Here is a 56651-nt window from a genome sequence, read left to right as displayed (position 1 = left end):
GTTCGGGAACGCGTGCTCGGCGGCCCGGTCCGGCCAGGCCCCCAACTCGCCCATCCCGAGCGGCAGCGCGGCCTCCGGCGCCCGCACCGGGCAGACCTCGCCGTCGCCGTGCAGCAGCAGGGGCGGCGGATGGCCCCGGTTGACGAGCCGGAGCGTGCCGTCGCCGTGCGGGAGTTCGGCGAGTACGGCGGTGGTGAAGCCCTCGTGGGCGTCGATGCCGCCGCGCCGGACGCCCTCGCGCGCCAGCGCCCGCTCCAGCCGCCCGGCCACCGCCTCCAGCGTGGCCTCCTGCTCGGCGGCCTCCCGGAACGCCCCGATGACCACGGCGACCGCGGCGACCGCGCCCATCCCCTTGCCGCGTACGTCGCCGACGACCAGCCGCACGCCGTACGGGGTGTCCTGGACGGCGTACAGGTCGCCGCCGATGAAGGTGCCTTCCTGCGCCGCCTCGTAGCGGGCGGCGATCTCGAAGCCGCCGATCCGCTCGGCGGGTTCGGGCAGGACGGCCCGCTGGGCGGCCTCGGCGACCTCGCGGGCGGAGGCGAGGCGCTGGTCGCCGATGCGGACGATCCGGTTGATGCCGGCGGCGAGGACGGCGACGGTGGCCACGGTGACGACCTCGGTGACGGCGTCGGCGTCCGGGAGAACGGCGAACCGCGCGTGCACGGCGTAGGTGGCGACGAGTGCGGCCAGGCCCGTGAGGAGGGTGGTGCGCAGGGAGGAGAGGGGTGCGGCGATCAGCGGGGCGGCCGTGAAGAAGGGCACCGCGGTGAAGGGGGCGGGGGTGAGGACGTCGTAGCAGACGCCGGTGCAGATCAGCAGCGCCGGCAGGAAGCGGGCGAGGGTGCGGGCGGATGCCTGGCCGTGCTGCGCCACCTCTCCACGGCCCACCACGCGACCCCCCTGACGTTCCCGATGCCCTACGTGTTCGACGTGTCCGGTGTGTTCGATGCCTGTCCGTCCAGGTTTGCGGCTGTGAGCGGGTGGGGCGAATGGTGTGGGCCGGGCGGATGAGTGCGGAAGTGTGTGATGAGGAACACGTGCCCGGATATGACTCAGGGCCGGAATCCTCGGATCTTGGATTCCGGCCCTGAGCTTCAGTAGCGGGGACAGGATTTGAACCTGCGACCTCTGGGTTATGAGCCCAGCGAGCTACCGAGCTGCTCCACCCCGCGTCGGTGACACCAGCATACGCCATCCGAAGGGGGTGAGTCACACGGGTTGAGACGCACGGGGTGGCGGAGGGCGGCGGAGGCCGCCGCGGGGGTCAGTGCACGCCGAAGCACCGGGCCTGGGCGACCGCCTCGCGGGGGCCGCCGTCGAACGGCCGGCCGTGCCCCGGCAGCAGGACCGTGTCCCCGTCCCGCCCCGGCGCTCCCGGCCGCGCGGCGAGCAGGTGCCGGCGGGCATCCGCATGCTCCTGGAGACGTGGTCCGCGCTGCCCGTGGTGGTGGCCGGGCGGCTCTGCGACGTACGCGCGGCGACCCCCCTGGCCGTCGCCCTCTCCCCCGCGCACCGGCCCGGGGCGAACCTGGCCCGGGAGGTGTTCCTGAACGACGCCGTGCGCACCCTGCACCGCGACTGGGACGTCACCACGGCGGGCCTCGCGTCGACGCTGCGGGTGGCGGCCGGGGAGGATCCGGGCGACCCGCGGCTGTCCGCCCTGGTCGGTGAACTGTCCGTGCACAGCGAGCGCTTCCGGTATCTGTGGGCGCGCCACGACGTCCGCCCGAAGCAGGGCGGACGGGCCCTGCTGCGGCACCCGCAGGTCGGTGAGCTGGACCTCCGGATCGAGAAGCTGGCGGTCCTGGGCACGAACAGCCTGACCATGATGTGTTTCCACGCCGAGCCCGGCAGCCCGTCCGCCGAGCGTCTGACGCTGCTCGCCAGCCTCACCGCGGCCGGGCCACCGGCGGGCACGGCTGCGCCCTCGGCCGCGGCAGAGGGCGCAGAGGAGCTGCGCCACCGGCTCGGGTGAGCCCACGCCCACGCCCACGCAAGCAGACGCCCCTGCGCCCCTCCGCCCGGCCCCTCCGCCCCTCCCCTCAGCCGAGGAGATGCCCGTTCGGCGCCTTCGCCAGGCCCTCGTACTCCCCCAGCACCAGTACCTCCACCCCCGCCTCCCGCAGCATCCCCGTCCCGTCGGCCGCCGCCACGAACGTGTCCGGCTCGCGCCACGCCGTCACCACCCGTCGTACCCCCGCCCGGAGGATCAGCTCGGCGCAGGGGTGCGGGCGGGAGGCGCGGTGGGTGCAGGGTTCGAGGCTGGTGTAGACGGTGGCCGTGGCCAGCCGGGGGTCGTCCGCGGGGATCTTGGCCAGGGCCGCCTCCTCCGCGTGGACCACGGGGTCGCCGGCCTCCCGGGAGTGGCCGCGGGCCAGTTCCGTGCCGTCGGCCGCCACGACCACCGCGCCCACGCTGAACGCGGTCCGGGAGGGCGGGCACTCGGCCGCCAGCTCGCAGGCGAGCCGCAGCCAGTGCCGGTCCGCGGCGGCCGCCGCCCCGCCCGCGCCGGGGGCCGTGGGCTCGTAGCGCATGAGGACGACGTCCTCGATCCGCCGGGTGTCCAGGAGCCGCAGCCGCCCGGCCTGGTACCCGCCGGGCCCGAACAGCCGCGGTGCCTTCGGGTCGCCGACGAAGAGGGGGGCGAGGACCAGCTGGAGCTCGTCGGCCAGGCCCTCCTGGAGGAGCTGGGTGTGGACGGTGCCGCCGCCCTCGACCATCAGCCGCCGTACGCCCCGTACGTCGTACAGGTGCTCCAGGAGCAGCCGCCAGTCGAGGTCGGCGCCGAGGGAGACGACGTCGGCGGCGATCCCGAGGGCACGGGCCCGCCGCTCGCCCTCGTCCGTCGTGTACACGGTCTTCGCGCCGCCGGTGTGCCAGAACTTCGCGTCCGGGTCGAGGTCGCCGGTCGCGGTGACCGTGACCTTGAGGGGGTACTCGGGCAGGCCGGCGGCGGTCCGGGCCGCGCGCCGCTCCGGGGAGTTGACCAGGAGCCGCGGGTTGTCCGCGCGGATGGTGCCGGCGCCGATCAGGATGGCGTCGACGGAGGCCCGTACCTCGTCGACGCGGTCGAAGTCGGCAGGGGAGGAGAGCAGCAGCCGGTCGGGGCCGGTGTCGTCGAGGAAGCCGTCGAGGGAGACGGCGGCGGACAGCAGGACGTAGGGGTACGGCATCGGACGCGCTCACTCTCGGCGGGCGGGCGGGCTGACCGGCCGACCGGCTGTATCACCGTACGGGCGTACGGCTGACGGGGTCGGCCCGACTGCTCTGACACGGACGCTTGGTTAAAGTTTGAAACAAACCTACACTGGTGCCATGACGACTCGCTGGCTCACTCCGAAGGAGCAGCGCGCCTGGCGCGCCTACATGGCGGCGACGCACCTCCTGGAGGACGCGATCGACCGGCAGCTCCAGCAGGACGCCGGCATGCCCCATCTGTACTACGGCATCCTCGCCAACCTCTCCGAGGCGCCGGACCGCAAGCTGCGCATGACCGATCTCGCCGAGAAGTCGAAGATCACCCGGAGCAGGCTGACGTACGCCGTGACCCGGCTGGAGAAGGACGGGCTGATCCGGCGCGAGGACTGCCAGTGGGACAAGCGGAGCAGCTTCGCGATCCTGACGGACGAGGGCATGGCGGTGCTGGAGCGCACGGCGCCGGGCCACGTGGAGACGGTGCGGGCGGCGGTCTTCGACCATCTCTCCGCCGAGCAGGTGGAGCAGCTGGAGGAGATCAGCTCGGTGATCGCGCGGGCGCTGGAGGGCGACGAGTCGGCCCCCCTCCCGGCGACGGACAAGCTGCCGTGGCGACGCCGGTCGTCGTCGCCCTGTTCCGGATCCTGAACCCGGCTCACACACCCGGCTCACGCCCCTCGGCTCGCACACGCGGCTCGCGCACCCGGATCGTGCGCTCGATTTCGCGAAACCGTACGGAAATCTGTTGCTTCAAATTTAAAGCATGGGGTAGGGTTCCAGCCGTGGATCTGCTTCAAATCTGAAGCAGGCACCCGCGACGCCCCACTGGAGACCCCGATGACCGACTTCCCCGCCGCCACCCAGCGCGCCCGTGTCCGGGTCCCGCTGCGCTTCAACGACGGTTACAGCGTCAACACCGAGCTCGTCACGTTCCATGGCCTGACCGACGGACAGGAGCACCTCGCCGTCGTCATCGGCGAGCCCGCCCCCGGTGCCCTCCCGCTGGTGCGCCTGCACTCCGAGTGCCTGACCGGCGACGTCTTCGGTTCGGCCCGCTGCGACTGCGGACCCCAGCTGCGCGAGGCCGTCGAGCGCATCGCCGAGCGCGGCGGTGTCCTGCTCTACCTGCGCCAGGAGGGCCGCGGCATCGGCCTCTACAACAAGCTCGACGCCTACGCCCTCCAGGACCAGGGCCTCGACACCTACGAGGCGAACGCCGCCCTCGGCCTCCCCGAGGACGCCCGCGACTACACCGCCGCCGCCCAGATGCTGGCCGCCCTCGGCGTCACCGACCTGGACCTGCTCTCCAACAACCCCGACAAGGCCGAGCAGTTGCGCGGCCTCGGCGTCACCGTCCGCGACCGCGTCCCGACCGGCGTCTTCAGCACCGCCCACAACGTCCGCTACCTGCGCGCGAAGGTCCTGCACACCCAGCACACGCTGCCGCTGGCCGAGCTGACGGAGCTCAACGCGGGCTGAGCCCCCGCCTTTTCCGATGTACGGCGCCCCGCCGGACGTGCTAGCAACAGCAGGCACACCGACGAGGGGAGCCTCCGTGGACGACCAGCTGGCGCGTGTTCTCGACGACCTCTACCAGGAGGGGCGGGCGCACGACGGCCCGCTGGCCGACCGGCTGCTGCGACTGCGCAACATGACCCCGGACGCGGCCCGGCTGATCTCGACGCTGATCCGGGCCCGGCGCGCCACGTCCGTCCTGGAGATCGGCACCTCCAACGGCTACTCGGCGATCTGGTTCGCCGACGCCCTCCGCGACACCGGCGGCCGCCTGACGACGGTGGACATCGACGCCGGCCGCGTCACCGCGGCGCTGGCCAACCTGGAGAAGGCGGGAGTCCGGGAGTACGCGGACGTCCGCCACGGCGACGGCGCCGAGACCCTGGCCGGCACCCCGGACGCATCCGTCGACCTGGTCGTGCTCGACGCCGAGCGGCCCGCGTACGTCGACTACTGGCCGCACCTGCGGCGCGTCCTGAAGCCGTACGGCATCCTGGCCGTCGACAACGCGGTGAGCCACCGGGACCAGGTGGCCGCGTTCCACGGACTGCTCGCCTCCCAGGGGGAGTTCGCCGTCGCCCTGCACGAGGTGGGCGACGGGGTGCTGACCGGGGTGCGGGTGCGCTGAGCACCGCGGTCAGCCGAAGTACCCCTCCAGGTCGGCCAGGACGTCCACCGAGCCGTACGCGTTGTGGAGGTGGATGGTGCCGTCGCTCGCGACCGGGATCACGGCCAGGACCGGACGGGTCTGGCCCGCGGTGAGGTTGTCGTCGGAGACGTTGGGCAGGCTGCCGTCGCCGTAGGCCGTCAGGTGGGTGGCGGCCGTCGGGCTGACGCCGGTGAGGTCGACCAGCACCGCGGAGGCTCCGGCCGGGACCCCGTGGACGCCCGCGACCTTGACGGTGAGGGTGCCGTTCGCGCCCAGTGCCCTGCGGGGCGCGCCCAGCCCGGCGCGGGTGTCGAGGAAACGGGCGGGCGTGGTCGCCACGTACGGCGCGCCGACGCGGGCGCCCGGGTCGGCGCCTGAGTTGGCGTAGTCGTCGGTGTACACGCCCTGGAGGTCGGCGATCAGCTGGACGTGCCCGGCGCTGTTGTAGATGTGGAACAGGCCGCCGTACGCGCAGGGCACGGCCAGGTTGGAGACGGTCTGCCCGGCCCGGTAGGCGAGGGTGGACGTGGTCGGCGGGGTGGGGCCGTCGCAGCCGACGGTGATGTAGCCGCTGCCGGTGGCCCCGGTCACCGTCACGTCGAGGACGGCGGCGACGGTCGCGCCGCCCCGGGTGTACTTCGGCAGGGTGACCGTCGTGGTGCTGCGGGGCCCGACCGCGCCCTTGCGCGCACCGGTGCCGGAGCGGGTGTCCAGCACCCGGGTCGGCGCCACCACGGCGAGGCCGGACATGTCCTGGGTCTCCTTGATGACCTTGGTGGTGTAGTAGCCCTCCAGGTCGGCGACGAGGTTCACCTTGCCGTGCGCGTTGTAGAGATCGACGTAGCCGTCGGTGCCCACCTTGACGGTGACCAGGTTCGGGTTGCTCTGTCCGGCCCGGAAGTCGAGGTTCGGGGTGGCCGGGCGGGTGGTGCCGTCCGGGTAGACCGTCACGTAGCCGGCGGCGGTGGCATCCGTGTCGGCCACGTTCAGCGTCACCGCGGTGACCCCGGACGCCGGGACGCCGCCCACGCCGAGGACCTTCAGCCGGACCACGCCGCCGGCGCCCACCGTCCGCTTGGGCGCGCCCGTCCCGTTCCGGGTGTCCAGCAGGCGCCTGGGGCCCGCGCCGACGAAGGCCGCGCCGACCGTCGTCCTGGCGGTCTTGGTGAGGGTCCGCCCACCGGCGTCGGTGATCGTCTGCGTGACGGTGTAGGTGCCGGGGGCCGGGAAGGTGTGCTTCAGCGTGCCGCTGGGGGCGGCGGCGGAGACGGCCTTCGAACCGTCGCCGAAGGTGATCCGGTCCCCCGTGATCGCGTACGGGTCGAAGTCGATGTCGTACTCGCAGCCGGCCGTGTCCGGCGCCGAGGGGGTGGTCCCGCAGCCGAGCATCGCGGCGAGGTCCGGTACCGGTGCGACCGTGTGCCAGACGTCGGCGCCGCCGATCCGGGTGCCGTCGGCCCTGTCCACCAGCACGACGACCTGGACGCCGCTGCCCGTGGTGGCCGCGGTGTAGGTGTGGGCGGCCGATCCGGTGGTGGAGGTGACGGTCGTACCGTCCCCGAAGTCGAAGGTGTACGTCAGCCCGTCCAGCGAGTCCGACCACGGGTTGCTGATCCGTGCGGCGGCGGTGTCCGGAATGCCGACGTACCCGGAGCCCATGACGACCCCGCTCACGGTGAGCGGGTCCTGGAACTCCACGGCTCCCCGGTCGACGTGGCCGGTGCCCGCGCCGGTGTCCGGGACCAGGGGGTCGTCGACCCGGGCGTGGCCGTTGATGTCCGTGGGCTGCTCGCCGGGCGCGTCGGAGTCGCCCGAGTCGACGAGCGGTGAGTGTTCGGCGGGCTGCCCGAGTACGGGGATCGTCAGGTCCGTCTGGTCCAGGTCGTGATCGCCCTGCCCGGTGCCCGCCCGGAACGCCTGCGCGGTGGCGTACGCGGTGCCGGCCCAGTCGTAGTCCGTGCCGGCCGGCAACGGGTTGACCGCGTTGTAGTCCGCGGTGACCTGCGGGGCCGACGTGGCGTCCACCGTGATCTCGGCCGGGGTACCGGTGCCGGAGCACGACGTCGTACCGCCGCTCTGGGCGACGACGTTCTCCACCGAGCCCGAAGTACCGTCGGTCAGGCTGATCGCGTCGCCGCAGATCGTGTTGAAGGTGTCGCCCGCGAGGTCGATGCCGGTGGTGCCCACGGCCGAGACACCCTGGTCGAAGAAGTCGTCGTCGGCGAGGGTGATGTTCCGTGCCCCGGCAGCACTGCTGAAGCCCCGCCCGGACGCCTGGGAGACGCGGACGCGGATGAGCGAGACGTCGGAGGAAGTCCCGTCGACCGCGACCACCGAGGTGGCGCCGGTGAGGGTGCTCTCCGCGTAGGTGTCGCGATAGGTGATGTGCTGCGAGCCGGTGACGGCCAGGGCGGTGGTCCTGGCCCCTGCGACCCGGACCGCGGCCATGTCGACGTACTGGGCACCGTCGAAGGTGACCGCCGCGACGCCCTTGCCCCCGACGTTGACGGGCGAGCCGTCCCCGGCCACGGCGAGGAACCTGATCGGCGCGTCCGCGGTGCCCCTGGACCGGATGGTCACCGGCGCGTACCTCGCCCCGTTTCCCGCGATCCGGACGGTGTCCCCGGGAGCCGCGGCGTCCGCGGCCGGCTGGATCTGGCAGAAGGGCTCCGCCGCCGAACCGGGACCGGTGTCGCTGCAGCCCGCGGCCGCGTCGTCGACGTACAGCGCCGGACCGGCGACGGGGTCCGCCTGGGCGGCGCCCGACCCGAGGCAGCCGACGAGCAGAACCGCGAGGCCCGCGGACGCCACCAGCGGATGTCTGCGTCCCATGAACGCGTGTTCTCCCCCCGGCCGCCGAAGGCACCGGCGTTCGGCGCGCGCGACCCGTGCAATCCAGTCATGTGTTCGCTGGAACTGAGGGGAGATTAGGCCACGTTGGCGACGACGGATGCCGGCGGGACGGCGCCGGTTCACCACCGCCTCGAAAGTTTGCACCGGCTTTGATCAATGCAGGGGCCACACGAACCGCCGCATCACCAGGCGTTGACCGTTCCGCACCGGGCGGCTCCGTACCCCCGTTCCGGTGAACCTCGCCGGGCGACGGCAACCGCACCCCCGCCCGTACAAGTCACACACTTCACATCCAGTGGCAAGACGCCCAGGGGGACCCATGAACGACCAGCAGCCCTACCCGCCCCGGCAGCCCGGCTGGGGCGGCCCTCAACAGCCCTACGGCGTCCCGCCGTTCCAGCCGCAGCCGCCGCGGAAGAAGCCCGGCGCGGGCAAGATCGTGGGCCTGGGCTGTCTCGGACTGATCGGCGTGTTCGTGGCGATCGTCGCGGTCGGCGCGGCGATCGGCGGCTCCGGCAGCAAGGACTCCAACGGCTCCGACGGCTCGAACCGCTCCGGCGGCATCAAGGCCGCCGCGGCGCCGACAGCCACGAAGGCAGCCTCCGGCGCGGACCGGACCGGCGCCGCGAAGACCGCCGTCTTCAAGGTCTGGGGCTCCGCCCCGGCCGGCGCCCTCGGCGGCCTCGACATCACCTACGGCTCCGACACCGACACCCGCAAGGGCACCTTCGAGAACGGCAGGTTCGAGGCGACGCTGCCGCTGAAGGGCGACGCGATGTACTTCCACGTGATGGCACAGCTGCAGGGATCCGGGGACATCAACTGCTCGGTCACCACCGACGGCAAGACGAAGAAGGCGCACGCCTCGGGCGGCTACAACATCTGCGACGCCCAGCTGAACAGCGACTTCACGGGCGGCTGGCGGTAGCGGTAGCGGTGACGGCAGGCCGGGAAAATACTCGGTCCCGGTCCCGGTCCCGATCCCGGTCTCGGCCTCGGTCTCGGTCTCGGTCTGGCCTGGCCTGGCCTCGCCGGTCAGGACGGCGGGCAGCGTCTGAGGGCGTACCCCCGACCACCACCGGTAGGCCGTGTGGGACTCGAACCCACAACCAATGGATCAAAAGTCCTGGCTGGATCTTGCCGGGTGGTTCCGGGCGCTGCTTCGGTTTCCGGATCCGCCTGGTCAGAACAGGTACCGCGTGACCTTCGGTCCGGTCCCTCACAGCCGGTGCCATCTCGTCCGCTCACGCATCGCTCACGCAAAAGGGTCGGCTGAACAGCACTTCCGGCGTCATCGGCGCCACCTGTTGAAGGCGGATGCGCTCTGCCGCACTCTCCGCGCCGCACACGGAACACCAATCGCGAAGGTCGTGCTCCGAGGGCGCACGGGCGCCGCTTTCGAAGCGCGAAGCCTTCGACTCGTGCCGGCCCAGGCTCTGGGCCAACGCTCGCTTGGTGAGTCCGGCCGCCTTGCGGATCTCGGCCGGACGCTGTCCGAGTGCCTTGCGGGCTTCCTGGACGCTCGAAGACGGCGATGTCATGTCGGTGCGACGGTGCTGTTCGGGCTGTCAGACCGGCTCGAACGCCGCGTGGGGCGTTGCACGCTGCCACCCGGCCTCGAAGGCCGCCTCGCAGAGCTTCGCCACCTCGGGATCTTCCGTGAGCTCGACCTCCATGTTCTCGCCCTCGCCGTCGAAGTGGTTGACGAGCACGAGGTGGGAGTCGAACAGCCAGAAGTCGTCGCCCGGAAGCGCGATGCCGGTCGCGTTGCGCCGTGACAGCCACCGCACGCCTTCGCCGGCCGCGATGTTCAGCCCGTCCGTCACGTCGTACTCGAAGCGGATGTACTCACTGACCGGTGTCGAGATGACCTGTACTGCCCTGGGGCCGGATCCGCCGCGGATCCGGCCCCAGGGCACGTGTGGTGGTCAGAGTCCCTGGGTGAGGAACGCGGCGTCCGGGACCTGGACGGTTTCGGGGGCGGTGCGTGGGAGGAGGCCGAGGATCTGGGCGACGACGTACTGCGCCGACATCATGGCTCCTTCCTGCCAGCCGGGAAGCGGGGATGCCTGGTCGCCGACGACGTAGAAGCGTCCGTCGCCCTCGGGTTCGAGGAGCTGTTTGTAGGCGACCCGGTGGCCCTCGTCGGAGGGGTCCCAGTCGGCCCAGCCGCCGAGTTGGTGGGGCACCTTGTGCCAGGCGATGGTGACGCCCAGCTCATCGGGCACGGTGGTCCTCTCCAGGAACTCCTGGTGCAGTTGTGCCGCGCCGTCCCGGGCCAGGCTCAGCCGGTCGGCCGGCGCGAGTTTGCCCATCTTCTCGGCGTGTTCGCCGAAGTTGTAGGCACCGGTGAGGGTGCCCGTCCTGGAGAAGTAGTCGTTGGAGGGGTACCAGAACTGGGTGATGGGGTGGTCGGTCCAGCTGATGCCGCCGTAGATCTGGTGGTGGTCGTCCTCCCAGAACCTGCGGTTGGCCTGCCAGCCGACCTTGCACGTCGGGGCGTACTCCACCGCCCCTACGGCGTTCTCGAACGCCTGGGAGAAGCCGGTGAGCGTGAGCTGCTGCAGTACCGGGAACGGGATGTTGCTCACGCAGTAGTCCGCCGTCGCCGTCAGCTCCCGTCCGCCGGCACGGTAGGTGACGGTGACCCCTTCACCCGTGAGGTCGACCGAGAGAGCCTCCGCCTCAAGTTCGACGGTCACCTCGTACTTGGAGGTGATCCGTTCGGTGAGGGCGTGGACGATCTTGTCCATGCCGCCGACCGGCTGGAACATCGTGGCCTGCCAGAGGTAGTCCACCGGCTGGTAGAAGCGGTGCTTCCAGAACTCCGAGGCGACCAGATCGGTCAGGCTCAGCGGGTCTGCGGGCTGGGGGAATTCGTGGACGTCGAGCGGCTCGGCATAGCCGGCGCGGGTGGAACCGTGGTACTCGCCCTCCTCGTCCAGGTCGCCGAACTTGCGCAGCAGGTCCCGCAGCAGTCCGGTGTACTCGTCGTTCCCGGTCAGGGTGGCGGACAGGAGCGCGGCGAGGTGGCCTCGGGTGTCGTTGGCGATCCGCCGGTTGCGCCAGGGCCGGCCGGGCGGGGTGTGTCCCGCACGGTGCAGGACGTTCGCCGTCGTCTCCATGATGTACGGCTCCAGAGACACCCCGAGGTCGGCGCAGTACTTGAGGACCCGCCGGTGGTGGTACGGGATGCGGCCGGGGCCGAGGTTGAGGTACAGGCCCTTGTCGAAGGCACAGGTGTGGGTCAGCACCGGGCGGTCGCCCTCGCCGTCGAGTTCGTACAGCTTGTCGCCCTTACGGGCGGTGCGGTTGCGGCCGCCGGTGCGGGGCTGGGGCTCCAGGACCGTGCACCGGTAGCCGAGCCTGCCCAGTTCGTAGGCGGCGGTGAGTCCGCCGACGCCCGCACCGAGGATCAGTACCGACGGCTCCTCGCCGGCCGCCGGGCGTGGTGCGGCGGCGAAGTCGGGCACGGTGCCTTCGCCGGAGCTCAGCGGTCCGGCGAGGCCGGACATGGCGCGGCGGAGCGACTGTGCGGATGCGGACGGGGTGGCGGACTTGCCTGTACTCATGGCTGACCTCTCGGGTCGGACGGGATGGTGCAGCTCGCGGCTCGCCCGGCGCCGACAGCCTGCGTCGCCCGAGCGCGGCGGCCTGGTGCGGCCGTGGGACAGCCCCGGCGGGACATGCGTGCGCGCAGACCCCTGAGCGGGCCGTGCGAGCTGCGGGTACGGCGTGCTGAACGGGATTTCCCGGGGCCTGGAGGGGGACGGCGTTCGTCCGTAGGCGTGCACGGAACGGACGTTGACGCCCGGCCGGCGTACACCCGCACCTGACGCCCGACGGACCGCCTTCAGGGGGCTTCCCCGCGGCCGATCGAAGCGGCCGCCGCGCGGGCGGGAACGGCCGCGGACGGCCGGGGGGGATGTGTCAGCGGAACTCGACGTCGGAGACGCTGACGAAGAACTCGCCCTTGGACTCGTGGCCGGCGTCGCCGCCGCCCCAGATGTTGACGATGGCGTGCCGTCCCCGCCGGGACGCCAGTGCCTCGGTCGTGTACTGCAGCTCCGGATCGGCGTGCGTGCCGCTGCCGTGGTACTCGACCATGAAGGGCGTCGGCTCCAGTACGTCCCAGGAGATCCCCTGCGCCGGGTCCCAGCCCTCTGCGGTGATGAACCACTGGTGCGTCCACTTCGGGCCCATGTGGTTCTGCCGGTAGTTGTAGGTGAAGGTGTGCCGGCCGTCGACGGCCTCCAGCGTGCTGATCGGCCAGTCGCCCAGGCCGTCCCCGCCGGCCAGATCCAGGCCCTTGAAGGCGGGATTCGCAGCCGACGCCACGTCGGCGCCCTGGAAGAACTTGCGGTACTCCAGGTACCCGCGGGCCTCGTTCCATGGCGGGTTGCCAACCGTGCCGGGAGGCACCACTTCCTGCCAGGTGGTCGAGGTGTTCAGCTCGCGCGCCTTCCGGCAGATCGGCGCGGGGTCCTCGTCCCGGATCGCCCGGATCGCCCGGCTGACCGGGAACTCCAGACTCCCGTGCCGCTCCCGGCCGCCCTCCGCGCGCTCCTCGGTGCGGGCGGGGATGTGCACGCTGTAGGGCGTGGAGGTGGACGTGTCGACGGTGAGTTCGTCCGTGAACGGCCCCCACGAGCCGTCCGCGTGCCGGGCCCGGATCTTCACCCGTACCTCGCGGGCAGGGGCCTCCCCCAGGCACACCCAGTGCCGGTTCGCCGACTGCCAATGGGGATACCAGGTCACCCAGTACAGATCCACCGTCTGCGCCAGCCGCCCGTCCAGCCACACCTCGTAGTGGTGCGGATAGTCCGGATGTCCGTTGTTCCAGTCGGGCGGCTCCGTCATGCCCTGGTCGGGACCGTTCGCACCGATCCGCCAGGTCAGTGAGATGCCTTCCAGCCTGACGTCACCATCGTCACGGTAGGTCGCCTCCGCGCGCAGGTCCTGCGGGTGTGGCTGCATCTGGGTGCTCCTTGAGTCGCACGGAATGGGCGGTCCGGCGCGACGTCGGCGCACCGGACCACCCCAAATGTCACCACTCACCGTATTCGGGCATATGCATACCGCAAGTGCGGCAATTCGACGGCGCACGTAGCCGCGACCGGGCGTGTACGAGAGGCGTGCGGCCTTCGGCCCAGGATCCACAGCGACCGGGCGGTGCGTTCTGGCTGTTCTCCCGGGCCGGCAGCGGGCGGGCACACGGCCCCGAAGGCGCCCGGGAACGACTTCGCCCCCAGCTCGAAGTACCTCTGAGCTGGGGGCGATCCGGTAGGCCGTGTGGGACTCGAACCCACAACCAATGGATTAAAAGTCCACTGCTCTGCCAATTGAGCTAACGGCCCAGGCGATGTTGCCTCCCCGAGCATAGCCGGAGGGAGGCGTCTCGCCGATCGGGTATCGGGGTCATGGCCGCGTCGCGTGACAGAAGTGGGACGGACGGGGTCCGGTGGGTCAGCGATCGACCAGTTCGGCGGAGTCCTCCGCATGCGCTCTGCCGGGGTTGAGGAACCAGTGGCGGGCCGAGACCTGCCACCAGATCGCGGCGAAGCCGAGGACGGCCAGGACGGCGACCGGGGCGTAGTTGAAGGACTTCCAGGTGACCGGGGAGACCTGCGGGAGCATGAAGAGGACGGTGATGATCACGACCCACGTCACCGAGATCACGCCGATGACGATCGACCAGCGGCCCAGGTGCCAGGGACCCCGCTCGAAGGCGTCGCCCTTCCGTACCCGCAGCAGCGTCGGGATCACGTACGCCACGTACAGGCCGATCACCGCGATCGAGGTCACGGCGGCGTAGGCCGTGTAGTTGATCAGGTAGGGCAGGCCCAGGGCGAGGGCGGAGAGCGCCGCCAGCCAGACGGCCGCCACGGGGGTGCGGGTGCGGGGGCTGACCGTGTGCCAGACGCGGGAGAAGGGCAGCGCGCCGTCGCGGGAGAAGGCGTAGATCATGCGGCTGTTGGCCGTCACCGAGGCCATGCCGCAGAAGAGCTGGGCGCCGATGACGACGAGGAGGAGAAGCTTGCCGGAGGTGGCGCCGAGCGCGTCCAGGAGGATCTGGGCCGGGGGCGCGCCGGTCGGGGACGCCAACTCCTTGTCGTACGACTGGATCGCGAACGTGAAGCCGAGCAGGAGGACGAAGCCGGCTATCCACGAGGTCCAGATCGAGCGGACGATGCCCTTCGGGCCGGCCGTGGACGCGTCGTGGGTCTCCTCGGTCATGTGGGCCGAGGCGTCGTAGCCCGTGAAGGTGTACTGGGCCATCAGGAGGCCGAGGAGGACCACGTACGGGCCGCTGCTCCAGCCCGTCCCGTTCACGAACTTCGTGAAGACGAAGGACGCCGACTGGTGGTGGTCGGGGACGAAGGTCAGCGCGCCGACGATGACCGCGACCCCCAGCACGTGCCACCACACGCTGACGCTGTTCAGGAAGGCGACTATGCGGACGCCGAAGGTGTTGAGGAGGCCGTGCAGGACGAGGATCCCCGCGAAGAGGAGGATCGTCCGGCCCGGGGTGACCTTGAAGTCGAACTGCAGGTTCAGGTACGCGCCGAGGAAGGACGCGGCGCCGAAGTCGATGCCCGCCGTCACCGCCACCTGGCCGAGCACGTTGAACCAGCCCGTGAACCAGGCCCAGGCGGCCGCGCTGCGGGGCGGGGCCAGACGGTGGGCCCAGAAGTAGAGGCCCGCCGAGGTGGGATAGGCGGAGCAGATTTCGGCCATCGAGAGGCCTACGAAGAGGGTCATCAGGCCTACGGCCACCCAGCCCCAGGTGATCACGGCCGGGCCGCCGGTGACCATGCCGAAGAGGTAGAGGGTGAGACAGCCGGAGAGGACCGAGATGATCGTGAAGGAGACCGCGTAGTTCGAGAAGGCCGACATACGGCGGGCCAGGACCTGGGTGTAGCCGAGCTGGGCGAGCCGCTCCTCGTCGGAGAGCGCGCCGGGGGCTGCGCCTGAGGGCGACTTGGCTGTCGCGTCATCTGTCATGCCCCCAGCGATTCCCTCACTGGGGGCGTGACATGCGTCACAGCGTGGCCGAAAACAGGCTGGAACGGCCCGGAAACAGACCTCGGCAGCCTGAACAGCAGCCTTGGCACAGGCTTGAGCACAGACTTGAGCTGAGAGTTGAACAGAAGCCTGAACAGGGCTCAGAAGAGCGCCTTGTAGCCCTGCCAGCCCGTCGCGATCTTCACGCGCGCCGCGAACGTGCCCTTGCCCGTGCCCGTCTGCCGGTACAGGTTGCCGGCGGTGTCCCGCATCACCAGGTCGTTCTTTCCGTCCCCGGTGATGTCGCCGACGCCCACGACCGCGTTGTACGAGGCGTTCCAGTGCGCGGCGACCTGCACCCGCTCCTTCACCTGGCCCGTCCCGGTGCCGTCGTAACGCCACAGCGTCCCGGCCTTGTCGACCGCCAGCACGTCCCCGAAGCCGTCGCCGTTCAGGTCACCGGCGCCGACGATCCTCGTGTACGACGACCACGTCCGGATCTTCACCCCGGCCTTCAGCCTGCCGGTGCCGTCGTCGGCGAACAGGTAGACGTCCCCGGTGGCGGCCTTGCGGGCCAGCAGGTCGGTCCGGCCGTCGCCGGTGAGGTCACCGGGGGCGGTGAGGACGTTGTACGCGTTCCAGCCGGTGCCGAGGGAGACGTGCTTGTCGGACGGCTTGTACGAGCCCGCGCACTTGCCGGTGTACCGGCGCAGTTCCCCGTTCGGCATCCGCACCAGCATCTCGGAGCACCGGTCGCCGGTCATGTCCCCGAAGGGCACGGCGGTCGTGCCCGCCGCCCAGCCGAAGGCCGCCCAGTTGCCGCTGAACCTGCCGTTGCCGGTGGTGGCGTGCAGCGTCAGGCCGCCCGAGGAGCTGAGGGTGGCCAGGTCGCCGTAGCTGTACCCGCTCTGGTCGTGGAAGCCCTGCGTGCCGCCGGTGTAGCCGAACTTCCCGCTCGTCGTGTACGTCCCCGAGCCCTCGACGGCGGTGGCGGTCAGCGTCCAGGTCTTCGGACCGTTGAGCGGGTAGCCGCCCGTGTCGTTGGTCCCGTCCCAGCCGATGTCGACCGACGTACCGCTGCCCTTGACGGTGCGGTCGGCGTGCCCGTGGCTGTCCTTCACGGTGAAGGTCCACTTCGCGGGCTTGCTGAGCTGCCAGACGCTGCCCCAGATGGTGTCGCCGGTGGCGCCCCGGGCGTCCTCGTCCCAGTCCGCCACCTGGGACTCGATCCCCGTCAGGGGCTGCGTCGGCACCCCGCTCGGCACGATCCGGATCACGTTGTCCGGGCCGACGTACGCGATGTCGCCGCCGAACTTGTCCACGGACCAGGTCTGCCGCCGCTGGTCGGCGCTCTGCCCGGCGGGCAGGTCGGCGATCGCGCGCGGCGCGGCCGCCGTCCCGGTGTGGAAGTCCGTCAGCATCAACTTGCCGGCGGTCCGGTCGTGCTGGACGAGGTAGCCGTCGCCGACCAGCACCGGGCCGGAGGGCACCTTGATGTTCTTCTTCGCCGTACGGTCGTACACGCCCGCGGCGCCCGTCGGGCCGCAGTTCCAGTAGATCCAGCGGCCCACGACCTGAAGTTCCTTCACCGTGCAGGGCGCGCCGGTGGAGACGGTCGCGACCGTCTTCTTCGCCTTCAGGTCGTACCCGGTGACGACGCCGTTGCCGGTGCCCGGCGTCCACAGCGTCGAACCCCACACGGAGGCGGCGGTGACGGACCGGGTCAGCCGGACGTTCTCGGTCTGGTACACGGGCACCGCGTCGACGTACTGCTTGCCGGTGGAGGACGCCTGGTAGACGTAGAAGCGGCCGGTGGCGTCGACGAAACGGCCGCCGGTGACGGTCGGCTCGGGCCCGCCGTCCAGCGTGTTCTCGGTCAGGTAGACCTGGGCCCGCTGCCTGCCGGTGCCGTCGTCCATGAAGTCGCCGACGTAGGTGTTGCCGAAGGTGCGCAGCGGCACGCAGCCCGGCGCGCCCTGGCCGCAGGACACCCGCTGGACATGGCTGCCGCCCGCGAACGTGCCGGCGAACCCCCGCGTCGTCCTGTCCAGCACCGTGGAGCCGTCGGCCGTGATCTGCCGGCCGATCACGTACTGGTCGCCGTTCGGCGCGTTCTCCACGGTGGCCAGGAAGCCGCCCGCGTAGTCGATACCCCAGACGCCGCCCGTCGTGATCGGCGTCGGGGTGGTGTCCGCGGCGGCCGTGCCCGCGGCGGTCAGCGAACCGGCGCCGAGGGCGGCCAGTCCGACGAGTGTGAGTGCGATCCGGGCATGCCGGCTCAAGGAACCCCCAAGGAAGTCAAAAGTCAAAGGATGTTAACAACCAGCACACAGGCATCAACAGTGAATTGACCGTGAACAGGGGGTAGTTGGCGGGGGCGGTCCGTACCGCCCCGGCCCGGGACGCGGAAGGGCCCGTACGACAGGTCGTCGTACGGGCCCTTCGTCACCTCACTCGGTGTCAGCCGTTGCGCTTCCAGCGCGGCTTGTCGTCACGGCGGCCGAAGGAGCCGGAGGGGCCGGAGGACGAGCCGCGGTGGTCGTCACGACGGCCGAACGGGCGGTCGTGACCGCTGTGGCCGCCGCTGCGGAAGCCCGGGCGGTCGTCGCGGCGGTCGCGGTTGAACGGACGGTCGCTGCCACGGTGGCCGGACGGACGGTCGTCCCGGCGGAAGCCGCCGCGGTCGTCGCGGCGCTCGAAGGAACGGCCGCCACGGTCGTCGCGGTCACGGTCGAACGGACGGCGCTCGTCCCGGCGGAAACCGCCGCGGTCGCCGCGGTCGCCGCCGTCACGACGGTCGTCACGGCGGTCGTCGCGACGGAAGCCGCCCGAGGGACGCTCGTCACGACGGTCGAAGGAACGGGCACCACGGTCGTCACGGCGGTCGTCACGGCGGAAACCGCCCGACGGACGCTCGTCACGGCGGAAACCGCCACGGTCGCCACCGTCACGGCGGTCGTCACGGCGGAAGCCGCCCGAGGGACGCTCGTCACGACGGTCGAAGGAACGGGCACCACGGTCGTCACGGCGGTCGTCGCGGCGGAAACCGCCCGACGGACGCTCGTCACGGCGGTCACGGCGCTCGTAGTTGCCCCGCTCGTCGCGCTGCTGACGCGGACGCTCGTACGAGGAGGCGGAGGACTCCTGACGGTCCGGCGCCTCGGCGACCGGCGGCTGCTCCGCCACCACGGCCTCGGCCTCGGCCACGGCGGCAGCCTCGGCCACCGCCGCCTCCGGGTCCTCGCCGCGCTCGCGGGCGACCCGGGCGACCAGGCGGTCGGCCTCCTCGCGCAGCTCGGCGGCCCGGCGCTGCGCCCGCTCCAGCTCCTTGGTGAGCTGGACGACCTCGCGCTCGGCCTGCTGCGCCGCGTTGGCCGCGGACTCGGACTGGACCTCGGTCATCGAACGGGCGCCGGTGATCTCGGCGACCTCGGGCTCGAAGGCCGTACCGGAGTTGATGATGTGACGCCCGGCGTCGACGCCCGCGTCCTCCATGAGGCGGAAGATCTGGCGGCGCTGGTGCGGCAGGGAGAGCGAGACGACCGTGCCGGTGCGGCCCGCGCGGGCGGTACGGCCGGCGCGGTGCAGGTAGTCCTTGTGGTCACCGGCGGGGTCGACGTTCAGCACCAGGTCGATGCCGTCGACGTGGATGCCGCGGGCGGCGACGTCGGTGGCGACGAGGACGTTGACGTAACCGTCCTTGAAGTCGGCCAGGGTCCGCGTCCGCGCCCCCTGCGTCATACCGCCGTGCAGCGCGTCGGCCTTCACGCCGGAGTCGCGCAGCTGCTCGGCGACGCGGTCGGCGCCCAGCTGGGTGCGGACGAAGATGATCGTGCGGCCCTTGCGGGAGGCGATGGCCGCGGTGACCGGCGCCTTGTCCTTGGGCTTCACGATGAGGATGTGGTGGGACATGGTCGTGACCGCGCCCTGGGCGGCGTCGACCTCGTGCGAGACCGGGTCGACCAGGTAGCGCTTGACCAGCGTGGAGATCTCGTTCTCCATGGTGGCGGAGAAGAGCATGCGCTGGCCGCCGGCCGGGACCTGGTCGAGCAGCTCGGTGACCTCGGGCAGGAAGCCCAGGTCGGACATCTGGTCGGCCTCGTCGAGGACGGCGATCTGCACGTCCTCCAGGGAGCAGGCGCCGCGGTTGATGATGTCGCGCAGGCGGCCCGGGGTGGCGACGAGGATGTCGACGCCGCGCTCCAGGGCGTAGATCTGGTTGCCCATGGACGTACCGCCGCAGACGACCTTCATCTTCAGGCCGAGGACGTCGCCGTAGGGCTGGAGCGCGTCGGCGACCTGCATCGCCAGCTCGCGCGTCGGGGTGAGGATGACGGCACGCGGCCGCTTCTTCTCGGTACGGCCGCCGGCCAGCGTGGCCAGGGTGGGCAGACCGAACGAGAGGGTCTTGCCGGAGCCGGTACGGCCACGGCCGAGGATGTCCTTGCCGACCAGGGCGTCCGGGATGGTCGCGGCCTGGATCGGGAAGGGGGTGGTCACGCCGTTCTGCGCGAGCTTGCGCACGACGCCCTCGGGGAGACCGAGGTCGGCAAAGGTGATCTGGGGGGTGGTGTCAGCGGTCTCCTCGGAGACCTGGGTCACCAGTTCGTCGTCCTGGATGTTCTCGGGCACAACGATCTGGTCATTACTGGACACGGACATGCGAATGCGAAACCTTCCGGAGTCTCTTCGGCACGCGCCCGTCAACTCCGTGATTCGCTCACGACCGCCTCAATGCGGTCCGCCACGGCAAGGGAGAGTACGCGCCACACGGCGCGCTCTGCAGTGGCGCCGGGCAAATGGGATCAAACGATCTACCACCATACGCACCCAACACCCCCGAAGGCAAACCGAGCCCCATTCACGCAGCTCACAGCAGGTTTGCCCCGGCCCCAGCGACACTCACGCCAGCCTCTAGACCCACAGATCGAACAGACCGGACGCGCAGCCCTACGCCCTCCCCAACACCCGGCCCACCCGTCTTCTTCCCCGCACCGAACAAAGCCGCCCCCTACGCCGGCGTCCCCGCCGCCGGGGCCGGCTCCCGCTGCACCAGCTGGGTCCCCGTGTCCTCGTGCGCCGACGAGGACGGCTCGGCCGACGGGGGGTCCGTGGCCGGGGGCGGCGGGGTGGGGGAATCCGGCGGCGGGGTGGGCGAGGCCGCCGGCGGCGCGGGGGTCGTCGGGGCCCCCGTCGGCCCGGCCGGCACCCCCGGTGCCACGCTCTGGCCCGGCTTCGCCGGCACGGCAGAGGCCGCGCCGGCCCCCTTCGTCGGCTTCGCGGACGCCGACGCCGACTCCCCCGGCTTCGCCTTCTCCCCGTGCCCGCGCTTCCCGTCGGCCACCGCACCGCCGTACCCGGCACCGCCCTCGCCGGAGACCCCGGCGCCGCCGTCGGCCCCGCCAGCGTCCCGGTGCCCCGCGGAGTGCGACGGCTTCGCCCTGCCCGCGTCGTCCCCCACGTTCACACAGCCGGCGGCGGCCGCGACCGCCATCACCGTGACGGCCAGACGGACGGGTACGTACTTGGGGCGCACGGCGGCCACCTCCGGGGGCGCAGAAAGAAGTCAATCTGCCCAACTCCCGCCGCCCACAAGAGGACACGCACCCCCGGACCGGAGGTGACGGCTGTCCGTACGACAAACGCCGGACCCTCGCCCCCGACCGTCGCGGGGGCGCGCACGGGTGGTTCACCATGGGGTGTGCGATTCGACTCCGTTCCCATGCCGGCGAGCGTCGAGGCCAGACCTCGTGACAGCCGCGGCTACCCCGTGCCCGCCATCACGCCGTGGGAGGGCGACGCCCCCCAGTTCGCACTCACCGACTACGGGCGCAGCGCGGAGTGCGCCCGCAACAGGCTGTGTTCCGTCTGCGACACGCTGATGCCGAAGGGCCCGGTGTGGCGGGTGGTCGGCGCCGCGGAGAGTTCCGCGATCGGCGAGGCGCTGACCGCCGGGCGGCCGTACCGCAACCTGGCGCCGACCCTGGAGGCTCCCGGGCACCGCGCGTGCATGCTCTACGCCTCGATGGTCTGCCCGTATCTGGCCCGCCCCAACGCCCGGCGGGGCACCAACGCGGAAACCCCGGACGACATGACCGCGCATGTCGTCCGGGGTGCAGTGCGAGGGGAGCTGGGTGCCGTGGTGGGGTTCGCCGACTACGAGTTCGCCGTCACCAGGTCCCAGGTGCTGTTCCGTTTCCTCGACGTGGTCGAGTTCCTGCCGCACGACACGGCCGACCAGCACCTGGCGGCGCTACGGGCCGAACTCGCCCGGTCCGACGGCCGGTCGGGCGGCGGTCAGCCGCGGTAGGCGGGCAGCCCCTTGTGCGAGGAGGCCTTGACCGGGCTGCCGAACCCGTGTGCGGTCCTGGTGACGGTGTAGGTGCCGCTCGGGGTCCGGAAGGCGATGGTCTTGCCGTTGGGCGACCAGGTCGGCTCGGTGTAGTCGGTGGTGGCGTGCGGGGTGATGTCCTTGACGGCGTTGGTGCCGGCGGTCAGGTCGTCGACGAAGAGGTGGTCGTGGCCGCCGACCGAGCGGACGAAGACGACCTCCTCCGCGTCGGGGGAGAGCGCCGGCTCGGAGCCCTTGGCCAGCGCACCGCCCTGCTGACGCAGGTAGTCGTCCCGGATGTAGACCTCACCGGTGCGGGTGTTGTCGTAGACCGCCGTGCCGTAGGGCCCGCCGGCGTTCGGCCAGGCGTTGTTCGTCTGCGGGAGCGCGCCCGCCTCGGGGTCGTCGCTGTACAGGCTGATCTTGGCCGGCTTGGCGTGGCTGGCAGTGGCCTTGACGCGCTCCAGCACGGTGCTGCCGTGGATCTTGGCGGCGAAGATGATGTTGTTCTTCGCGGGGATGCCGTTCGTCCGGTCGGCCGCGGCGACCTGCCAGGTCGGGTGGGACCAGGTCTGGTTGCCCGGGTTGGCGGCGACGGTGACCCGGTGGCTGCCGTCGGGGTCGGAGACGACGAGGTTGCCGTGGCCGTCGACGAAGGCGGCCTTGCTGCCGCTCGGGTTCCAGGCCAGGTCGCGGACGACGGTACCGAAGTCGATCGACCTGCCCCCGACGAGAACGTGCCGGGTGCCGTCGCTGACGGTCAGCCCCCGGGGCACGCTCACCGCCTTGGCGGCAGGAGCGGCCGTCGCGGTGGCGGACAGGCCGGCCACGGCCAGCAGCGCGGCGACACCGGTGGCAGCGGCTGCGGTGCGACGACGGTAACGTGCGGACATCGGGTTCCCCCCAAGGTGAATGACCAGGATCAATGACACTGCGGCAAGTGGTCGTCGCGGGAGTTGCCTGCCGTCCCCGGAACCGATCCGGCCCGTGCCGCCCCTTCGCGATGACAGAAGTCTTCCCAGGGGCGATGACAGAGCTGTGCGTGCGCTGTCACAGGCGTGCAATAGGGGGCGGAGCCGGAAACCCCCGCTCGACGCGTTCGTCCCCGACAATGGCCCTGTGCTGGAGATGACACGCGACAGTTTCGAAGAGCTGGTGAGCGAGGCCCTGGACCGGATCCCGCCGGAGCTGACGCGGGTCATGGACAACGTGGCCGTGTTCGTGGAGGACGAGCCGTCCGCCGACGACCCCGAGCTGCTGGGCCTGTACGAGGGGACGCCGCTCACCGAGCGCGGGGAGTGGTACGCCGGGGTCCTCCCCGACCGCATCACGATCTACATGGGACCGACCCTGCGGTATTGCGAGACCCCGCAGGACGTGGTCCACGAAGTCGCCGTGACCGTCGTCCACGAGGTGGCCCACCACTTCGGTATCGGGGACGCCCGCCTCCACGAACTGGGCTGGGGCTGACCGCCGGCGCCCCGGACCCTCCCGCGGCACGAACCGCCGCATACGAGCCCGCAATCCTGGGCATACGGCACCAATGGCCCGCGTCCGCACCCGAACCCGAGCCCGCCCGCCCGTCCTGGAGCTCGCCCCCGAGGCGCACCAGCCGCCCGCCTGGAGCCGCGCCCTCGGCCTGGCCGCCGTCGTCCTCGTCGGCGCCTGGCTCGGCCTGCTGATCGTCGGGAACGTCCGCGCCCAGGTCGGCCCGATGGACACGACGATGACGCTGCGCCCGTCCCTCACCGGCGGCACCAAGATCAACGTCTCCCCGCTGGGCGCCCTCTACCTGGACACCCACACCGGCCCCGTCCGCCTCGACGTCAACGTCGACCAGCTCGACCCGGTTCGCGCCCAGGCACTGGTGGACCACCCCGAACGCCTCTCCGGACTCCAGGACGAGGTCGCCCACGACGTCGAACACGGCACCCTCGACCTGGCCGTCCGCTCCTGCGTGGCCGTCGTCGCCGGGGCCACCACCCTCGGCCTCGCGGTCTACCGCCGCCCGCGCCGCGCCCTGGCCGCCGGCGGCCTCGCCCTCGCCCTGCTCGCCTCGTCCGGTGCCACCGCGTTCGCCACCTGGAACCCCGAGTCGGTCCTGGAGCCGAGGTTCTCCGGCCTGCTCTCCTCCGCCCCGGCACTGGTGGGCAACGCGCGCAGCATCGTCACCGAATTCGACGTCTACCAGAAGGAACTGGCCCGCCTGGTGACGAACGTGACGAAGCTGTACGACGTCACGTCCACGCTCCCCGCCTACTCCCCGGACCCGGCCACCCTCCGCGTCCTGCACGTCTCCGACATCCACCTGAACCCCGCGAGCTGGAAGATCATCGCCTCGCTGGTGGAGCAGTACAAGGTGAACGTGATCGTCGACTCCGGCGACACCATGGACCACGGCACCGCGGCCGAGAACGGCTTCCTCGACCCCATCGCCGACCTGGGTGTGCCGTACGTCTGGGTCCGGGGCAACCACGACTCCCGCACCACCCAGCGCTACCTCTCCCGCATGAAGAACGTGCACGTCCTGGACGACGGCCGCGCCGAGACGATCGCCGGGCTGCGCTTCGCCGGGATCGGCGACCCCCAGTTCACCCCCGACCGCTCCTCCGTTCCCGGCGGCGACGCGGCGGAGGAACTGGCCGGGGACCGCCTCGCCACGGCCCTGCGGGAGCAGCGGGCGGCGGACACCCCGGTGGACGTCGCGATCGTCCACGAGCCGTCGGCGGCCCGGATGACGGACGGCGAGGTGCCGCTGGTCCTGGCGGGCCACCTCCACCACGAGCAGACGGAGCTCCTCGCACACGGCACCCGGCTCCGCGTGGAGGGCTCCACGGGCGGCAGCGGGCTGCGGGCCGTCGAGGGCAGGTACCCGGACCCGATCGAGGCCTCGATCCTCTACTTCGACCGGGACGGCCACCGGCTCCAGGCCTGGGACGAGATCAAGCTGGGCGGCCTGGGCGAGGCGACGGCCGAGGTCAGCCGTCACCTCCCGCAGGAGAACCAACCGGGTGCGACCGCGTCCCCCGCGCAGAGCCCGTCACCCTCACGAGGCACGGCCGGCACGCCCTCGCCCCCGGTGCCGTAAACCGTTTTGGCGATACTCCCCGCCATCCCATATGCTTCTCACGTCCCCGACGCGCTGACGAGGCGCCCAGGCGGGCCGATAGCCCTCATCGTCTAGCGGCCTAGGACGCCGCCCTTTCAAGGCGGTAGCACGGGTTCGAATCCCGTTGGGGGCACGCAAGATCGTGTGCAACACTGTTGCACGCACAGCTTGGTCCTGTGGAGCAGTTTGGAGTGCTCGCCACCCTGTCAAGGTGGAGGCCGCGGGTTCAAATCCCGTCAGGACCGCTGGGGTTTCACGTGAAACCTCGTGGCTGGGTAGCTCAGTTGGTACGAGCGATCGCCTGAAAAGCGATAGGTCGCCGGTTCGACCCCGGCCCCAGCCACAACAGACAGCCCCTCCGGGATTCCGGAGGGGCTGTTCTCATGCCCCCTCCGCCCCGTTCGCCTCACCCGCCCCGCTGCGCTTTTTCCACTCGCGGCGCATCAGCTCCAGCTTTTCGTAGAAATCGGGATCCCCGGCGATCGTCCCCGAGGAGAAGGGGATCGGCAGCAGGAACGACGTGCCGTCGGTCCGGGTGACTCCGATCTGGGTGATGCTCCTGTTGCGCCCACGGCCCGAGAGCGCGCGGATGCTCTCGATGTCCCGCCAGGCCACGCGCCGGCGCCCGGTCATCCCGCGGGTGCGCAGGCCCTCCGCGTCGATGCGCGTCCAGCCCGTCGGCATCCCCGCCAGCGGTACGAACAGCACGGTCGGTATCAACCCGAACATGAGCCACAGGCCCACGGCAGCACCGGTCTGGCCGTCGGCGAGGTACCTGGCGCCACGCACGCTCACCGCTCCGGCCCAGGCCGCCATCCCCACCGCGAACGCCCACATCGCCAGGCGCTGCCTGCGCGTGTACCGAAAGACCGTCTCGTTCATCCGTGCAGTCTGCACAGCGGCCCGGCAAAACGCCCCGCCGGGCTGCCTTTTGAGCAAGACCAGGGCGGAGTATGCCGTTCCTTTGAAGTCGGACTGCGATCATGACGACTGCATGACAACGCTGAGCCGACCTGCCTCCTCCGGCGTTCTCGTGACCGCACCCGCGAACGCTCCGTGGAGACCTCATGCACAGATCCCGCCCCGCCGTAGGACTGTCCCTCGCCGTGATCGTCGCGGCGGGCGTGATGAGCGGCGGAGGGAGCGGCACGGCGGCGGCAGCCCCCGGGGCCGGCGGAACGCTGTACGTGAACCATGACGTCGCGTGCAGCGACACGGGGACGGGGACGCAGAGCCTGCCCTTCTGCACCGTGCAGGCCGCGGCGAACGTGGTGGAGCCGGGAGACACGGTTCGGATCACGTCGCCGGACGCCCACCCGTACTCGGGAGCGGTGACTCTCACGCGATCGGGGACCAGCGACGCGCCGATCACCTTCACGGGGGCACCCAGCGGGAGCACCACGTGGGCAGAGCTCGCCGCACCCGGTTCGGCGCCGACGCTGACCCTCAAGGGCGTCCACGACGTCCGGGTCCAGTCGCTGGTCTTCGGGTACGACGCCGGCGATGCGCTGGTGTCAGCGGGATCCGATCACATCACCCTCGACCGGCTGACCTTCGCACGCTCGTCCGCGCCGAGCGACGTCGGCGCGGGAACCGCGATCACCGTGGACGGCACGTCCTCCGACGTGACCGTGGAACGGAACTCGATCGGCCGCGGATACGCGTACGGCATACGGACGACGCAGGGCGCGGCCCGGGTCACGGTGACGACCAATGTGATCGACAACCCGCGGCTGGGCGGGATCACGGCGACGGGGACAGTCGGCATGGCTGTCACGAGCAACTCGCTCGCCTCGCCGTGCGCCCCCGGAATCTCGCTGGCCGGCGGGAGTTCCGGCACGGTGGAGAACAACGTGGTCTCCGCCCCGAAGCTGCTCCAGAGCAGCACGTGCCCGGCGCCCACCACCCCTCTGTACACGGTGTCGGACGACTCGGCGGGACAGGTCACCGACGACTACAACGTCGCGGCGAACACCGTGGGAGGCACGACCCCCCGGCGTACCGAATACCTCTGGGCGGGGACCCCCTACGCCACGGCTGCCGCGCTTCAGAACGCGACCGGACAGGGCGCGCACGACATCGACGGTCTCGGCGCGAGGCTTGAGGCGCCGCCCGAGCGCTCCCCGCTCATCGACTCGGCGGACTCCGACGCTCCCGGCGAACTCACCACAGATGCCGCGGGCGCCCCGGGCGTCGACGACCCGCTGGTGGACGACGCGGGTCCCGGCCCGGCGGCCCATCGCGACCGGGGCGCCTTCGAGCGCCAGGACACCATCGCCATTCCGACCGACGGCGGCGGCCTGTCACCGAGGACGGGACTGGCGCCGCTGAGCACCTCGGTGCGCACCGATGACTTCATCAGCCGCTGGGGCGAGCCGCTCACGTACTCCGTCGACTTCGGCGACGGCACCGCCCCCGTCACCGGCCCTGCGGGCGAGCCGATCGGCCACATCTACGCCTCCTCGGGCTCGTACCAGGCGAAGACCACCGTGACGGACGCCGACGGCGTCTCCTCGGCCCGTCAGACCGCGCAGGTCGTGGCGGGGACGGCCGAGGCACCGAACGTGTCGCTGTCCGGCGCCGCGGACACCGCCTCGGCCGGGCAGATCGCGGCGGGGCTCGCGGTGTTCACCGTTCCGCCGTCGTCCGCCCCGTGGGAGATCCACGACCTGACCCTGGCCTTCGGTGACGGCAGCGACCAGAGTCTGGCCCTGCCCACCGGCACCCAGCAGGTGCGGCACCAGTACGCGGCCCCCGGCACCTACACCGCGACCCTGACGCAGACCGACCTGTTCGGCCGGACCACCACCGCGAGGACGACCTTCCACGCCGCCGACACCTTCGTCGCGGTGACCCCGCAGTACGACACCCAGAAGACGATCGCCGCGCACGGCGTCCTGAAGCTCTCGGCGGCCACGCTGCGGGCCGACTCGAACGGCGTGGACGCGGTGCAGCTCCAGCTCGTCGCCGGCAACGCGAAGGCGAGCGGCGCGCTCACCCTCTACGCGCACGGCACCACCCGTCCGGGCACCGCCGGCATCTCCTTCGAGCCGGGCCGTACGGCCACCGCCGAGACCACGGTGAAGGTCACCCCGACCGGCGCGGTCGACCTCTACAACGGCAGCTCCGGCGCGGTGACGGTCACCGTCGCCACGGTCGGCCTCCAGTCGCACGCCCAGTACGCCGACACCTACCACCCGGCCGCCCCGGCCCGCCTGCTCGACACCCGCACCGGCACCGGCGGCACCCGGGGTCCGGTCGCCGGCGGCCACTCGGTCACCCTCGCCGTCGGCGGCACCCACGGCGTCCCGGCGGGCGCGGACGCGGTGGTCCTCGACGTCACGGCGACCACCACCAAGGCGTCCGGCGACCTCACCGTCGCCACGCACGGCACCAACGGCTCCGCCGTGAGCGGCCCGTACTGGACCACCGGCCAGACCGCCACCACCCAGGTCGTGATCCCCGTGCACGACGGCAAGGTCGTCCTGCACAACGGCAGCAAGGCGTCGGCGAACCTCGTGGCGGACCTCGCCGGCTGGTACGGCACCACCGCGAACGGCTCGGAGTTCCTGCCCGTCACCCCGGCCCGCGTCCTCGACACCCGCACCGGAACCGGCACCGGCAAGGTCGCCAGGCTCGCCGCCCACGGCACCCTCAAGCTCAGGGTCACCGGCGCCCACGGCGTCCCCGCCACCGGGGTCACCGCCACCGACCTGAACCTCACGGTGCCCGCCCCGTCCGGCAGCGGCTACCTCGTCGCCTACCCCGACGGCACCTCGCGCCCCGGCGTCTACTCGCTGAACTTCACCAAGGGACACACCGCGGCGGGCCGCGCCCTGGTCAAGGTCGGCACCGACGGCGAGATCGACCTCTACAACGCCGGCACCACCGCCGTGGACGTGTACGCGGACCTGGTGGGCGACTACGACGTCTTCCCGGCGGGCTGACCGGAGAGAGGGGACACGATGGCACCCGAGGTCCACGGCTTCGAGATCGTCCGCCGCGGCTACGACCGCGCACAGGTCGATGCCTACCTCGCGCTCCTGGCTTCGGGCACGGCCCCGGACGCGCCGCCCGCCTTCGACATCGTGCGCCGCGGCTACGACCGCGCACAGGTCGACGCCCGGCTCGCCGAATCGAGGGCGGCCGGCGGACACCCCTGAATCTCCTTGGCTGTGTGGCCCGCCGCCGCTAGGTTCTGGGGCGTCAACACGTCACCAGGGTGGGGAAGATGAGCCGGGACCAGGACATACAGCTGGAGAAGGACCGTGCGCGCTACGGCCTCCTCGCCGTCGTCGTCAGCAACCTCGCGATCGCCGGGGTCGCGGTCTTCGGCGTCTGGCGGCTCAACGGCAACGAGTCCGTGATCATCGGCGTCCTCACCGCCGCCTTCACGGCGGTGAGCAGCATGACCACGGCCTACCTGGGGATCAAGGCCGTATCCAACACGGCAAAGTCCATCGCAGCAGCCTCCTCCACCCCGCCCGCCCCCACGCCCCCGGCCCCGGCCCCGGCCCCGGCCCAGCGGACCCCGTAGGGGGTTTCACTCACCGGCGCTTGCCGGGTGCCTCCCCCAGCCTTCGGCCGGGGGGACCCCCAGCGCCCACCCGTGCCGCCCTGCGGCACGCCTGCCCGCAGCTGGGGTGGCGAACCACGACCCGCACCCCTCACAACCCGGCCAAACCGCCGGAGGCAAAAGCGTTCGCCATGAATTTGCCCGAGGTGAGATCCTGGACCGCGTATGTCTACGCATCCCGCCCCCGCCCTCGGCCCCCTCGCCCCTCGCCTGACCGAGCTGTCCCTGCGCGACGCGCACCGGCTCGGGCGCAGGCTGGAAGGCGCGCGCAAGATCCGTAAACCGGAGGCCCGGGCCGCCGTCCTCGCCGAGATCGAGGCCGAGGTGGCCAGGGCCGAGGAACGGATGGCCGGCCGGCGCGCCGTCGTGCCCGCCGTCTCGTACCCCGAGCAGCTGCCCGTCAGCCAGAAGAAGGACGAGATCGCCGAGGCGATACGCGACCACCAGGTCGTGATCGTGGCCGGTGAGACCGGCTCCGGCAAGACCACCCAGATCCCCAAGATCTGCCTGGAGCTCGGCCGCGGCGTGCGCGGCATGATCGGGCACACCCAGCCCCGCCGGATCGCCGCCCGTACCGTCGCCGAGCGGGTGGCGGAGGAGCTGCGGACGCCCCTCGGGGAGGCCGTCGGCTGGAAGGTCCGCTTCACCGACCAGGTGAACCCCGACGCCACCTTCGTCAAGCTGATGACGGACGGCATCCTGCTCGCCGAGATCCAGACCGACCGCGAGCTGCGCGCCTACGACACGATCATCATCGACGAGGCCCACGAGCGGTCCCTCAACATCGACTTCCTGCTGGGCTACCTCGCCCAGCTGCTGCCGCGCCGCCCCGACCTCAAGGTCGTCATCACCTCCGCGACCATCGACCCCGAGCGGTTCTCCCGGCACTTCGGCGACGCCCCGATCGTCGAGGTCAGCGGCCGGACGTACCCGGTCGAGGTGCGTTACCGGCCGCTCCTCGAAGAGGACGGCGAGGACGCCGACCGGGACCAGATCACCGCGATCTGCGACGCCGTGGAGGAGCTGCAGGGCGAGGGCCAGGGGGACATCCTCGTCTTCCTCTCCGGGGAGCGGGAGATCCGGGACACCGCCGACGCGCTCACCAGGAAGAACTACCGGTTCACCGAGGTCCTGCCCCTCTACGCCCGGCTCTCGCACGCCGAGCAGCACCGGGTCTTCCAGCCGCACACCGGTCGCAGGATCGTTCTGGCGACCAACGTCGCCGAGACCTCGCTCACCGTCCCGGGCATCAAGTACGTCATCGACCCCGGCTTCGCCCGGATCTCCCGCTACAGCCACCGCACCAAGGTGCAGCGGCTGCCCATCGAGGCGGTCAGCCAGGCCAGCGCGAACCAGCGCAAGGGCCGCTGCGGCCGTACCTCCGACGGCATCTGCATCCGGCTGTACAGCGAGGACGACTTCGTCTCCCGGCCGGAGTTCACGGACGCGGAGATCCTCCGTACGAACCTCGCCTCCGTCATCCTGCAGATGACCGCGGCCGGGCTCGGCGACATCGAGAAGTTCCCCTTCATCGACCCGCCGGACCACCGCAACATCCGCGACGGCGTACAGCTGCTCCAGGAGCTGGGCGCCCTGAACCCGGACGAGAAGGACGCCCGCAAACGGCTCACCGAGAGCGGCCGCAAGCTCGCCCAGCTGCCGGTCGACCCGCGGCTCGCCCGCATGGTCCTGGAGGCCGACAAGAACGGCTGTGTCCGCGAGGTCATGGTCATCGCCGCCGCGCTCTCCATCCAGGACCCGCGCGAACGCCCGGCCGAGAAGCAGACCCAGGCCGACCAGCAGCACGCCCGCTTCCGCGACGAGACCAGCGACTTCCTCGCCTTCCTCAACCTGTGGAAGTACGTCAGGGAGCAGCAGAAGGAGCGCGGCTCCAGTTCCTTCCGGCGGATGTGCAAGCAGGAGTACCTGAACTTCCTGCGCATCCGCGAGTGGCAGGACATCTACACGCAGCTGCGCACGGTAGCCAAGCAGATGGGCATCCACCTCAACGAGGAGGACGCCCCCGGCGACCGCGTGCACGTCTCGCTCCTGGCCGGTCTGCTGTCGCACATCGGCATGAAGGACGTGAAGGACGGCGCGAAGAACGAGTACCTGGGTGCCCGCAGCGCCAAGTTCGCGATCTTCCCCGGTTCGGCGCTCTTCAAGAAGGCGCCCCGGTTCGTGATGTCCGCCGAACTCGTCGAGACCTCCCGCCTCTGGGCCCGGGTCAACGCGAAGATCGAGCCGGAGTGGGTGGAACCCCTCGCCGAGCACCTCCTGAAGCGGACGTACAGCGAGCCGCACTGGGAGAAGGACCAGGCGGCCGTGATGGCGCTCGAGAAGGTCACGCTGTACGGCGTACCGATCGTCGCCGACCGGAAGGTGAACTACGGCCGGATCGACCCGGAGGCCAGCCGCGAGCTTTTCATTCGCAACGCGCTGGTCGAGGGCGACTGGCGGACCCACCACAAGTTCTTCGCCGACAACCGCAGGCTGCTGAGCGAGGTCGAGGAGCTGGAGCACCGGGCGCGGCGCCGGGACATCGTCGTCGACGACGACACGCTCTTCGACTTCTACGACCAGCGGGTGCCCGAGCACGTCGTCTCCGGCGCCCACTTCGACTCCTGGTGGAAGCACAAGCGGCACGAGCAGCCGGAGTTCCTGGACTTCGAGCGGGAGATGCTGATCCGGGAGTCGGCGGAGGCGGTCACCAAGGCCGACTACCCGGACTCCTGGCGGCAGGGGCAGCTGAAGTTCCGGGTGACGTACCAGTTCGAGCCGGGCGCGGACGCGGACGGCGTGACCGTCCACATCCCGCTCCAGGTCCTCAACCAGGTGACCGACGAGGGCTTCGACTGGCAGATCCCGGGCCTCAGGGAAGAGGTGGTCACGGAGCTGATCCGGACCCTCCCGAAGCCGATCCGCCGCAACTACGTGCCGGCACCGAACTTCGCGAAGCGCTTCCTGGACACCGCGGTCCCCTTGCAGGAGCCGCTGACCACGACGATGACCCGCGAACTCAAGCGGATGGTCGGCGTCCCCTTCGAGGCCGAGGACTTCGACTGGGCGAGGGTCCCCGACCACCTCAAGATCACGTTCCGGATCGTCGACGAGCGGCGCCGGAAGCTGGCCGAGGACAAGGACCTGGAGGCGCTGAAGCTCCGGCTGAAGCCGAAGGCGCGCCAGGCCCTCTCCCAGGCCGCGGCGGCCACCGCGGAGCGCCAGGGCGGCGAGTCCCTGGAACGCAAGGGCCTCACCGACTGGACGATCGGCACGCTGACGCGCGTCTTCGAGACGCGTCGGGCGGGCCAGCCGGTGAAGGCCTACCCGGCCCTCGTCGACGACGGCGACACGGTCTCGGTCCGTCTCTTCGACACCGAGGAGGAGCAGACCGAGGCGATGTGGAAGGGCACGCGGCGGCTCATCCTGCGCAACATCCCGGTGAACCCGGCGAAGTTCGCGTCGGAGAAGCTGACGAACGCCCAGAAGCTCGCGCTGTCGGCGAACCCGCACGGCACGATCCAGGCCCTGTTCGACGACTGCGCGATGGCAGCGGCGGACAAGCTGATCGCCGACTTCGGGGGGCCGGTGTGGGACGAGGAGTCGTACCGGAAGCTGTACGACAAGGTGCGCGCCGAGATCGTCGACACGACGGTCCGGACGGTGGGGCAGGTGCAGCAGGTGCTGGCCGCCTGGCAGGCCTGTGAGCGCCGTCTGAAGGCCGTCCGGAGCCCCGCGCTGCTTGCGAACCTGACCGACGTCCGCAAGCAGCTGGACGCCCTCGTGAAGCCGGGCTTCGTGACCTGGGCCGGTATACGACGCCTCCCCGACCTCATGCGCTACCTGGTCGCCGCCGACCGCCGCCTGCAGCAGATGCCGACGAACGTCCAGCGGGACACCACCCGCATGGAGAAGGTCCACGAGATGCAGGACGAGTACGCCTGGCTCCTGGAGCAGCTCCCGAAGGGCCGGCCGGTGCCGCAGCAGGTCCTGGACATCCGCTGGATGCTGGAGGAGCTGCGGGTCAGCTACTTCGCGCACGCGCTGGGCACGGCGTACCCGATCTCCGACAAGCGGATCGTGAAGGCGATCGACGCGGCGGTTCCGTAACCGACCGGGCACGCTAAGTGAGTTCGACCAGGACCCGCCCCCTCCTGTACAGTCCTTCTCGCAGCACAACGCAAGACAAAGTGCCGCGAAACCTGGTCCTGTGGAGCAGTTTGGAGTGCTCGCCACCCTGTCAAGGTGGAGGCCGCGGGTTCAAATCCCGTCAGGACCGCACGTTGCTGAGGCCCGCTTCCCTTTCGAGGGAAGCGGGCCTTTCGCATGTCCGGGTGGCCCGCGGGAAAGGGCCGGTGCCCTTGACGGCGTCACATTCGCTGGCTACCCAGGAGGGAGGGCCCGGTTCTCCCCGGCCCTCCTCTGGAGGTGGCGTATGGGGGCTTCGGTGCGGCACGAGACGCGGGCGTTACTGAGGGCCCATCTGGCGGCCGCCTCGTCGTACCGGCATCTGACCCGTCACTGCGCGGTCTGCCATCGGCTGCGGCGGCTGGCCATGGACTCCGCCCCGCACACCGCGGAGCCCGCCGAGGACGCCACGGAGGACCAGGACCCCGTCGGCGCATGACGGCACGCGGCCGGCGCCGGGCCCAACCACCCTTCCCCCAAGGGCCGGTGGGGCGGGAGACTCCTCTAGCGCACCCGGGGCGGTACAAACAACCCGTGCGGTATGTGACGGGTGTCACCGCATGAGTTTCCGAAACGGCGGTACTTACCCCCTTCCTACAACTGGTCAATTTAATATGTGCAATTGCACCACCCTGTGGACCCGTCCCGGACCCGCCCCGGCCCCCCTCCGGACGCCCGCACAGCGGATCCGACAGTGATCCCCAGACTCCGACAAGGCTGCTCACAGAGGCGCTGGTTACGGTGGGCGAAGCCCCCACGGGAGCCCACGGACGCACAAAAAAGATCGCGCTGGACCCGGCGGAGTCCAGCGCGATCTACGACGCACCCTGTGTCGCTTGCCTGAGAAGTTCTTGTCGGCCTGGGCGTGGGCCCTGTTGGGGCAGGTCCCGCGTCGCTTGTAGCTAGGGTTCGGGGCACCTCGGCCAGTTGGGGGACCGGTCGGTTTGCCCGCTATTCAGTTGGATCAGGCTTCGCTGCGCTGCTGCGGAATGCCCGCCAGCAGGGCGCGCACCTCAGCCTCGCGGTAGCGGCGGTGTCCGCCGAGCGTGCGGATCGACGTGAGCTTGCCGGCCTTCGCCCACCGCGTGACCGTCTTGGGGTCGACGCGGAACATCGTGGCGACCTCAGCCGGGGTCAGCAGCGGCTCGGCATCAGGGGTGCGAGCGGTCATGAGCGGCCTCCTCGGGAGAACCGAACCTTCTCGGTTCTTTCCTCTAAATTCTGCACCTTGACCCGCGTTGCCCGAAATGGCGGACGCGAGTCGAGTCGGTTATAGGACGAACGGCTTGTCCTCGGCACTACAACTACACCATCTGTCCAGCCGCGTCGGCCAAACCGATGGAATTGCCCTCCCAGGTAGGCATCAGCCGCGGAAGCCGATGGACCATGCCATAGCGGACAGTCACGCCACTGTGACGATCAGTCACAGGACGATCAGGAGTCACCAGACCCCCCAAAGCACGTAATGCTGAGAATCCGCCCACAGTGCACCACACTTGGACGGATGGAGCCCTCCCCGGACTCCTTGTCCTATTTTGGCACGAGGAGTGGCAAGAGGCGCAAGAGCCGTGTAAGTGCTATCCATCACCCTTGACGCAAAAGCCCGGATCGGGATCCAACGTCCAGTGCGTTCACTGAAGTGCCGTCAACGTACGTTGTTTCATGGCTTCTGGGCCGTGACGTACATCACTCACCGCACACACGTCACGCAGGTGTCATCCGGCTGTAAACCGCATCGGACACCCCGTCACTCAGTACGGATCACCGGGCATCCGTGCTCAGACCGGCACTCAGTTCGCCGAACGGCGGTCCCGTACCGTCCGCCAGCGCTCCACCAGCCGCCCGTACGCCTCCCCGGCCGCGGCCCCGTCGCCCTGGCGCAGCGCCTCGATCCCGGCCGCCACGTCGGCCGCCGAATGGTCGCCCTCCAGGTCCCCGGCCGGCAGGGTGTGCACGAGACCGCCGTAGTCCAGCTCGACCACCGAGCGCGGGTGGAACTCCTCCAGCCAGCGGCCGACGTCCACCAGGCCGTCGATCAGCGGCCCTTCCTCCACGGTGTCCTTGAGCGTGCGCAGCGCCCGCGCCACCCGGCGGCGGGCCTGCACCATGGGCGTGCGGTAGCGCAGCATCGGCGGGATCTCCGCGGTGCCCTTCTCGTACCGGCGCTCCTCGTCGGAGACCAGCACGAACCAGTTCAGCGGCACCTGCCAGGTCGCGGTGCGGATCCAGGGCCGGCAGTCGGGGTTGCGGACCAGCCAGCGCTCGTAGTCCATCGTGGCCTGCCGCCGCACGACCGGCGGCAGCATGGCGTCCAGGACCGGCGCCGGCAGTTCGTCGGAGAGCTCCTGCAGGGCCTGCCAGCCGCGCAGCCGGGTCCGCCACGGGCAGACGCAGACGACGCCGTCCACCTCAAGGACGAACGCGTCGGCGCTCTCCTGCACCGGCACCGCGACCGGCGGGGTGGGCAGCAAGTCGGCCAGGGAGCGCCGGAGTTCGTCCTGGTACGAGGGGCGCTCCGGACGGCGGGCGTAGCGCGTCCAGTGGTCGCGCTCCCGGTCCGGGAAGGCTGCCAGCGGCTCGTACACACGCAGGTACGTCGCGTAGGGGACGACCACCGAGGACACCTTGGGCACGCCTGCTCCCTCCCCATCGGACCGGGCTCGAAACCAGCGGAACCCACGGCGGAGCCATGACGGAGCCGGCCGGGGCCGGCCGCGGAAACCACAGCAAATCGTCCCACGCCCATACGTGCACAGACGGCACGGGAGAGTGATCCTGAACACTGCGCGGATGGGGTACGGGCAATGGCTCTACGCTCATGCCACGGCCCCCGCCACCCTTACGGGAGCCCCCGCTTCCACCCGCCGCGACACACGCGACACAACCGGGAGTCACCACAGTGACCGACGTTTCCACCGGCGTCCTGCACACCCTGTTCCACTCGGACCAGGGCGGTCACGAGCAGGTCGTGCTCTGTCAGGACCGCAAGAGCGGCCTCAAGGCCGTCATCGCCATCCACTCCACCGCGCTGGGCCCCGCCCTCGGCGGCACCCGCTTCTACCCGTACGCCAACGAGGAGGAGGCCGTCGCCGACGCCCTCAACCTCGCGCGCGGGATGTCGTACAAGAACGCCATGGCCGGGCTCGACCACGGCGGCGGCAAGGCCGTGATCATCGGGGACCCGGACCGCGACAAGACCGAGGAGCTGCTGCTCGCCTACGGGCGGTTCGTGGCCTCGCTCGGCGGCCGGTACGTCACCGCCTGCGACGTCGGCACCTACGTCGCCGACATGGACGTGGTGGCCCGCGAGTGCCGCTGGACCACCGGCCGCTCCCCCGAGAACGGCGGCGCCGGCGACTCCTCCGTGCTCACCGCGTACGGCGTCTACCGGGGCATGCGGGCCAGCGCCCAGCACCTGTGGGGCGACCCCTCGCTGCGCGGCCGTACCGTCGGCATCGCGGGCGTCGGCAAGGTCGGCCGCCACCTCGTGGAGCACCTCCTGGAGGAGGGCGCCGAGGTCGTGATCACCGACGTACGGCAGGAAGCCGTCCGGGGCATCGCCGACCAGCACCCGGCCGTGGGAGTGGCCGCCGACACCGACGCCCTGATCCGGATCGAGGGCCTCGACATCTACGCCCCCTGCGCGCTCGGCGGCGCCCTGAACGACGCGTCCGTGCCGGTGCTGACCGCCCAGGTGGTGTGCGGCGCGGCCAACAACCAGCTCGCCCACCCGGGCGTCGAGAAGGACCTCGCCGACCGCGGGATCCTCTACGCGCCGGACTACGTGGTGAACGCCGGCGGGGTCATCCAGGTCGCCGACGAACTGCACGGGTTCGACTTCGAGCGGTGCAGGGCGAAGGCGGCGAAGATCTTCGACACCACGCTGGCCATCTTCGCACGTGCGAAGGAAGACGGGATTCCGCCGGCCGCGGCGGCCGACCGGATCGCCGAACAGCGGATGCACGAAGCGGTAACGGCGGGCGGCCACTGACCGAACACCGGGTTTCCGGACGGATTTCCGGTACCTGCCGGCGGGCACTTGGAGAGAACTCTCACGTTCGTCGGCGGGTCGTCCGCCAGGAAGTGGTTAAAATCGTGGTTGACCAGCGGGGACGGGGCACCTCGCGGGTCGTGCAGCCAGGCGCGTGGTGCGGGCGACGTACCGTATGGGCGCGGGCTCAGGTACCGTGGAAGCCCTACGGACCGGTCTCTCCGAGGAGAGCCCGTTCCGGATCATGAACGCGTGTCAGACTCTGGGGCCGTCGAGCCCCGTCACCGAGGGGGTCGAGCCATGGGGCGCGGCCGGGCCAAGGCCAAGCAGACGAAGGTCGCCCGCCAGCTGAAGTACAACAGCGGTGGGACTGACCTGTCACGTCTGGCCAGCGAGCTGGGCGCATCGACTTCGAGCCAGCCGCCGAATGGCGAGCCGTTCGAGGACGACGACGAGGATGACGACCCGTACGCCCAGTACGCGGATCTCTACAACGACGACGATGAGGACGAGGACGAGGACGACCAGTCCGGTCCGCACTCCCAGCATCGTCGCGGTGCTTGACGCCGGCGGCTGCTGAGCCGCTTCACTTGCCCGGTCCGGGGTTCCATCGCCGGACCGGGTTTTGTGCTGGCCTCACGGGGCTCCGCCCCGGACCCCGCTCCTCGAACGCCGGAGAGGCTAGTTCGGCGCGTAGTCGCCCACCAGTTCCGCACCCGTGGCGTGCTCGCCGCGGTCGGTGATCTCGCCTGCGACCCAGGCGTCGACCCCGCGGTCGGCCAGTGCGGTCAGTGCCACGTCCGCCGATTCCTGCGGGACGATCGCGATCATGCCGACGCCCATGTTGAGCGTCTTCTCCAGTTCGAGCCGCTCGACGCCGCCGGTGCGGCCGACCAGGTCGAAGACCGGACCGGGGGTCCAGGTGGCGCGGTCGACGATCGCGTGCAGGTGGTCCGGGATCACCCGGGCCAGGTTCGCGGCCAGTCCGCCGCCGGTGACGTGGCTGAAGGCGTGCACCTCCGCGGTGCGCATCAGGGCCAGGCAGTCCAGCGAGTAGATCTTGGTCGGCTCCAGGAGTTCCTCGCCGAGGGTCCGGCCGAGGTCCTCGATGTGCGCGTCGAGGGCGAGGCCGGCCTGGTTCAGCAGCACGTGCCGGACCAGGGAGTACCCGTTCGAGTGAAGCCCGGAGGACGCCATGGCGATCACCGCGTCACCCGTACGGATACGATCCGCGCCGAGCAGCCGGTCGGCCTCCACGACGCCCGTACCGGCGCCGGCGACGTCGAAGTCGTCCGCGCCGAGCAGGCCCGGGTGCTCGGCCGTCTCGCCGCCCACCAGGGCGCAGCCGGCCAGCACACAGCCCTCGGCGATGCCCTTGACGATGGCGGCGACCCGCTCGGGGTGGACCTTGCCGACGCAGATGTAGTCGGTCATGAACAGCGGCTCCGCGCCGCACACCACGATGTCGTCCATGACCATGGCGACCAGGTCGTGCCCGATGGTGTCGTAGACGCCCAGCTGCCGGGCGATGTCCACCTTGGTGCCCACGCCGTCCGTGGCGGAGGCCAGCAGCGGGCGCTCGTAGTTCTTGAGGGCGGAGGCGTCGAAGAGGCCGGCGAAGCCGCCGAGGCCACCGAGGACCTCGGGGCGCTGCGTCTTCTTCACCCACTCCTTCATCAGCTCTACGGCGCGGTCGCCCGCTTCGATGTCGACGCCGGCAGCCGCGTAGGAAGCACCGGAAACAGGGCTCTCAGACATTGCCTGGGATCTTTCGGGTTGATGACGGGGCTTACGGGCGACGGATCGCGTCGGCCGCGGCCGTGGCTGCCGGACCGGCCGCCAGCTCGGTCTCCAGGAGCTGCTTGCCGAGCAGCTCGGGGTCCGGGAGCTCCATCGGGTACTCGCCGTCGAAGCAGGCGCGGCACAGGTTCGGCTTGGCGATGGTGGTCGCCTCGATCATGCCGTCGATGGAGATGTACGCCAGGGAGTCGGCGCCGAGCGAGGTGCCGATCTCCTCGATGGTCATGCCGTTGGCGATGAGCTCGGCGCGGGTGGCGAAGTCGATGCCGAAGAAGCACGGCCACTTGACCGGCGGCGAGGAGATCCGGATGTGGACCTCGGCCGCACCGGCCTCCCGCAGCATCCGCACCAGGGCCCGCTGGGTGTTGCCGCGGACGATCGAGTCGTCGACGACGACCAGGCGCTTGCCCTTGATGACTTCCTTCAGCGGGTTCAGCTTCAGGCGGATGCCCAGCTGCCGGATGGTCTGCGAGGGCTGGATGAAGGTCCGGCCGACGTAGGCGTTCTTGACCAGACCGTTGCCGAAGGGGATGCCGGAGGCCTCCGCGTAGCCGACGGCCGCCGGGGTGCCGGATTCCGGGGTCGCTATCACCAGGTCGGCGTCGACCGGGGCTTCCTTGGCCAGCTTGCGGCCCATCTCCACGCGGGAGAGGTAGACGTTCCGCCCGGCGATGTCGGTGTCGGGGCGGGCCAGGTACACGTACTCGAAGACACAGCCCTTGGGCTTCGCGTCCGCGAATCGTGAGGTGCGCAGGCCGTTCTCGTCGATGGCGACGAACTCGCCCGGCTCGATCTCGCGGACGAAGCTGGCGCCGCAGATGTCGAGCGCGGCGGACTCGGAGGCGACGACCCAGCCGCGCTCAAGACGGCCGAGGACGAGAGGACGGATCCCCTGCGGGTCACGGGCGGCGTAGAGGGTGTGCTCGTCCATGAAGACGAGGGAGAAGGCGCCCCGGACCTTCGGCAGGACCGCGTGCGCGGCCTCCTCGATGGTCAGCGGCTTGCCGTCCTCGTCGGTCTGGGCCGCGAGGAGGGCGGTGAGCAGGTCGGTGTCGTTGGTGGCCGCGACCCGGGTGGACCGGCCGTTGTGGTCTTTGGGGAGTTCGGCGACCATCTCGGCGAGCTGCGCCGTGTTGACGAGGTTGCCGTTGTGGCCGAGCGCGATCGAACCGTGCGCGGTGGCGCGGAACGTCGGCTGGGCGTTCTCCCACACGGAGGCACCGGTGGTCGAGTAGCGGGCGTGACCGACCGCGATATGACCCTGGAGCGAACCGAGGGAGGTCTCGTCGAAGACCTGGGAGACGAGCCCCATGTCCTTGAAGACGAGGATCTGGGAGCCGTTGCTGACCGCGATACCCGCGGACTCCTGGCCCCGATGCTGGAGGGCGTACAGCCCGAAGTACGTGAGCTTGGCGACCTCTTCACCGGGAGCCCAGACACCGAAGACGCCGCAAGCGTCCTGGGGGCCCTTCTCACCGGGGAGCAGATCGTGATTGAGGAGACCGTCACCACGTGGCACGCCACCGAGTGTAGGCGAGATCGACCACTGGTCCGAATTGGGGATACACGGCCGTAATGGATCTACGCCCGCGGGCGCCGTTGTGGCTTTCTCCATTTTTGCAGGTCAGCGCGGTGGGAGGTTTCTCCAGACGGCACCGGTTGGGGCGGACCGGTGCCCGCGCAACCCCCTCGTACCGTATCCCTGAGTGAGGTGTCGCACATCATTCGGGGGGTCGCGAGGGGCCGCACCCGGGTTGCGGTCACGTCCTGGACAGCTGGACCCGGTCGCCGCCGCTCGCGGTGAGGGTGAGTGTCCCGCCCTCTCCCGCCATGGTCAGCGGTCCGGAGGTGAGGGTGCGGGAGAGGGCGCGCTCGAAGGTCATCCGCGCGCTGTCGCAGGCCATCCGCGTCGTGCGGAGGCGGCTCAGCCGGAGCTGGTCGCCGGTGATCTCCGCCGTGCCGCTGAACTGGTTGCACCCGAGGCCGCCGGCCGCGCGGCCGTCCTCGATCCTCATGTGGGCGTGCGCCGGGGCGCGGTGGGTGGTGCCGTCGGCGGTCACGCTGTCGACGGTCCAGTCGATCCCGGTCACGTCCGGCCCAGTTCCCACGGTTCCGCCTCTCGCGCCGCCACAGGCCACCGCGAGCAGAAGCAGCAGGGCGGCGGCCACCGCCGTCGTCAGGGTCGTACGGCGTGTGCGCTGTTTCAACCCGTACCCGTACATACCCTTTCGACGGCGCGCACCGGGTACCCGGTTCCCTCAGCCCATGACGGGCAGGTACGCCCCGAGGTCGGCCCGCTCGCCGCTGGCGCTGACCCTGGCGTCCGCCACGGCCTCCTGCCACGCCAGCCGCCCGGTGGCCAGCCGGATCCAGGTCAGCGGGTCGGTCTCGACGACGTTCGGCGGGGTGCCCCGGGTGTGCCGGGGCCCTTCGACGCACTGCACCACGGCGTACGGCGGCACCCGCACCTCGGTCGAGCCGCCGGGCGCCTTGACCGCGAGCGCGTCGGCGAGCAGCCGGGTACAGGCGGCGAGGGCCTGCCGGTCGTGGGGGATGTCGAGTCCCGGGACCGCCGCGCCGAGGTCGTCGGTGTGGACGACCAGCTCGACGGCCCGGGTGACGAGGTAGTCGTCGAGGGAGAGCGCGCCGGCGCTGGTGGCGAGCAGCCGGGTGCCGGGGTGCGCGTCGAGCAGGGCGCGGAGTCCGCCGTCGACGTCGGCGAGGTAGGCGTCGAGGTCGGGGTGGTCGGCGGCGAGGCGCCGGGTGAAGCCGTCGATGGCGGCGGCGTTGCCGGAGGTCCCGAACGGCCAGTCGAGCAGCACCGCGTCCGCCTTCGCCGGCTCGGGCTGGTCCAGGGCCCGGTGGACGGCGGTGACCGCCATCCCGATGTGCGCGACGAGGTCCCGTACGGTCCAAGCCGCCAGCCGGGTGGGGAGCGCGAGCTGCTCGGGGGTGAGGGTGCGGACGGCGTCCCGCACGTTCGAGAGCTGGGCGAGAACGGCCGTACGGGTCTTGGCGGGGTCGTACGTCCTGGGGCGCTTCTTGGCGGGAGGCATGGCGGTGAGCGTATTGCCTCGGTCCGACAGGCGAGGGCCGTAACTGTCAGGCTGGGTTGACAACCCCTATCCGTCAATCCAGACTGACAGACATGGAGACACAAGAGCTCTCGGAGCGCCTCAGGTCGCACGACCCCGCGGTGGGGCTGCGGGCCGTGGGTGCCCTGCACCGACTGGCCGAGCAGGTCGAGGCGGCGGCGGTCGTCCGCGCCCGCGAACAGGGCTGGTCCTGGGAGCAGATCGGGGATGCCCTCGGGGTGTCCCGTCAGTCCGTCCACGCCAAGTACGGGAAGTGAGACGACCATGTTCGAACAGTTCGCGGCGGAGGCCCGGGCGACCGTCACGTCGGCGCTCGAAGAGACCACCCTGCGCGGCGACCGCCGCATCGGCACCGAGCACCTCCTGCTGGGAGTGCTTCACGACCCCGGCGCGGCCGACGCCCTCGGCACCGACCTGGAAGCCGCCCGCACCGCCCTCGACACCCTCGACCGGTCCGCGCTGGCCGTCGTCGGCATCGACGTCCGGGGCATCGAGCGGGCCCCGATCCCCGCGTCCCGCAAACGCACCCCCTTCACCTCGGGCGCCCGCGCCGTCCTCCCCCGCGCCCTCGCCGAGACGAAGAAAGCCCGCAGCCGCCGCATCACCCCGGAACACCTGCTCCTGGCCCTGCTCGACTGCGAGCACCCGGATCCGGTGGCGGCACTCCTCACCGAACTCGACATCGACCGCACCACGGTCCGGGCCCGGCTGCGGCAGCCGGGATGATCACCCGTGGGTGTGATCACCAGCCGAACCCGCCCCACACCGCCTCGACCTGACGACACTGGTCTTCGCCTGGAAGGGGGTGCAACACGACGGTCATGGCCGAGCGCACGTCTCAGATGTCGGTGTTGGAGTTCGAAACGATCGCCTCCACCGCCCCGGAGACCGTCACGTTGGAGTTCATCGGCGGGCGGATCGGAGTCAAGAAGGCGGCGGACGGGGGTCGCAGCACCGTCGTGGCGTGGCTGGCCCGGCGCTGTATGCGGGCCAGGCCGGACCTGGATCTGTACTACGGCCGAGGGCTCAGGGTGGAGGCGCATCGGGAGGGCAGGGTGAGGCCGGACGCGGTGCTCGCGCCCGAGGCCCACTTCGCGGGACACGGCGAGTGGGCCGATCCGGACGGTGCGCTCATGGTCGTCGAGGTCACCTCGTACGACTCGGACACCGACCGACGGGACCGGCACGAGAAGCCGACTGCATACGGTCAGGCCGGAATCCCGCTGTATCTCCTGATCGACCGGGACTCCTGCACGGTCACGGTGCACGGCGGCCCGGACCGGCAGATCGGCGGGTACCGCACCGTCCAGACCTCGAAGTTCGGCGAGAAGGTGGCTCTCCCCGAACCGATGGGCATCGAACTCGACACGGAGATCCTCAAGAACTACGTCCGTTGAGCCGAGAGGGCCCCGCCTGGAAGAGCATCCGGGCGGGGCCTTCGTCGTCGTACGGCCGCCGGCTACGCCAGCAGTGCCTCGATCGTGCCCTCGTGCGCCTCGCGCAGTTCGGTCAGGGAGAGGGTGAACTCGCCCTGGATGTCCACCGAGTCGCCGTCCACGACGCCGATGCGGGTCGCCGGGAGGCCCCGGGCGCCGCACATGTCGTTGAAGCGGACCTCCTCGGAGCGCGGGACGGCCACGAGTGCGCGGCCGGCCGACTCGGAGAGGAGGAAGGTGAAGGCGTCGAGGCCGTCCGGGACGACGAGGCGCGCGCCCTTGTCGCCGAGGAGCGCGGACTCCACGACCGCCTGGATCAGACCGCCGTCGGACAGGTCGTGCGCCGAGTCGATCATGCCGTCGCGGGAGGCGGAGATCAGGATCTCGGCGAGGAGGCGCTCGCGCTCCAGGTCCACCTTCGGGGGCAGGCCGCCCAGGTGGTCGTGGACGACCTGGGACCAGGCCGAGCCGCCGAACTCCTCACGCGTGTCGCCGAGGAGGTAGAGCAGGTGGCCCTCCTCCTGGAAGGCGACCGGCGTGCGGCGAGCCACGTCGTCGATCACGCCGAGGACGGCGACCACCGGGGTCGGGTGGATGGCCGCCTCGCCCGTCTGGTTGTAGAGCGAGACGTTGCCGCCGGTCACCGGGGTGCCCAGCTGCAGGCAGCCGTCGGCGAGGCCGCGGACCGCCTCGGCGAACTGCCACATCACCGCCGGGTCCTCGGGCGAGCCGAAGTTCAGGCAGTCGGAGACGGCGAGGGGCTTGGCGCCGGTCGTCGCCACGTTGCGGTAGGCCTCGGCCAGGGCCAGCTGGGCGCCGGTGTAGGGGTCGAGCTTGGCGTAGCGGCCGTTGCCGTCGGTGGCGATGGCGACGCCGAGGCCGGTCGCCTCGTCGACGCGGATCATGCCGGAGTCCTCGGGCTGGGCCAGCACCGTGTTGCCCTGCACGAAGTGGTCGTACTGCGAGGTGATCCACTTCTTGGAGGCCTGGTTGGGGGAGCCCACCAGCTGGAGGACCTGTGCGCGCAGCTCCGCGCTGTCGGCCGGGCGCGCGAGCTTGTTCGCGTCGTCCGCCTGGAGGGCGTCCTGCCAGGACGGGCGGGCGTAGGGCCGCTCGTAGACCGGGCCGTCGTGGGCGACCGTGCGCGGGTCGACGTCGACGATCTTCTCGCCGTGCCAGAAGATCTCCAGGCGGTCGCCGTCCGTCACCTCGCCGATGACGGTGGCGATGACGTCCCACTTCTCGCAGATCTCCAGGAAGCGGGCGACCTTGGCCGGCTCCACGACCGCGCACATGCGTTCCTGCGACTCGCTCATGAGGATTTCCTCGGGCGAGAGGGTCGAGTCGCGCAGCGGCACGTCGTCCAGGGTGACGGTCATGCCGCCGGAGCCGTTCGAGGCCAGCTCGGAGGTGGCGCAGGACAGGCCGGCCGCGCCGAGGTCCTGGATGCCGACGACGAGCTTCTCCCGGAACGCCTCCAGGGTGCACTCGATGAGCAGCTTCTCCTGGAAGGGGTCGCCGACCTGGACCGCGGGGCGCTTGGAGGGCTTCGCGTCGTCGAAGGTCTCGGAGGCGAGGATCGAGGCGCCGCCGATGCCGTCGCCGCCGGTCCGGGCGCCGTACAGGATGACCTGGTTGCCGGCGCCGGAGGCCTTGGCGAGGTGGATGTCCTCGTGCCGCATGACGCCGATGGCACCGGCGTTGACCAGCGGGTTGCCCTGGTAGCAGGCGTCGAAGACGACCTCGCCGCCGATGTTGGGCAGGCCCAGGCAGTTGCCGTAGCCGCCGATGCCGGCGACGACACCCGGCAGCACGCGCTTGGTGTCGGGGTGGTCGGCGGCGCCGAAGCGCAGCGGGTCGACCACGGCCACCGGGCGGGCGCCCATGGCGATGATGTCGCGGACGATGCCGCCGACACCGGTCGCGGCACCCTGGTAGGGCTCCACGTACGACGGGTGGTTGTGCGACTCGACCTTGAAGGTGACCGCGTAGCCCTGGCCGACGTCGACCACGCCCGCGTTCTCGCCGATGCCGACGAGCAGGGCGTCCGACTGGGGCGCCTTCTCGCCGAACTGGCGGAGGTGGACCTTGGAGGACTTGTACGAGCAGTGCTCGGACCACATGACCGAGTACATGGCGAGTTCGGCGCCGGTCGGGCGGCGGCCGAGGATCTCCACCACCCGCTCGTACTCGTCCTTCTTCAGGCCGAGTTCGGCCCAGGGCAGGTCGACGTCGGGGGTCGCGGCCGCGTGCTCGACCGTGTCCAGAGGCGTCCGGCTCATGCGTTGACCAGCTTCTTGAGGATCGAGGTGAAGAAGGGGAGGCCGTCGGTGCGGCCGGTGCCGATCAGCGGCTCGACGGCGTGCTCGGGGTGCGGCATGAGGCCGACGACGTTCCCGGCCTCGTTGGTGATGCCGGCGATGTCGCGCAGCGAGCCGTTGGGGTTGAAGTCCAGGTACCGGAAGACGACCCGGCCCTCGGCCTCCAGCTTGTCGAGCGTGTACTCGTCGGCGACGTACCGGCCGTCCATGTTCTTCAGCGGGATGTGGATCTCCTGGCCCGCGCGGTAGTCGGCCGTCCAGGCGGTGTCCGCGTTCTCCACCCGCAGCTTCTGGTCGCGGCAGATGAAGTGGAGGTGGTTGTTGCCGAGCATCGCGCCGGGGAGCAGGTGGGCCTCGGTGAGGATCTGGAAGCCGTTGCAGATACCGAGGACCGGCAGGCCGGCCTTCGCCTGCTCGATGACCGTCTCCATCACCGGCGAGAAGCGGGAGATCGCGCCGGCCCGCAGATAGTCGCCGTAGGAGAAACCACCCGGAAGGACCACCGCGTCGACCTGGTGGAGGTCCTTGTCCTTGTGCCAGAGAGCGACCGGTTCCGCGCCCGCGAGACGGATCGCGCGCTGGGTGTCACGGTCGTCGAGGCTTCCCGGGAAAGTGACGACGCCAATACGAGCGGTCACTTCGCCGCCTCCGCGACTTCGTCGACGTGAACCGTGAAGTCCTCGATCACGGTGTTGGCGAGGAAGGATTCCGCAAGATCATGGATGCGGGCGAGCGCGGCCTCGTCGACCGGCCCGTCAACTTCCAGTTCGAATCGCTTTCCCTGACGTACATCGGAGATGCCTTCGAAACCCAGGCGCGGCAGCGCACGCTGGACCGCCTGGCCCTGGGGGTCGAGGATCTCCGGCTTGAGCATGACGTCGACTACGACGCGTGCCACTGGCACTCCCGGTGTTGTGGTGCTGACTGCTGAGCAGATACCCGTGATACCCGTCGGTGGTCTCCGACCGGTGTCTTCAGACTACCCGCACAAAATTTCTACGCGGGTAGAGTTGTAGGAAACTACGTGAGCCGCATCACGATCGGGTGACAGCCGCGGATCCTCACGAAAAGTTCTGGGAAAGTTCCCCGGGTTCGTCCACGACATCTATTGCGCTGGGGACACGCGGACGGATTTAGTCGGGCTTCACTTTGTATTGCCAGGCACTGTACAAATGAATTGGCAATAGCCGATACTCGGCACGTCATCTTCCGCCGTCGCGGTCATCGCCGATGAGCTGTCGATGAGCTGTATAGACGTGCCACACGAAGGGACCGAATATTCGTGGCGCAGAAGGTCGTGGTCACTCTCTTTGACGACATCGACGGCTCGGAAGCGGCGGAAACGATCGCCTTCGGACTCGACGGCAAGTCGTACGAGATCGATCTGAATCAAGCCAACGCCAAGAAACTGCGCAAGGCCCTGGAGCCCTACGTGGTGGCCGGCCGCAAGCGGTCGAAGTCGGGCAAGGCGTACAAGCAGACGGAGGTCGCCCCCGACCCGGCGGCCGTCCGTGCCTGGGCGCAGGCGAACAAGATGGATGTCCCGGCCCGCGGCCGCATCCCGAAGAAGGTGTACGAGGCGTTCAGCGCCGCCCAGTGACAGGGACGGCCGGCTGCTCTCAGGGTGCGTCAGCCGCCCCTGGGGGCAGCCGACTTGCGCTACCCCCCTGCTGATCAGCTAATGTCTGGAGCACGCCGAGGGACACGGTCGAAAAACCGGAGCCCACGGAGTACATGCGGGTGTAGTTCAGTAGCAGAACATCCCCCTTCCAGGGGGAAGGCGCAGTGTGCAATTCCTGTCACCCGCTCTGCACCGCCGGTCCTGAGCAGCTTGTGGATCAGGTAGGCTGGTGCTCGCACCGATCGGTGGGAGCCGGTCGGGAGCAGTGCGGACGTAGCTCAGTTGGTAGAGCGCAACCTTGCCAAGGTTGAGGTCGCGAGTTCGAGCCTCGTCGTCCGCTCCAGCTCATAGAGGAAACCCCAGTCATATGACTGGGGTTTTTTCGTGCTCCCCGGTCCCCCGCAGACCACTGACATTTGTCATGGCGAGTGATGACACCGCGCACTGCCTCCGGGACCCGGCCGCCGGGACGCTGGAGTCATGGACTACGAACACGTGATTGAGGTCACAGATCTCCGGCGTGTCTACGGGGGCGGGTTCCAGGCGGTCCGCGGAATCACCTTCTCCGTGGACCGCGGGGAGATCTTCGCGCTGCTCGGCACCAACGGCGCCGGAAAGACATCGACGGTCGAACTGCTCGAAGGACTCGCGCCGCCGGACGGCGGCCGGGTACGGGTGCTGGGCCACGACCCGCACCGGGAGCGGGCCGCCGTACGCCCGCGCACCGGCGTGATGCTCCAGGAGGGCGGCTTCCCCTCCGAGCTGACCGTCGGCGAGACGGTACGGATGTGGGCCGGCTGTACGACGGGAGCCCGGCCCGTGGCCGAGGCGCTTGGCCTGGTCGGGCTCGGCGGCCGGGCGGACGTCCGGGTCAAGCAGCTCTCCGGCGGCGAACGGCGCCGCCTCGACCTGGCACTCGCGCTGCTCGGGCGGCCCGAGGTGCTGTTCCTCGACGAGCCGACGACCGGACTCGACGCCGAAGGCCGCCGGGACACCTGGGAGTTGGTGCGCACCCTGCGCGACGACGGGACGGCCGTCCTGCTCACCACCCACTACCTGGAGGAGGCCGAGGACCTCGCCGACCGGCTCGCGATCCTGCACGAGGGGCGCATCGCCGTCACCGGCACACCGGCCGAGGTGACCGCGGACCGGCCCGCGCGGATCTCCTTCGAACTGCCCGCCGGGTACTTCCTCGGCGACCTGCCGCCGCTCGCCGCACTGGGCGTGTGCGGGCACGAGGCCGAGGGCCGGGCCGTACGGCTGCGGACGCGCGAGGTGCAGCGGACCGCCACCGGGGTGCTGACCTGGGCCGAGCGGACGGGGGTCGCGCTGGAACGGCTGGAGGTGCGGTCGGCCTCGCTGGAGGAGACGTTCCTGGGGATCGCGCAGGAGGTGGCCGCATGACCGCCCCGAACGCGCCGGCTCTCGGCGGGCGCCGGGCAGTGGGCACCGCGGTCGCGGTCCGTCACCGACTGGCCGCCCTCGCCCGTGCCGAACTGCTGCTCCTCGGCCGCAACCGCGGCACGGTGCTCGTCGCACTGCTCGTGCCGCTCTCCCTGCCGATCACCGTACGGCCCACGTTCGACAAGCTCGACGTCACGGGGAAAGGGCTGAACACCGGCATCCTGATGCTGACCGCCGCGATCGGCTTCTCCTTCCTCTTCGCCGTGTACACCTCCCTGGTGAGCGCCTACGTGGCCCGCCGCGAGGAACTCGTCCTCAAGCGGCTGCGCACCGGCGAGCTCGCCGACGCGGAGATCCTGGCCGGCACCGCCCTGCCCGCCGTCTGCCTCGGCCTGGCCCAGGCCCTGGTCCTGACCGTCGGCTGCGCGGTGCTGCTCGACGCGGGCGCGCCCGAGGCGCCGTACCTCACCGTGCTGGGCCTGCTGGCAGGCCTGCTGATCAGTGCCGCGCTCGCCGCGCTGACCTCGGCCTTCACCCGGACCACCGAGAGTGCCCAGGTCACCGCGCTGCCCCTGGTCTTCGTCTCCATGCTGGGCTCGGGCATCGCCGTCCCCGCGGACGCCCTGCCCGGCCGGGTGGCCGAGGTCGGCGAGTTCCTCCCGCTCTCCCCGGCCGTCCGGCTGGTCCGGGCCGGCTGGACCGGCGAGCTGACCACGGGCCAGGCCCTGGGCACCGTCCTCGTCGCGCTGGCCTGGGCCGTGGTCGCGGTGTTTGCTGTACGGCGGTGGTTCCGCTGGGAACCTCGGCGCTGAGGGCGGGGACGGGACCGGGATGAGCGGGGCAGCAGGTGGCTGGTGGCGGGGGAAGACCACGCCCGCCAAGGTCGAGACGTACACGCGGTGGTCCTTCCACTTCTTCGCGGTGATCGAGGTCGCGGCGATCGGGCTGCCGGTCTTCGCACAGGCGGGGGCCGGCGTCGCGGGCCCGCTGCTGGCGCTGGTCGTCGTGCACGCGCTGCTCTGCGCGGTGACCGCGTCCCGGGCGCTGGACTGGACGCGGGGCCGCCGCGGCCAGCCGGTGCGGCTGCTCTGGGCGCTCGCCACGGCGACCTACGTCATCGCCGCCGTCGCGCTCGTCCTGGGCCGGCACGGCTCCGGCCCGGACCTGGACGCCGCCGCAAGCAGTGTCTTCACCGGGGTGCAGGCCTTCGGCGCCGGGACCATGACGCTCGGGGTGCGCGACCGCAGGCGCGTGCTGTCGCTCGTCGCGGGCTTCGCGTGCGGGGCGGGCGCCGTCTCCTTCCCGCTGGGCTACCCCGCGCCGACCGCGCTGATCACCGCGCTCGTGGTGTTCCTCGGCAGCGCGTTCTTCGCCTTCACCGCGATCTTCTCGGTCTGGCTGCTGGACGCGGTCTACGAACTCGACGAGGCCCGCGAGACCCGCACCCGGCTCGCCGTCGCCGAGGAACGGCTGCGGTTCGGGCGCGACCTGCACGACGTGCTCGGCCGGAACCTCGCCGTCATCGCCCTCAAGAGCGAGCTGGCCGTGCAGCTGGCCCGGCGCGAACGGCCCGCGGCCGTGGAGCAGATGATCGAGGTGCAGCGGATCGCACAGGAGTCGCAGCGGGAGGTCCGCGATGTCGTACGGGGCTACCGGGACGCCGACCTGGGGGTCGAACTCTCCGGCGCGCAAGGGGTGTTGACGGCAGCGGGCATCGCCTGCGAGGTGACCGGCGACACCGGCGGGCTGCCCGCCGAGGTCCAGTCGGCGCTGGGGTGGGTGGTGCGGGAGGCGACCACCAACGTGCTGCGGCACGGGGACGCGGGGCGATGCTCAGTGGGGCTTCAGGTGCGGGAGGGGTGTGTGGTGCTGACGGTGGAGAACGACGGGGTGGTCCGCCGGGCCGGCGAAGGCCGTGGGTCCGGGCTCGCCGGGCTGCGGGAGCGGCTCGCGGTGGTCGACGGGACGCTGGAGGCCGGGCCGGTCGGGACGGACGGGTTCCGGGTGGTCGCCTCGGTGCCGCTGTCCGGCCGTACGACGACCGATACGAGTGTGACTGGAGTCACTTCATGACGTCTCCGATCCGGCTGCTGCTCGCGGACGACGAGCATCTGATCCGGGGTGCGCTGGCCGCGCTGCTCGGGCTTGAGGACGATCTGGCCGTCGTCGCGGAGGCGGCGAGCGGCCCCGAGGCGCTGGCCATGGCGCAGGCCCACCGGCCCGACGTGGCGGTGCTGGACCTGCAGATGCCGGGCGCCGACGGTGTGAGGGTCGCCACATCGCTGCGCACCGAACTGCCCGGCTGCCAGGTGCTGATCGTCACCGGGCACGGGCGGCCCGGTCATCTGAAGCGGGCGCTGGCCGCCGGAGTGCGGGGGTTCGTCCCGAAGACGGTGAGTGCGCAGCGGCTCGCCGAGATCATCCGCACCGTGCACGCGGGAAACCGGTACGTCGACCCGGAGTTGGCCGCCGACGCGATCTCCGCCGGGGACTCGCCGCTGACCGCGCGGGAGGCGGAGGTGCTGGAGCTGGCGGCCGACGGGGCGCCGGTCGCGGAGATCGCCGAGCGGGCCGCGCTGTCGCCGGGGACCGTGCGGAACTACCTCTCCTCGGCCGTCACCAAGCTCGGTGCGGAGAACCGTCATGCGGCGGTGCGTCTCGCACGGGAGCGAGGTTGGGTATAGTTGCTCTCGCGCCACGGCGCATGCGGACGTAGCTCAGTTGGTAGAGCGCAACCTTGCCAAGGTTGAGGTCGCGAGTTCGAGCCTCGTCGTCCGCTCAGCGAAGAAGGCCCCCGGTCGATACCGGGGGCCTTTCTCGTGCCTCAGTTCCAGCTCTGGCCCGTCAGCCGCTCGTACGCCTCGATGTACTTCGCGCGGGTCGCCTCGACCACCTGCTCCGGCAGCGGCGGCGGGGGCTGCTCGCTCCTGCGGTCCCAGCCGGACTCGGCCGAGGTCAGCCAGTCGCGCACGTACTGCTTGTCGAACGACGGCTGGGCGCGGCCCGGCTGCCATTCGCCGGCCGGCCAGAAGCGCGACGAGTCCGGGGTGAGGACCTCGTCGGCGAGGACCAGCGTGTCGTTCTCGAAACCGAACTCGAACTTCGTGTCGGCCAGGATGATCCCCCGGTCCCTGGCGATGTCCCGGGCCCTGCCGTACACCGCGAGGGTGGCCTGGCGCAGCTGGGCGGCGGTCTCGGCGCCGACCTGGCGGGCGACCTCCTCGTACGACACGTTCTCGTCGTGCTCGCCGACCTCGGCCTTGGTGGCCGGGGTGAAGATCGGGCCGGGCAGCTCGGAGCCGTCCACCAGACCCTCGGGGAGGGCGAGGCCGCAGACCGTGCGGGACTCCTGGTACTCGGCGAGGCCCGAGCCGGTGAGGTAGCCGCGGGCCACGCACTCGACCGGGAGCATCTTCAGGGACTTGCAGATCAGGGTGCGGCCGGCCCAGTCGGCGGGGGCACCCTCGGGCAGCTCGGTGCTGATGACGTGGTTGGGGACCAGGTCGGCGAGCTTGTCGAACCACCACAGGGAGAGCTGGGTCAGCACCCGGCCCTTGTCGGGGATCTCGGTCGGCAGCACCCAGTCGTACGCCGACAGGCGGTCGCTGGCGACCATCACGAGGTCTCCGGCCGCGTTCTGGTACAGCTCGCGCACCTTGCCGGTGTGCAGATGCACCAGACCCGGCACCTCCACGGGCTCGGGCTTTTCGACGAATCCGGACACGGTTCCTCCCCGTGGTTCTGTACAGGTGCCCTCGATTCTCCCGTATGCCGGGTTGCGCACGGACAGCGGGGCCGCGCGGACACCTGTACGGGGCGGTCACGCCCGCGTCAGTCGTGCTTGCAGATGCGGTCCAGGAGGTTGGCGGTGGCGCGCTGGACGCGGGGGTCGACGTGACCGGGGCGGTCCAGGGCCGGGGACCAGGCGAAGGTGCCGGCGGCGAAGACCAGGGCGCCGGAGGGGGCGCGGTAGAGGGAGGTCTCCTGGTGGCGCAGGGCGCCGTCGTTGTCCGTGTAGGGGGAGTGGGCGAGCAGGATGCGCTGCTCGTGCTCGGGCAGCGCGGTGCGCGGGAAGTAGCGGTCGGCCTCGCCGGCCACCAGACCCGGGAGTTCGTCGCCCTCGTGCGCGCCGGTGGCCTCCCAGAGCCAGTGCCCCGCGTTGCGCACGATCAGGGGGGACGGCTCGGGCACCCGGCCCGCGTACTGGATGCCGACCGTCTGCTGTTCGGGCCGGTCGATCTCGCGCCAGAGCACGGGCTTTCCCGGGCCCTTGCGTTTTCGGCAGGTCAGCAGGCGGTCCGCGACCCCGGACGGGGAGGGGCCCAACTCCACCTGCCAGTACATGGTGTTGGCGGAGAGGAAGACGAGGCTGGTGCCGCTGTCCCGGGCCAGCTCGACCGTGCGGCGCATCCGCGGCGACCAGTACTCGTCGTGGCCCGGGAAGACCAGGCCCCGGTAGCGGGCGGGGTCGACGCGGCCGGCGTGCAGGTCGCGGGCGTCGGCGTAGGCGAGGTCGTAGCCGTAGCGCTCGGCCCAGCGGATGAAGTCGTAGGCGTGGCCGACGTGCAGCGGCAGGCCGGCGCCCGCGTACGGCCGGTCGAAGGAGACGGTGGTCGCCGCGTCGGCCTCGCCGAGCAGCCGGCCGCGCTCGTCCCAGGCGTGGTAGAGGCTGGCGCCGGTGCGGCCGTCCTCGGGATAGAGGTTGTACGCCTGCCAGGTGATGTCCGGCAGCAGGAGCAGCAGGTCGGCCGGGTGGTTGTCGCGGATCGTGAAGGGCACGTGGGAGCGGTAGCCGTCGGCCGTGGTGAGCACGGCGACGTACGCGCCGATGCTCCAGTACGACGGGACCTGCAGCCGCCAGGACAGCCACCAGTGGTGGCAGGAGACCGTGCGGTCGGCGGCCAGCGGCGGTGGCTGGACGATGCCGGACAGCCGGGGACTGGTGGTGATCTTGGACGCACCGTCGCCGCCGTAGTGGCCGATGCGGTAGATGTCGACGCTGAACTCCTGCGGCGGGTCGACGGTGATGTGGAAGTCGACGGCCTGGCCCGGGGTGACCGCGCCGGTCGAGGTGAACCCCTTGATCTGGCGGTGCACGTCGTCCGCGGAGCGCGGGCCGCCGATGGCGGTGCGCGGTGCCGGGACCCGGGGGTTCTCGCCGGTGGGCTGTGGCCGGCTGGGGTCCACGTACCAGGGGACGACATGACCGGTGTCGTCGAAATAGGTCTCGCTGCCGCGCAGCCAGGGAACGGGACCCTGGCCGAAGGGGTCCGTGACGGCGTGCGCGAGTGCTCCCGACTCCCAGCGGCGGATGTGGTCCGATGCCATGGTGGCTCCCCTCCCTCGTGCCCCCGTGAAGTGTGCTGATACGAGCCGAAGTGCGATGTGCGGTCCGTGCGTCTGTCTTTCGCTGTCGTGCCTGGTTGCGCCCGGTTCTGAACTCACCGGCGGCGCCGTGCGGTGCCGTGACTGTGCCGTCTGTCTTATGTCGGATGCGCTTGCCACTTCCGACAACGGTCCCAGCACATCACATAACGCACGCGTCCGGTCACGGTTCGTTGCGAATTTGCCTGAAGTGGAACAGTTTGCTCCGCTAAAGGGCCGAAATGCCGAGGTCAGACCAGCCGGACCGGTTTCTCGGGACGTATTCCGGACTCGACCAGCCAGGCCCGCAGCGGGGCCGGGTCTCCCTCCTCGATGAGGCTGAGCACTCTGGGCGTCAGGTCGGCGGCCCGCTCGCCGTCGACCAGCAGGGCCGGGCCGTCGAGCCAGTCCAGGCCGGGGGTGGCTCCAGCGGTGTCCACGGCCGCGCAGCACACCATCGCCTTGACGTGGTCGGCGAGGAGTTCGCGGGCGGTGCGCGGGGGCTGGAGCGGGAAGAGGGGCAGGGCTCCGTCGTCCCAGAGGGGGCTGCCGGTGCTGCCCGGACCGCCCTGGCCGGCGGCCGCGGGGCAGCCGGGGCGCGCGGTGTCGGCCGTGCTCGCGTGCGCTCCCTCGTGCTCCTCGCGGGCGAGCGCCGCGGTGAGGCCGGCGGCGAGCGCGGCACTGCGTTCGGTGCCGGTGGGCTCGTCCGCCTCGTCGTCGTAGCCGGGGAGGCCGGGGTCGCCGTCGTGGCCGGGGAAGCTAGGGTCGTCGTCGTGGCCGGGGATGTGAGGGTCACCCTCGTGGCCGGGGATGTGAGGGTCACCCTCGTGGCCGGAGCTGCGGGGGGCACCGTCGTGGCCGGAGCTGCGGGGGGCACCGTCGTGGCTTGGGGTACGGAGGTCGTCGTCGCCGTACGCCGGGAGGCAGCGGCGTCTGCCGGGGGCGGCCGGGTCGGTCAGGTGGTCCAGGACCCGGGCCAGGGTGGGGCCGCCGGGGTCGGGGGCGCCGGGGTCGAGGGTGGCACGGACGCCGAGGGCGTCCAGGACGCGGTGCAGACGGGCCGCCTCGGTGCGCCAGGTGCGGTCGACGACCTCGTCCGGGTACTCCTGCCAGGCCACCGGCGACCAGGCCGGTCCCGGCTCGGCGGGGCCGCCGTGGAAGAGGCGGGCCGCGAGCAGCGAGGCGGCCTCGTCCACCAGGCCCGGCTCCTCCAGCAGGTCGCAGGCGGGCCGCTCGCCCAGCCGGGAGGCGAAGCCCTCGGCCAGCCGGTCGCGCCGGGACAGCTCGGTGAGGGCCGCGACCACGCCCGCGTCCAGCCGGGAGGGCCAGCGGCCCATCCGCCAGGCGGGCAGGGCGACCCGGGTGAGCAGCCGGTCCCAGCCGGCGTAGGCCAGGCCGACCTGCTCCTGGGCGACGATCCGCAGGCCGTAGTCCACGGCCTGGGCCCGCTCGGCGGCCGCGGCGGCGACCCCGCGCTCCATCAGTGCCGCGTGTTCCCGGCAGCCCCGCAGCAGCAGCCGGGCCACCCAGGCGATGCCCGCGCACACCAGGCGGGTGGCCGGACGCCGGGCGGGCGCCGCGGAGACCGCCACCGCCGCGTCCAGGCCTCTGACGAACCGGCGGGCCGCCGCTATGTCCGGGTGCGCCGAGGGTCCCGTACCGGCGACGACCGGGGCGAGGACCGCGCGGAGCTCGCCGACGCGCATCCACCACAGGAAGGGGGAGCCGATGACGAGGACGGGGGCGGCCGGGGTACGGCGGTGCAGGCCGGGGGTGCCGAGCTCGTCGCCGCCCTTGGGCGCGGGCGGGCCGTGGGCCGGGTGGGTGCGGTCCTCCAGCCAGCTGTCGCAGTCCGGGGTGAGCGCTATGGCGGAGGGCGCCGGCACGTCGAGGCGGTCGGCCAGGTCGCGCACCATCCGGTACAGGTCGGGGGCGGACTCCTCGGAGATCGCGACCGTGGGGCTCACGGCCGGGCGCGCGCGGGCCACGACCAGGGCGACACCGGCGGCGGCCAGCAGCACCAGCACCGCGAGGGCGCCGACGGTCCAGCGGGCGGTGTCCCAGCCGCGGCCGACGAAGTGGCCGGTGGAACCGCCGGCCAGCAGGATCACCGTGGCCGCCGCGGGGAGCAGGGCCACGGCCAGGGCCCGGCCACGGATGCGCAGCACGGCGAGGGCCCGGGTACGCGCTGCCTG

The 56651-nt window shown here is 71.2% G+C and carries 47 protein-coding genes, 9 tRNA genes and 1 pseudogene (2 of these 57 cut by a window edge); 30 read left to right on the top strand and 27 right to left on the bottom strand.

The annotated features are described in order from the left end of the window. Positions 1–894: the 5' portion of a SpoIIE family protein phosphatase gene (locus ACFZB3_RS45625; protein WP_391388870.1), read on the bottom strand. The gene continues 204 nt to the left of window position 1, outside the view; 894 of the gene's 1098 nt are visible here — the first part of the coding sequence; the start codon lies at positions 892–894; its stop codon lies beyond the left edge, outside the window. Between the two features lie 207 nt (positions 895–1101). Next, positions 1102–1175, bottom strand: a tRNA-Met gene (locus ACFZB3_RS45620). 95 nt (positions 1176–1270) lie between these two features. Between ACFZB3_RS45620 and ACFZB3_RS45615 the strand changes: the two genes are divergently transcribed. Then, a complete protein-coding gene (locus ACFZB3_RS45615; protein ID WP_391388867.1) occupies positions 1271–1978 on the top strand; it encodes a hypothetical protein in 708 nt (235 codons plus the stop codon). A gap of 67 nt (positions 1979–2045) precedes the next feature. Here ACFZB3_RS45615 and ACFZB3_RS45610 read toward each other — a convergent pair whose 3' ends face one another. Continuing rightward, positions 2046–3176 (bottom strand): dihydrofolate reductase family protein, encoded by a 1131-nt coding sequence (locus tag ACFZB3_RS45610; protein ID WP_391388863.1) that lies wholly within the window; start codon positions 3174–3176, stop codon positions 2046–2048. Between the two features lie 142 nt (positions 3177–3318). Between ACFZB3_RS45610 and ACFZB3_RS45605 the strand changes: the two genes are divergently transcribed. From ACFZB3_RS45605 to ACFZB3_RS45595, 3 genes are all read left to right on the top strand, one after another. Beyond that, positions 3319–3846 carry a MarR family transcriptional regulator gene (locus ACFZB3_RS45605; protein WP_391388860.1) on the top strand — a complete coding sequence of 176 codons (528 nt, stop codon included), beginning with the start codon at positions 3319–3321 and terminating at the stop codon, positions 3844–3846. A gap of 189 nt (positions 3847–4035) precedes the next feature. Continuing rightward, a complete protein-coding gene (gene ribA / locus ACFZB3_RS45600) occupies positions 4036–4677 on the top strand; it encodes a GTP cyclohydrolase II RibA (protein WP_391388857.1) in 642 nt (213 codons plus the stop codon). Between the two features lie 76 nt (positions 4678–4753). Then, positions 4754–5341, top strand: coding sequence for a class I SAM-dependent methyltransferase (locus ACFZB3_RS45595; RefSeq protein WP_391388854.1), 588 nt, complete (start codon positions 4754–4756; stop codon positions 5339–5341). 9 nt (positions 5342–5350) lie between these two features. On the opposite strand, the gene ACFZB3_RS45590 is transcribed toward ACFZB3_RS45595, so the two are convergent. Continuing rightward, positions 5351–8194, bottom strand: a complete 2844-nt coding sequence (locus ACFZB3_RS45590) for a PKD domain-containing protein (protein ID WP_391388851.1) — start codon at positions 8192–8194, stop codon at positions 5351–5353. A 340-nt stretch (positions 8195–8534) separates the two neighbouring features. Here ACFZB3_RS45590 and ACFZB3_RS45585 point away from each other — a divergent pair, with 340 nt between their 5' ends. Continuing rightward, on the top strand, positions 8535–9143 hold the full coding sequence (locus ACFZB3_RS45585) for a hypothetical protein (RefSeq protein ID WP_391388848.1): 609 nt from the start codon (positions 8535–8537) through the stop codon (positions 9141–9143). A 316-nt stretch (positions 9144–9459) separates the two neighbouring features. Here ACFZB3_RS45585 and ACFZB3_RS45580 read toward each other — a convergent pair whose 3' ends face one another. The 9 genes and pseudogenes from ACFZB3_RS45580 to ACFZB3_RS45540 form a co-directional block, all read right to left on the bottom strand. After that, entirely contained in the window at positions 9460–9756 is a 297-nt protein-coding gene (locus tag ACFZB3_RS45580; RefSeq protein ID WP_391388845.1) for a helix-turn-helix domain-containing protein, read from the bottom strand. Positions 9757–9783: 27 nt separating this feature from the next. Further along, positions 9784–10098 (bottom strand): annotated as a pseudogene (locus ACFZB3_RS45575) (DUF6879 family protein); the annotation flags it as partial. A gap of 45 nt (positions 10099–10143) precedes the next feature. Next, the gene (locus ACFZB3_RS45570) at positions 10144–11787 is read right to left on the bottom strand and encodes an FAD-dependent oxidoreductase (protein WP_391388842.1); all 1644 of its coding nucleotides are present in this window, start codon (positions 11785–11787) and stop codon (positions 10144–10146) included. Positions 11788–12145: 358 nt separating this feature from the next. Then, positions 12146–13192 (bottom strand): lytic polysaccharide monooxygenase, encoded by a 1047-nt coding sequence (locus ACFZB3_RS45565; RefSeq protein ID WP_391388839.1) that lies wholly within the window; start codon positions 13190–13192, stop codon positions 12146–12148. Between the two features lie 307 nt (positions 13193–13499). Beyond that, positions 13500–13572: transfer RNA gene (locus tag ACFZB3_RS45560), tRNA-Lys, on the bottom strand. A 109-nt stretch (positions 13573–13681) separates the two neighbouring features. Beyond that, on the bottom strand, positions 13682–15220 hold the full coding sequence (locus tag ACFZB3_RS45555) for an amino acid permease (RefSeq protein ID WP_391388836.1): 1539 nt from the start codon (positions 15218–15220) through the stop codon (positions 13682–13684). Between the two features lie 161 nt (positions 15221–15381). Beyond that, a complete protein-coding gene (locus tag ACFZB3_RS45550; RefSeq protein WP_391388833.1) occupies positions 15382–17502 on the bottom strand; it encodes an FG-GAP-like repeat-containing protein in 2121 nt (706 codons plus the stop codon). Positions 17503–17680: 178 nt separating this feature from the next. Continuing rightward, the gene (locus tag ACFZB3_RS45545) at positions 17681–19882 is read right to left on the bottom strand and encodes a DEAD/DEAH box helicase (RefSeq protein ID WP_391388830.1); all 2202 of its coding nucleotides are present in this window, start codon (positions 19880–19882) and stop codon (positions 17681–17683) included. Between the two features lie 349 nt (positions 19883–20231). Next, complete coding sequence (locus tag ACFZB3_RS45540) at positions 20232–20756, bottom strand: hypothetical protein (RefSeq protein ID WP_391388827.1); 525 nt, start codon at positions 20754–20756, stop codon at positions 20232–20234. A 186-nt stretch (positions 20757–20942) separates the two neighbouring features. On the opposite strand from ACFZB3_RS45540, the gene ACFZB3_RS45535 reads away from it, so the two are divergent. After that, on the top strand, positions 20943–21530 hold the full coding sequence (locus ACFZB3_RS45535; RefSeq protein ID WP_391388824.1) for a hypothetical protein: 588 nt from the start codon (positions 20943–20945) through the stop codon (positions 21528–21530). Here ACFZB3_RS45535 and ACFZB3_RS45530 read toward each other — a convergent pair. Then, entirely contained in the window at positions 21518–22444 is a 927-nt protein-coding gene (locus ACFZB3_RS45530) for a TolB family protein (RefSeq protein ID WP_391388821.1), read from the bottom strand. The two genes, ACFZB3_RS45535 and ACFZB3_RS45530, sit on opposite strands and share 13 nt — an antisense overlap. 226 nt (positions 22445–22670) lie before the next feature. Here ACFZB3_RS45530 and ACFZB3_RS45525 point away from each other — a divergent pair, with 226 nt between their 5' ends. The 5 genes from ACFZB3_RS45525 to ACFZB3_RS45505 all read left to right on the top strand — a co-directional run bounded on the left by ACFZB3_RS45525 (position 22671) and on the right by ACFZB3_RS45505 (position 25003). Then, on the top strand, positions 22671–23021 hold the full coding sequence (locus ACFZB3_RS45525; protein ID WP_391388818.1) for a metallopeptidase family protein: 351 nt from the start codon (positions 22671–22673) through the stop codon (positions 23019–23021). Positions 23022–23094: 73 nt separating this feature from the next. Continuing rightward, complete coding sequence (locus tag ACFZB3_RS45520) at positions 23095–24639, top strand: metallophosphoesterase (protein ID WP_391388815.1); 1545 nt, start codon at positions 23095–23097, stop codon at positions 24637–24639. 81 nt (positions 24640–24720) lie between these two features. Next, positions 24721–24793: transfer RNA gene (locus ACFZB3_RS45515), tRNA-Glu, on the top strand. 37 nt (positions 24794–24830) lie between these two features. Beyond that, positions 24831–24905, top strand: a tRNA-Asp gene (locus ACFZB3_RS45510). Positions 24906–24929: 24 nt separating this feature from the next. Then, a tRNA-Phe gene (locus ACFZB3_RS45505) sits at positions 24930–25003 on the top strand. Between the two features lie 38 nt (positions 25004–25041). Here ACFZB3_RS45505 and ACFZB3_RS45500 read toward each other — a convergent pair. Continuing rightward, positions 25042–25542: a PH domain-containing protein gene (locus tag ACFZB3_RS45500; RefSeq protein ID WP_391388811.1), complete on the bottom strand. Its 501-nt coding sequence runs from the start codon at positions 25540–25542 to the stop codon at positions 25042–25044. 185 nt (positions 25543–25727) lie between these two features. On the opposite strand from ACFZB3_RS45500, the gene ACFZB3_RS45495 reads away from it, so the two are divergent. The 6 genes from ACFZB3_RS45495 to ACFZB3_RS45470 all read left to right on the top strand — a co-directional run bounded on the left by ACFZB3_RS45495 (position 25728) and on the right by ACFZB3_RS45470 (position 33863). Next, complete coding sequence (locus tag ACFZB3_RS45495) at positions 25728–28607, top strand: PKD domain-containing protein (RefSeq protein ID WP_391388809.1); 2880 nt, start codon at positions 25728–25730, stop codon at positions 28605–28607. An 18-nt stretch (positions 28608–28625) separates the two neighbouring features. Then, the gene (locus ACFZB3_RS45490; RefSeq protein WP_391388806.1) at positions 28626–28823 is read left to right on the top strand and encodes a DivIVA domain-containing protein; all 198 of its coding nucleotides are present in this window, start codon (positions 28626–28628) and stop codon (positions 28821–28823) included. Positions 28824–28891: 68 nt separating this feature from the next. Then, the gene (locus tag ACFZB3_RS45485; RefSeq protein WP_391388803.1) at positions 28892–29197 is read left to right on the top strand and encodes a hypothetical protein; all 306 of its coding nucleotides are present in this window, start codon (positions 28892–28894) and stop codon (positions 29195–29197) included. Positions 29198–29401: 204 nt separating this feature from the next. Next, the gene (gene hrpA, locus ACFZB3_RS45480; protein ID WP_391388800.1) at positions 29402–33346 is read left to right on the top strand and encodes an ATP-dependent RNA helicase HrpA; all 3945 of its coding nucleotides are present in this window, start codon (positions 29402–29404) and stop codon (positions 33344–33346) included. A gap of 94 nt (positions 33347–33440) precedes the next feature. Next, a tRNA-Asp gene (locus ACFZB3_RS45475) sits at positions 33441–33515 on the top strand. 156 nt (positions 33516–33671) lie between these two features. After that, positions 33672–33863 carry a DUF6274 family protein gene (locus tag ACFZB3_RS45470; RefSeq protein WP_391388797.1) on the top strand — a complete coding sequence of 64 codons (192 nt, stop codon included), beginning with the start codon at positions 33672–33674 and terminating at the stop codon, positions 33861–33863. Between the two features lie 525 nt (positions 33864–34388). Here ACFZB3_RS45470 and bldC read toward each other — a convergent pair. Together bldC and ACFZB3_RS45460 are read right to left on the bottom strand one after the other, a co-directional pair. Next, positions 34389–34595, bottom strand: a complete 207-nt coding sequence (gene bldC, locus ACFZB3_RS45465) for a developmental transcriptional regulator BldC (RefSeq protein WP_003949541.1) — start codon at positions 34593–34595, stop codon at positions 34389–34391. 619 nt (positions 34596–35214) lie between these two features. Further along, on the bottom strand, positions 35215–36057 hold the full coding sequence (locus ACFZB3_RS45460) for a hypothetical protein (RefSeq protein ID WP_391388794.1): 843 nt from the start codon (positions 36055–36057) through the stop codon (positions 35215–35217). A gap of 266 nt (positions 36058–36323) precedes the next feature. On the opposite strand from ACFZB3_RS45460, the gene ACFZB3_RS45455 reads away from it, so the two are divergent. Further along, positions 36324–37415 (top strand): Glu/Leu/Phe/Val dehydrogenase dimerization domain-containing protein, encoded by a 1092-nt coding sequence (locus ACFZB3_RS45455; RefSeq protein WP_391388791.1) that lies wholly within the window; start codon positions 36324–36326, stop codon positions 37413–37415. Between the two features lie 300 nt (positions 37416–37715). Continuing rightward, entirely contained in the window at positions 37716–37979 is a 264-nt protein-coding gene (locus ACFZB3_RS45450) for a DUF3073 domain-containing protein (RefSeq protein WP_046733692.1), read from the top strand. 117 nt (positions 37980–38096) lie between these two features. Here ACFZB3_RS45450 and purM read toward each other — a convergent pair whose 3' ends face one another. The 4 genes from purM to ACFZB3_RS45430 form a co-directional block, all read right to left on the bottom strand. Next, entirely contained in the window at positions 38097–39173 is a 1077-nt protein-coding gene (gene purM / locus ACFZB3_RS45445) for a phosphoribosylformylglycinamidine cyclo-ligase (RefSeq protein ID WP_391388788.1), read from the bottom strand. A gap of 31 nt (positions 39174–39204) precedes the next feature. Then, positions 39205–40734 (bottom strand): amidophosphoribosyltransferase, encoded by a 1530-nt coding sequence (gene purF, locus ACFZB3_RS45440; protein WP_391388785.1) that lies wholly within the window; start codon positions 40732–40734, stop codon positions 39205–39207. A gap of 241 nt (positions 40735–40975) precedes the next feature. Beyond that, positions 40976–41422, bottom strand: coding sequence for an META domain-containing protein (locus tag ACFZB3_RS45435; protein WP_391388783.1), 447 nt, complete (start codon positions 41420–41422; stop codon positions 40976–40978). A 51-nt stretch (positions 41423–41473) separates the two neighbouring features. Beyond that, on the bottom strand, positions 41474–42271 hold the full coding sequence (locus ACFZB3_RS45430; protein ID WP_391388779.1) for a sterol carrier family protein: 798 nt from the start codon (positions 42269–42271) through the stop codon (positions 41474–41476). 92 nt (positions 42272–42363) lie between these two features. Between ACFZB3_RS45430 and ACFZB3_RS45425 the strand changes: the two genes are divergently transcribed. The 3 genes from ACFZB3_RS45425 to ACFZB3_RS45415 all read left to right on the top strand — a co-directional run bounded on the left by ACFZB3_RS45425 (position 42364) and on the right by ACFZB3_RS45415 (position 43707). Next, on the top strand, positions 42364–42567 hold the full coding sequence (locus tag ACFZB3_RS45425) for a helix-turn-helix domain-containing protein (protein ID WP_093501116.1): 204 nt from the start codon (positions 42364–42366) through the stop codon (positions 42565–42567). A gap of 7 nt (positions 42568–42574) precedes the next feature. Next, positions 42575–43036 (top strand): Clp protease N-terminal domain-containing protein, encoded by a 462-nt coding sequence (locus ACFZB3_RS45420; RefSeq protein WP_391388775.1) that lies wholly within the window; start codon positions 42575–42577, stop codon positions 43034–43036. Positions 43037–43152: 116 nt separating this feature from the next. Beyond that, positions 43153–43707 carry a Uma2 family endonuclease gene (locus ACFZB3_RS45415; protein WP_391388913.1) on the top strand — a complete coding sequence of 185 codons (555 nt, stop codon included), beginning with the start codon at positions 43153–43155 and terminating at the stop codon, positions 43705–43707. 62 nt (positions 43708–43769) lie between these two features. On the opposite strand, the gene purL is transcribed toward ACFZB3_RS45415, so the two are convergent. Genes purL through purS form a run of 3 tightly spaced genes read right to left on the bottom strand, consistent with a single transcriptional unit; the run spans position 43770 to position 46965 of the window. Then, positions 43770–46028, bottom strand: a complete 2259-nt coding sequence (gene purL, locus ACFZB3_RS45410; protein ID WP_391388770.1) for a phosphoribosylformylglycinamidine synthase subunit PurL — start codon at positions 46026–46028, stop codon at positions 43770–43772. Continuing rightward, positions 46025–46705, bottom strand: coding sequence for a phosphoribosylformylglycinamidine synthase subunit PurQ (gene purQ / locus ACFZB3_RS45405; RefSeq protein WP_391388767.1), 681 nt, complete (start codon positions 46703–46705; stop codon positions 46025–46027). The genes purL and purQ overlap by 4 nt, the downstream gene beginning before the upstream one ends. Beyond that, positions 46702–46965, bottom strand: coding sequence for a phosphoribosylformylglycinamidine synthase subunit PurS (gene purS / locus ACFZB3_RS45400; protein WP_351706465.1), 264 nt, complete (start codon positions 46963–46965; stop codon positions 46702–46704). The genes purQ and purS overlap by 4 nt, the downstream gene beginning before the upstream one ends. A 384-nt stretch (positions 46966–47349) precedes the next feature. Here purS and ACFZB3_RS45395 point away from each other — a divergent pair, with 384 nt between their 5' ends. The 8 genes from ACFZB3_RS45395 (at position 47350) to ACFZB3_RS45360 (ending at position 51871) form a co-directional block, all read left to right on the top strand. Further along, positions 47350–47667, top strand: coding sequence for an Lsr2 family protein (locus ACFZB3_RS45395; protein ID WP_189262718.1), 318 nt, complete (start codon positions 47350–47352; stop codon positions 47665–47667). Between the two features lie 136 nt (positions 47668–47803). Further along, positions 47804–47875 (top strand) — tRNA-Gly (locus ACFZB3_RS45390). An 80-nt stretch (positions 47876–47955) separates the two neighbouring features. Further along, positions 47956–48031, top strand: a tRNA-Gly gene (locus ACFZB3_RS45385). A 137-nt stretch (positions 48032–48168) separates the two neighbouring features. Then, positions 48169–49092 carry an ATP-binding cassette domain-containing protein gene (locus ACFZB3_RS45380; RefSeq protein WP_391388762.1) on the top strand — a complete coding sequence of 308 codons (924 nt, stop codon included), beginning with the start codon at positions 48169–48171 and terminating at the stop codon, positions 49090–49092. Next, a complete protein-coding gene (locus tag ACFZB3_RS45375; protein WP_391388759.1) occupies positions 49089–49904 on the top strand; it encodes an ABC transporter permease in 816 nt (271 codons plus the stop codon). The genes ACFZB3_RS45380 and ACFZB3_RS45375 overlap by 4 nt, the downstream gene beginning before the upstream one ends. A gap of 19 nt (positions 49905–49923) precedes the next feature. Continuing rightward, a complete protein-coding gene (locus ACFZB3_RS45370; RefSeq protein ID WP_391388756.1) occupies positions 49924–51165 on the top strand; it encodes a histidine kinase in 1242 nt (413 codons plus the stop codon). Further along, entirely contained in the window at positions 51162–51776 is a 615-nt protein-coding gene (locus ACFZB3_RS45365; RefSeq protein ID WP_391388753.1) for a response regulator, read from the top strand. Before ACFZB3_RS45370 ends, ACFZB3_RS45365 begins: the two co-directional genes overlap by 4 nt. A gap of 22 nt (positions 51777–51798) precedes the next feature. Then, positions 51799–51871: transfer RNA gene (locus tag ACFZB3_RS45360), tRNA-Gly, on the top strand. 45 nt (positions 51872–51916) lie between these two features. Here the strand turns inward: ACFZB3_RS45360 and ACFZB3_RS45355 are convergent. From ACFZB3_RS45355 to ACFZB3_RS45345, 3 genes are all read right to left on the bottom strand, one after another. After that, positions 51917–52816 carry a phosphoribosylaminoimidazolesuccinocarboxamide synthase gene (locus ACFZB3_RS45355; protein ID WP_391388750.1) on the bottom strand — a complete coding sequence of 300 codons (900 nt, stop codon included), beginning with the start codon at positions 52814–52816 and terminating at the stop codon, positions 51917–51919. 107 nt (positions 52817–52923) lie between these two features. After that, entirely contained in the window at positions 52924–54420 is a 1497-nt protein-coding gene (locus ACFZB3_RS45350; protein ID WP_391388747.1) for a N,N-dimethylformamidase beta subunit family domain-containing protein, read from the bottom strand. A gap of 287 nt (positions 54421–54707) precedes the next feature. Beyond that, a protein-coding gene (locus ACFZB3_RS45345; protein ID WP_391388745.1) for a hypothetical protein crosses the window boundary here: on the bottom strand, positions 54708–56651 show its 3' portion. The gene runs 36 nt beyond the window's last position; 1944 of the gene's 1980 nt are visible here — the last part of the coding sequence; its start codon lies beyond the right edge, outside the window; its stop codon occupies positions 54708–54710.

Source organism: Streptomyces sp. NPDC008092 (assembly GCF_042957285.1).
In the GTDB taxonomy this organism is placed as follows: Bacteria; Actinomycetota; Actinomycetes; order Streptomycetales; family Streptomycetaceae; genus Streptomyces.
The sequence above is the reverse complement of the archived record's forward strand: the minus strand, read 5'-3'. Positions and strand labels throughout refer to the sequence as shown.

Coding starts and splice junctions, on each gene's coding strand:
- ACFZB3_RS45610 (WP_391388863.1), bottom strand. CDS start 3,176: ATGCCGTACCCCTACGTCCTGCTGTCCGCCGCCGTCTCCCTCGACGGC.
- ACFZB3_RS45605 (WP_391388860.1), top strand. CDS start 3,319: ATGACGACTCGCTGGCTCACTCCGAAGGAGCAGCGCGCCTGGCGCGCC.
- ribA (WP_391388857.1), top strand. CDS start 4,036: ATGACCGACTTCCCCGCCGCCACCCAGCGCGCCCGTGTCCGGGTCCCG.
- ACFZB3_RS45590 (WP_391388851.1), bottom strand. CDS start 8,194: ATGGGACGCAGACATCCGCTGGTGGCGTCCGCGGGCCTCGCGGTTCTG.
- ACFZB3_RS45585 (WP_391388848.1), top strand. CDS start 8,535: ATGAACGACCAGCAGCCCTACCCGCCCCGGCAGCCCGGCTGGGGCGGC.
- ACFZB3_RS45580 (WP_391388845.1), bottom strand. CDS start 9,756: ATGACATCGCCGTCTTCGAGCGTCCAGGAAGCCCGCAAGGCACTCGGA.
- ACFZB3_RS45570 (WP_391388842.1), bottom strand. CDS start 11,787: ATGAGTACAGGCAAGTCCGCCACCCCGTCCGCATCCGCACAGTCGCTC.
- ACFZB3_RS45565 (WP_391388839.1), bottom strand. CDS start 13,192: ATGCAGCCACACCCGCAGGACCTGCGCGCGGAGGCGACCTACCGTGAC.
- ACFZB3_RS45555 (WP_391388836.1), bottom strand. CDS start 15,220: ATGACAGATGACGCGACAGCCAAGTCGCCCTCAGGCGCAGCCCCCGGC.
- ACFZB3_RS45545 (WP_391388830.1), bottom strand. CDS start 19,882: ATGTCCGTGTCCAGTAATGACCAGATCGTTGTGCCCGAGAACATCCAG.
- ACFZB3_RS45535 (WP_391388824.1), top strand. CDS start 20,943: ATGCCGGCGAGCGTCGAGGCCAGACCTCGTGACAGCCGCGGCTACCCC.
- ACFZB3_RS45530 (WP_391388821.1), bottom strand. CDS start 22,444: ATGTCCGCACGTTACCGTCGTCGCACCGCAGCCGCTGCCACCGGTGTC.
- ACFZB3_RS45520 (WP_391388815.1), top strand. CDS start 23,095: ATGGCCCGCGTCCGCACCCGAACCCGAGCCCGCCCGCCCGTCCTGGAG.
- ACFZB3_RS45500 (WP_391388811.1), bottom strand. CDS start 25,542: ATGAACGAGACGGTCTTTCGGTACACGCGCAGGCAGCGCCTGGCGATG.
- ACFZB3_RS45495 (WP_391388809.1), top strand. CDS start 25,728: ATGCACAGATCCCGCCCCGCCGTAGGACTGTCCCTCGCCGTGATCGTC.
- ACFZB3_RS45490 (WP_391388806.1), top strand. CDS start 28,626: ATGGCACCCGAGGTCCACGGCTTCGAGATCGTCCGCCGCGGCTACGAC.
- ACFZB3_RS45485 (WP_391388803.1), top strand. CDS start 28,892: ATGAGCCGGGACCAGGACATACAGCTGGAGAAGGACCGTGCGCGCTAC.
- hrpA (WP_391388800.1), top strand. CDS start 29,402: ATGTCTACGCATCCCGCCCCCGCCCTCGGCCCCCTCGCCCCTCGCCTG.
- ACFZB3_RS45470 (WP_391388797.1), top strand. CDS start 33,672: ATGGGGGCTTCGGTGCGGCACGAGACGCGGGCGTTACTGAGGGCCCAT.
- bldC (WP_003949541.1), bottom strand. CDS start 34,595: ATGACCGCTCGCACCCCTGATGCCGAGCCGCTGCTGACCCCGGCTGAG.
- ACFZB3_RS45450 (WP_046733692.1), top strand. CDS start 37,716: ATGGGGCGCGGCCGGGCCAAGGCCAAGCAGACGAAGGTCGCCCGCCAG.
- purM (WP_391388788.1), bottom strand. CDS start 39,173: ATGTCTGAGAGCCCTGTTTCCGGTGCTTCCTACGCGGCTGCCGGCGTC.
- ACFZB3_RS45430 (WP_391388779.1), bottom strand. CDS start 42,271: ATGCCTCCCGCCAAGAAGCGCCCCAGGACGTACGACCCCGCCAAGACC.
- ACFZB3_RS45425 (WP_093501116.1), top strand. CDS start 42,364: ATGGAGACACAAGAGCTCTCGGAGCGCCTCAGGTCGCACGACCCCGCG.
- ACFZB3_RS45420 (WP_391388775.1), top strand. CDS start 42,575: ATGTTCGAACAGTTCGCGGCGGAGGCCCGGGCGACCGTCACGTCGGCG.
- ACFZB3_RS45415 (WP_391388913.1), top strand. CDS start 43,153: ATGTCGGTGTTGGAGTTCGAAACGATCGCCTCCACCGCCCCGGAGACC.
- purL (WP_391388770.1), bottom strand. CDS start 46,028: ATGAGCCGGACGCCTCTGGACACGGTCGAGCACGCGGCCGCGACCCCC.
- ACFZB3_RS45380 (WP_391388762.1), top strand. CDS start 48,169: ATGGACTACGAACACGTGATTGAGGTCACAGATCTCCGGCGTGTCTAC.
- ACFZB3_RS45375 (WP_391388759.1), top strand. CDS start 49,089: ATGACCGCCCCGAACGCGCCGGCTCTCGGCGGGCGCCGGGCAGTGGGC.
- ACFZB3_RS45370 (WP_391388756.1), top strand. CDS start 49,924: ATGAGCGGGGCAGCAGGTGGCTGGTGGCGGGGGAAGACCACGCCCGCC.
- ACFZB3_RS45365 (WP_391388753.1), top strand. CDS start 51,162: ATGACGTCTCCGATCCGGCTGCTGCTCGCGGACGACGAGCATCTGATC.
- ACFZB3_RS45350 (WP_391388747.1), bottom strand. CDS start 54,420: ATGGCATCGGACCACATCCGCCGCTGGGAGTCGGGAGCACTCGCGCAC.